Origin of the sequence: Gillisia xinjiangensis, from assembly GCF_046298265.1 — a bacterium.
Taxonomy (GTDB): domain Bacteria; phylum Bacteroidota; class Bacteroidia; order Flavobacteriales; family Flavobacteriaceae; genus Gillisia; species Gillisia xinjiangensis.
The window spans coordinates 1-57,671 of the sequence record NZ_JBKAHK010000003.1 but is presented as its reverse complement, the minus strand read 5'-3'; the positions used below and the strand labels follow the sequence as shown (position 1 = coordinate 57,671).

General features: G+C 38.5%; 48 protein-coding genes. 34 read left to right on the top strand and 14 right to left on the bottom strand.

The features are described from left to right. Positions 1–62 precede the first annotated feature (62 nt). From pfkA to ACKGJN_RS05370, 16 genes are all read left to right on the top strand, one after another. Entirely contained in the window at positions 63–1,049 is a 987-nt protein-coding gene (gene pfkA, locus ACKGJN_RS05445; RefSeq protein WP_409538435.1) for a 6-phosphofructokinase, read from the top strand. A 20-nt stretch (positions 1,050–1,069) separates the two neighbouring features. Then, complete coding sequence (gene gap, locus ACKGJN_RS05440) at positions 1,070–2,068, top strand: type I glyceraldehyde-3-phosphate dehydrogenase (RefSeq protein ID WP_409538434.1); 999 nt, start codon at positions 1,070–1,072, stop codon at positions 2,066–2,068. Positions 2,069–2,164: 96 nt separating this feature from the next. Further along, positions 2,165–3,022, top strand: coding sequence for a BadF/BadG/BcrA/BcrD ATPase family protein (locus ACKGJN_RS05435; RefSeq protein WP_409538433.1), 858 nt, complete (start codon positions 2,165–2,167; stop codon positions 3,020–3,022). A gap of 261 nt (positions 3,023–3,283) precedes the next feature. Continuing rightward, complete coding sequence (locus ACKGJN_RS05430; protein WP_409538432.1) at positions 3,284–4,822, top strand: YifB family Mg chelatase-like AAA ATPase; 1,539 nt, start codon at positions 3,284–3,286, stop codon at positions 4,820–4,822. Positions 4,823–4,903: 81 nt separating this feature from the next. Further along, the gene (locus tag ACKGJN_RS05425) at positions 4,904–6,064 is read left to right on the top strand and encodes a DUF2891 domain-containing protein (protein ID WP_409538431.1); all 1,161 of its coding nucleotides are present in this window, start codon (positions 4,904–4,906) and stop codon (positions 6,062–6,064) included. Beyond that, positions 6,061–7,284, top strand: a complete 1,224-nt coding sequence (locus tag ACKGJN_RS05420) for an Nramp family divalent metal transporter (protein ID WP_409538430.1) — start codon at positions 6,061–6,063, stop codon at positions 7,282–7,284. The genes ACKGJN_RS05425 and ACKGJN_RS05420 overlap by 4 nt, the downstream gene beginning before the upstream one ends. Before the next feature lie 253 nt (positions 7,285–7,537). Beyond that, positions 7,538–8,275 carry a 5-oxoprolinase subunit PxpA gene (pxpA, locus tag ACKGJN_RS05415; RefSeq protein ID WP_409538429.1) on the top strand — a complete coding sequence of 246 codons (738 nt, stop codon included), beginning with the start codon at positions 7,538–7,540 and terminating at the stop codon, positions 8,273–8,275. Beyond that, the gene (gene pxpB, locus ACKGJN_RS05410) at positions 8,272–9,006 is read left to right on the top strand and encodes a 5-oxoprolinase subunit PxpB (protein ID WP_409538427.1); all 735 of its coding nucleotides are present in this window, start codon (positions 8,272–8,274) and stop codon (positions 9,004–9,006) included. The genes pxpA and pxpB overlap by 4 nt, the downstream gene beginning before the upstream one ends. Continuing rightward, complete coding sequence (locus ACKGJN_RS05405) at positions 8,996–9,865, top strand: 5-oxoprolinase subunit C family protein (RefSeq protein WP_409538426.1); 870 nt, start codon at positions 8,996–8,998, stop codon at positions 9,863–9,865. Before pxpB ends, ACKGJN_RS05405 begins: the two co-directional genes overlap by 11 nt. Positions 9,866–10,569: 704 nt before the next feature. Then, entirely contained in the window at positions 10,570–10,947 is a 378-nt protein-coding gene (locus ACKGJN_RS05400) for a hypothetical protein (protein WP_409538425.1), read from the top strand. Between the two features lie 12 nt (positions 10,948–10,959). Next, on the top strand, positions 10,960–11,691 hold the full coding sequence (locus ACKGJN_RS05395) for a hypothetical protein (RefSeq protein WP_409538424.1): 732 nt from the start codon (positions 10,960–10,962) through the stop codon (positions 11,689–11,691). Positions 11,692–12,053: 362 nt separating this feature from the next. Further along, positions 12,054–12,440, top strand: coding sequence for a hypothetical protein (locus tag ACKGJN_RS05390; RefSeq protein WP_409538423.1), 387 nt, complete (start codon positions 12,054–12,056; stop codon positions 12,438–12,440). Continuing rightward, the gene (locus tag ACKGJN_RS05385; protein WP_409538422.1) at positions 12,440–13,156 is read left to right on the top strand and encodes a hypothetical protein; all 717 of its coding nucleotides are present in this window, start codon (positions 12,440–12,442) and stop codon (positions 13,154–13,156) included. The genes ACKGJN_RS05390 and ACKGJN_RS05385 overlap by 1 nt, the downstream gene beginning before the upstream one ends. Then, positions 13,146–13,922 carry a sensor histidine kinase gene (locus ACKGJN_RS05380; protein WP_409538421.1) on the top strand — a complete coding sequence of 259 codons (777 nt, stop codon included), beginning with the start codon at positions 13,146–13,148 and terminating at the stop codon, positions 13,920–13,922. Before ACKGJN_RS05385 ends, ACKGJN_RS05380 begins: the two co-directional genes overlap by 11 nt. Positions 13,923–13,929: 7 nt before the next feature. Next, the gene (locus ACKGJN_RS05375) at positions 13,930–14,559 is read left to right on the top strand and encodes a response regulator (protein WP_409538420.1); all 630 of its coding nucleotides are present in this window, start codon (positions 13,930–13,932) and stop codon (positions 14,557–14,559) included. 199 nt (positions 14,560–14,758) lie between these two features. Further along, positions 14,759–16,282, top strand: a complete 1,524-nt coding sequence (locus ACKGJN_RS05370; protein WP_409538419.1) for a GNAT family N-acetyltransferase — start codon at positions 14,759–14,761, stop codon at positions 16,280–16,282. Between the two features lie 176 nt (positions 16,283–16,458). On the opposite strand, the gene ACKGJN_RS05365 is transcribed toward ACKGJN_RS05370, so the two are convergent. Then, positions 16,459–19,476, bottom strand: coding sequence for a TonB-dependent receptor domain-containing protein (locus ACKGJN_RS05365; RefSeq protein ID WP_409538418.1), 3,018 nt, complete (start codon positions 19,474–19,476; stop codon positions 16,459–16,461). 82 nt (positions 19,477–19,558) lie between these two features. Next, positions 19,559–20,674 carry a FecR family protein gene (locus ACKGJN_RS05360; RefSeq protein WP_409538417.1) on the bottom strand — a complete coding sequence of 372 codons (1,116 nt, stop codon included), beginning with the start codon at positions 20,672–20,674 and terminating at the stop codon, positions 19,559–19,561. Between the two features lie 28 nt (positions 20,675–20,702). Here ACKGJN_RS05360 and ACKGJN_RS05355 point away from each other — a divergent pair, with 28 nt between their 5' ends. After that, on the top strand, positions 20,703–21,302 hold the full coding sequence (locus tag ACKGJN_RS05355; protein ID WP_409538416.1) for an RNA polymerase sigma factor: 600 nt from the start codon (positions 20,703–20,705) through the stop codon (positions 21,300–21,302). 116 nt (positions 21,303–21,418) lie between these two features. On the opposite strand, the gene ACKGJN_RS05350 is transcribed toward ACKGJN_RS05355, so the two are convergent. From ACKGJN_RS05350 to ACKGJN_RS05335, 4 genes are all read right to left on the bottom strand, one after another. Continuing rightward, complete coding sequence (locus tag ACKGJN_RS05350; protein ID WP_409538415.1) at positions 21,419–22,789, bottom strand: MATE family efflux transporter; 1,371 nt, start codon at positions 22,787–22,789, stop codon at positions 21,419–21,421. 275 nt (positions 22,790–23,064) lie between these two features. Continuing rightward, positions 23,065–23,187 (bottom strand): hypothetical protein, encoded by a 123-nt coding sequence (locus ACKGJN_RS05345; protein ID WP_409538414.1) that lies wholly within the window; start codon positions 23,185–23,187, stop codon positions 23,065–23,067. Positions 23,188–23,190: 3 nt separating this feature from the next. Beyond that, a complete protein-coding gene (locus ACKGJN_RS05340) occupies positions 23,191–23,580 on the bottom strand; it encodes a hypothetical protein (protein ID WP_409538413.1) in 390 nt (129 codons plus the stop codon). Positions 23,581–24,048: 468 nt separating this feature from the next. Next, positions 24,049–27,207: a TonB-dependent receptor gene (locus ACKGJN_RS05335; RefSeq protein WP_409538412.1), complete on the bottom strand. Its 3,159-nt coding sequence runs from the start codon at positions 27,205–27,207 to the stop codon at positions 24,049–24,051. Between the two features lie 624 nt (positions 27,208–27,831). Between ACKGJN_RS05335 and ilvD the strand changes: the two genes are divergently transcribed. The 14 genes from ilvD to argH all read left to right on the top strand — a co-directional run bounded on the left by ilvD (position 27,832) and on the right by argH (position 44,277). Next, positions 27,832–29,505, top strand: coding sequence for a dihydroxy-acid dehydratase (ilvD, locus tag ACKGJN_RS05330; RefSeq protein WP_409538411.1), 1,674 nt, complete (start codon positions 27,832–27,834; stop codon positions 29,503–29,505). Positions 29,506–29,516: 11 nt separating this feature from the next. After that, complete coding sequence (ilvB, locus tag ACKGJN_RS05325; protein ID WP_409538410.1) at positions 29,517–31,250, top strand: biosynthetic-type acetolactate synthase large subunit; 1,734 nt, start codon at positions 29,517–29,519, stop codon at positions 31,248–31,250. Continuing rightward, entirely contained in the window at positions 31,250–31,786 is a 537-nt protein-coding gene (gene ilvN, locus ACKGJN_RS05320) for an acetolactate synthase small subunit (RefSeq protein ID WP_409538409.1), read from the top strand. The genes ilvB and ilvN overlap by 1 nt, the downstream gene beginning before the upstream one ends. Before the next feature lie 100 nt (positions 31,787–31,886). Further along, positions 31,887–33,359: a ketol-acid reductoisomerase gene (gene ilvC / locus ACKGJN_RS05315; protein ID WP_409538408.1), complete on the top strand. Its 1,473-nt coding sequence runs from the start codon at positions 31,887–31,889 to the stop codon at positions 33,357–33,359. Continuing rightward, a complete protein-coding gene (gene ilvA, locus ACKGJN_RS05310; RefSeq protein ID WP_409538407.1) occupies positions 33,359–34,633 on the top strand; it encodes a threonine ammonia-lyase IlvA in 1,275 nt (424 codons plus the stop codon). Before ilvC ends, ilvA begins: the two co-directional genes overlap by 1 nt. 328 nt (positions 34,634–34,961) lie before the next feature. Further along, positions 34,962–35,594: a GNAT family N-acetyltransferase gene (locus ACKGJN_RS05305; protein ID WP_409538406.1), complete on the top strand. Its 633-nt coding sequence runs from the start codon at positions 34,962–34,964 to the stop codon at positions 35,592–35,594. A gap of 77 nt (positions 35,595–35,671) precedes the next feature. Next, positions 35,672–36,856, top strand: a complete 1,185-nt coding sequence (locus tag ACKGJN_RS05300) for an argininosuccinate synthase (RefSeq protein WP_409538405.1) — start codon at positions 35,672–35,674, stop codon at positions 36,854–36,856. Next, positions 36,856–37,821, top strand: coding sequence for an N-acetyl-gamma-glutamyl-phosphate reductase (gene argC / locus ACKGJN_RS05295; protein ID WP_409538404.1), 966 nt, complete (start codon positions 36,856–36,858; stop codon positions 37,819–37,821). The genes ACKGJN_RS05300 and argC overlap by 1 nt, the downstream gene beginning before the upstream one ends. Positions 37,822–37,878: 57 nt before the next feature. Continuing rightward, positions 37,879–38,670, top strand: a complete 792-nt coding sequence (gene proC, locus ACKGJN_RS05290) for a pyrroline-5-carboxylate reductase (protein ID WP_409538403.1) — start codon at positions 37,879–37,881, stop codon at positions 38,668–38,670. A gap of 2 nt (positions 38,671–38,672) precedes the next feature. After that, positions 38,673–39,803 carry an aspartate aminotransferase family protein gene (locus ACKGJN_RS05285; protein WP_409538402.1) on the top strand — a complete coding sequence of 377 codons (1,131 nt, stop codon included), beginning with the start codon at positions 38,673–38,675 and terminating at the stop codon, positions 39,801–39,803. Positions 39,804–40,095: 292 nt separating this feature from the next. Continuing rightward, positions 40,096–41,088, top strand: coding sequence for an N-acetylornithine carbamoyltransferase (locus ACKGJN_RS05280; protein ID WP_409538401.1), 993 nt, complete (start codon positions 40,096–40,098; stop codon positions 41,086–41,088). Positions 41,089–41,140: 52 nt separating this feature from the next. After that, positions 41,141–41,920: an acetylglutamate kinase gene (gene argB / locus ACKGJN_RS05275; protein WP_409538400.1), complete on the top strand. Its 780-nt coding sequence runs from the start codon at positions 41,141–41,143 to the stop codon at positions 41,918–41,920. Further along, on the top strand, positions 41,920–42,987 hold the full coding sequence (locus ACKGJN_RS05270) for a M20 family metallo-hydrolase (RefSeq protein WP_409538399.1): 1,068 nt from the start codon (positions 41,920–41,922) through the stop codon (positions 42,985–42,987). The genes argB and ACKGJN_RS05270 overlap by 1 nt, the downstream gene beginning before the upstream one ends. 12 nt (positions 42,988–42,999) lie before the next feature. Then, positions 43,000–44,277, top strand: coding sequence for an argininosuccinate lyase (gene argH, locus ACKGJN_RS05265; protein WP_409538398.1), 1,278 nt, complete (start codon positions 43,000–43,002; stop codon positions 44,275–44,277). 111 nt (positions 44,278–44,388) lie between these two features. Here argH and leuB read toward each other — a convergent pair whose 3' ends face one another. From leuB to ACKGJN_RS05245, 4 genes are all read right to left on the bottom strand, one after another. After that, positions 44,389–45,492 (bottom strand): 3-isopropylmalate dehydrogenase, encoded by a 1,104-nt coding sequence (gene leuB / locus ACKGJN_RS05260; RefSeq protein ID WP_409538397.1) that lies wholly within the window; start codon positions 45,490–45,492, stop codon positions 44,389–44,391. A 122-nt stretch (positions 45,493–45,614) separates the two neighbouring features. Further along, complete coding sequence (gene leuD / locus ACKGJN_RS05255) at positions 45,615–46,238, bottom strand: 3-isopropylmalate dehydratase small subunit (RefSeq protein ID WP_409538396.1); 624 nt, start codon at positions 46,236–46,238, stop codon at positions 45,615–45,617. 1 nt (position 46,239) lies between these two features. Then, the gene (gene leuC / locus ACKGJN_RS05250) at positions 46,240–47,622 is read right to left on the bottom strand and encodes a 3-isopropylmalate dehydratase large subunit (RefSeq protein ID WP_409538395.1); all 1,383 of its coding nucleotides are present in this window, start codon (positions 47,620–47,622) and stop codon (positions 46,240–46,242) included. Positions 47,623–47,732: 110 nt separating this feature from the next. Further along, complete coding sequence (locus tag ACKGJN_RS05245; RefSeq protein WP_409538394.1) at positions 47,733–48,905, bottom strand: 2-isopropylmalate synthase; 1,173 nt, start codon at positions 48,903–48,905, stop codon at positions 47,733–47,735. A 146-nt stretch (positions 48,906–49,051) separates the two neighbouring features. On the opposite strand from ACKGJN_RS05245, the gene ACKGJN_RS05240 reads away from it, so the two are divergent. Further along, positions 49,052–50,596: a hypothetical protein gene (locus ACKGJN_RS05240; RefSeq protein ID WP_409538393.1), complete on the top strand. Its 1,545-nt coding sequence runs from the start codon at positions 49,052–49,054 to the stop codon at positions 50,594–50,596. Positions 50,597–50,621: 25 nt separating this feature from the next. Here ACKGJN_RS05240 and ACKGJN_RS05235 read toward each other — a convergent pair whose 3' ends face one another. Together ACKGJN_RS05235 and panB are read right to left on the bottom strand one after the other, a co-directional pair. Then, complete coding sequence (locus ACKGJN_RS05235; protein WP_409538392.1) at positions 50,622–51,326, bottom strand: RluA family pseudouridine synthase; 705 nt, start codon at positions 51,324–51,326, stop codon at positions 50,622–50,624. Positions 51,327–51,406: 80 nt separating this feature from the next. Continuing rightward, positions 51,407–52,225 carry a 3-methyl-2-oxobutanoate hydroxymethyltransferase gene (gene panB / locus ACKGJN_RS05230; protein ID WP_409538391.1) on the bottom strand — a complete coding sequence of 273 codons (819 nt, stop codon included), beginning with the start codon at positions 52,223–52,225 and terminating at the stop codon, positions 51,407–51,409. 62 nt (positions 52,226–52,287) lie between these two features. On the opposite strand from panB, the gene ACKGJN_RS05225 reads away from it, so the two are divergent. Next, positions 52,288–52,773, top strand: coding sequence for a nuclear transport factor 2 family protein (locus ACKGJN_RS05225; protein WP_409538390.1), 486 nt, complete (start codon positions 52,288–52,290; stop codon positions 52,771–52,773). A 50-nt stretch (positions 52,774–52,823) separates the two neighbouring features. Here the strand turns inward: ACKGJN_RS05225 and ACKGJN_RS05220 are convergent, their stop codons facing one another. After that, positions 52,824–53,474 carry a CPBP family glutamic-type intramembrane protease gene (locus ACKGJN_RS05220; protein WP_409538389.1) on the bottom strand — a complete coding sequence of 217 codons (651 nt, stop codon included), beginning with the start codon at positions 53,472–53,474 and terminating at the stop codon, positions 52,824–52,826. Between the two features lie 304 nt (positions 53,475–53,778). After that, positions 53,779–55,212, bottom strand: a complete 1,434-nt coding sequence (locus ACKGJN_RS05215) for an L-serine ammonia-lyase (protein ID WP_409538388.1) — start codon at positions 55,210–55,212, stop codon at positions 53,779–53,781. 294 nt (positions 55,213–55,506) lie between these two features. Between ACKGJN_RS05215 and dnaK the strand changes: the two genes are divergently transcribed. Next, positions 55,507–57,429, top strand: coding sequence for a molecular chaperone DnaK (gene dnaK / locus ACKGJN_RS05210; RefSeq protein WP_409538387.1), 1,923 nt, complete (start codon positions 55,507–55,509; stop codon positions 57,427–57,429). The last annotated feature ends 242 nt before the right edge of the window (positions 57,430–57,671 follow it).

The following is a 57,671-nucleotide window of genomic DNA, read 5'->3' as shown; positions in this document are numbered from 1 at the left end:
GAAAACGTTTGAGTGTGAACTCAAATTAGGTTTTAAGCTTAAAATCAAATATTTTTACAGTAATGCAATCAGAAATAAAAAGAATAGGGGTTTTAACCTCAGGAGGAGATGCCCCGGGAATGAATGCTGCTATAAGAGCAGTAGTTAGGTGTTGTACATTTCAGAATATAGAATGTGTAGGAATTTACCGTGGGTATCAGGGTTTGATAGAAAATGACTTTGAAGAATTGAACGCCCGCTCTGTTAGAAACGTTATTAGCAGAGGAGGAACATTTCTTAAATCGGCTCGATCCAAAGAATTCATGACCAAGGAAGGACGTGAAAAAGCATATGTCAATCTCAAAAATGCGGATATCGATGCCTTGGTTGTAATTGGAGGAGATGGTACTTTTACAGGAGGCTTAATTTTTGAGAATGAGTTTGACTTTCCGGTAATAGGGATCCCTGCAACTATAGATAATGACATTAGCGGAACAGATTTCACTATAGGATATGATACCGCATTGAATACGGTGGTGGAAGCGATCGATAAAATAAGGGACACAGCCAGTTCTCACAACAGGTTATTTCTTGTTGAAGTAATGGGAAGGGATGCCGGAGATATCGCCTTAAACAGCGGTATAGGTGCTGGTGCTGAAGAGATTTTGATCCCGGAAGAAAATATGGGTGTAGACCGCCTGCTGGAATCCCTTAAAAGGAGCCGCAAATCCGGTAAAACATCCAGTATTATCGTTGTGGCTGAAGGCGATAAAAGCGGAAAAAACATTTTTGAACTTGCCGAGATCATCGAAGAAAACCTGGGCGATTATGAAATCAGGGTTTCTGTACTTGGGCATATTCAAAGAGGAGGTTCCCCCAGTTGTTATGACAGGGTCCTTGCCAGTAAATTGGGAGTTGGGGCAGTAGATGCTTTGCTTCGCGGAGAACGCAATATCATGGTAGGCATACATCATCAACAGGTGGTGTCGGTTCCATTGGAAATTGCGATCAAAGGGGAGGCGAAGTTTGATAAAAATTTGCGGAGGGTGGCAGACATCACTTCGGTTTAAAAACTTTAAATACAAAAATTATGAGCACAAAAATTGGAATTAACGGTTTTGGCCGTATCGGAAGAATAGCATTCAGAATTGCTATGGAAAACAAAGATGTTGAAGTAGTTGGGGTAAATGATTTGCTGGACGTAGAACATTTAGCCTATCTTTTAAAATATGATTCAGTTCACGGGAAATTCAAAGGAACTGTTGAGGTGAAGGATGGAAATCTTGTTGTAAATGATAAAACAGTTAGAGTAACTGCAGAGCGTAATCCGGAAGACCTTAAATGGGATGCGGTAAATGCAGAGATCGTTTTAGATTGTACCGGAATATTTACCGATATGCCTGGTGCTCAAAAACATATTACTGCCGGAGCTAAGAAAGTGGTAGTTTCCGCTCCATCTAAAGATATCCCAATGTTTGTTATGGGAGTTAACCATAAAGATGTGAAACCGGAACAAACCATCGTATCCAACGCTTCTTGTACCACCAACTGTTTAGCGCCATTAGCTAAAGTTGTTAATGATAACTTCGGAATTATTGAAGGTTTAATGACAACAATTCACGCCACTACCGCAACTCAGTTAACTGTAGATGGTCCTTCAAAAAAAGACTGGAGAGGCGGAAGAAGTGCTTTGGTTAACATTATACCATCCTCAACAGGAGCAGCTGTTGCTGTAGGGAAAGTTATTCCGGAATTAAACGGAAAACTAACCGGTATGGCATTTAGAGTTCCTACCGCAGATGTTTCTGTAGTAGATTTAACGGTACGTACAGAGAAATCTGTTACTTACGATCAACTTAAAGCTGCATTTAAAAAAGCTTCTGAAGGAGAATACAAAGGAGTTATTTCTTATACAGAGGAAAGTGTTGTTTCCCAGGATTTCGTTTCCAATGCATATACATGTAATTTTGATGCTGGAGCCGGGATCGCTTTAAATGACAATTTCTTTAAACTGGTGGCCTGGTATGATAATGAATACGGATATTCTGCAAAATTGATTGAATTAGCTGCACATGTTGCAACTGTTTAAACTTTTTTAAAGAAATAAATTTCAAAGGCTGTTTTTAAAAGCAATTTTAAACCTTGCAATTAAAACGGCCTTTTTTTATAAATTAAAGAAATTAAGATGATATTAATTGCTGATGGAGGTTCTACCAAATGTGACTGGATCCTTTTAAATAATAAAGGGGATCAAATTTTTAAAACACGTACCAAAGGATTGAACCCTGCCGTGTTTCCGGAAAATATGCTGGAGCAAAGAATCGAGGAGAACACGGACTTGCAGGAAGTGAAAAGCAAAGTAGAGCGAATTCACTTTTTTGGTGCCGGATGCGGTACAGAAACCCCCAGGAAATTACTTGAGGATATCATAGCAAATTTTTTCACCAATGCTTCGGAGGTATTGGTAAAAGAAGATATGGTTGCTGCCGCTTATGCAGCCACCACAGAACCCGGAATAGTTTGTATTTTAGGTACAGGCTCCAATAGTTGCTTTTTTGACGGTGAAAATATTGAAATGGCAGTAAATTCACTTGGATATATCTTAATGGATGAAGCGAGTGGAAATTACTTCGGAAAAAGACTCCTCCGCGATTATTATTACAAAAGAATGCCGCCGGATTTAGCCAAAAAGTTCGAATCTGAATACAATCTGGATTCCGATGAAATAAAGCGAAATCTTTATAAAAAGGAAAATCCAAATACCTATCTCGCAAATTTTGCTGAATTTATTTTCAGCAATGAGAGAAATGGTTATTTCTATAAACTGGTTCACGAAGGGATTCAGGAGTTTATCCATTCCCGGGTGTTAAGTTTTAAACAAGCACAAAATGTGCCTATACACTTTATAGGAACCATCGCTTATTTTAGCGAGGATATTATAAGGGCAGTTGCCCAGCCATATCATCTTGAAATTGGAAATATCATTAGAAGGCCCATAGATGCACTTATTGAGCACTATCAAAAAAACGTTTTAAAGGGTTAATCCCAAGGTTTATAAATATTAAAAAAACTTTTAAAGGCATTTATTTCATTCAGATTTAAGTGCTTTTAGAAGTTTTTTGTTTTATTCTGAATGGGAATTACACGAGATATTACGCCCTGTAAGGGCTTGGAATTTTAATTCCTCCACAACTTTTGAGAATGATCCCTTTTTCCTGCTGGTTATTTTTTAGATTATTCTGAATAAAACTCATAACCAATACATTCCATAAATTTGACTACATTTAAGTAAATCAAATTTAAAATGCTTGTAAAAGTTTACGGAAGTGCTGTTTTTGGGGTGGAAGCAACCACAATTACTGTAGAGGTAAATGTGGTTCCAGGAATTGCATTCTACCTTGTTGGATTGCCGGATAGTGCAATAAAGGAAAGCAGCTACCGCATTGCAGCTGCACTTCAAAATAACTCTTATAATTTTCCGGGTAAAAAAATCACCATCAACATGGCTCCTGCCGATCTCAGGAAAGAGGGTTCGGCCTACGATCTCACCTTAGCCCTTGGGATTCTTGCCGCCTCCGGGCAAATTAATCATTCCACAATTGCAGAATATATTATTATGGGAGAACTTTCCCTGGATGGAAGCCTTCAGCCCATAAAAGGAGCGCTGCCTATTGCCATAAAGGCAAAAGAGGAAGGTTTTAAAGGTTTTATTCTTCCCAAACAAAACGTGAAGGAAGCCGCTATAGTAAGTGATCTTGAAGTTTATGGAGTAAGTAATATCACCGAAGTTATTCAGTTTTTCGACAAAAATGTTCCCTTGGAACGAACTGTGATCAATGTTCGGGAAGAATTCTATAATGATTTGGAACACCTGGAGCACGATTTCGCCGATGTAAAAGGTCAGGAATCTATTAAACGATGTATGGAGATCGCCGCTGCTGGTGGGCATAACATTATTTTAATTGGACCTCCGGGAGCCGGGAAAACCATGCTTGCCAAACGCCTGCCCAGTATTTTGCCACCTATGACCATTCGGGAAGCCCTGGAAACCACCAAAATTCATAGTGTAGTGGGAAAAGTTAAGGAAAACGTAGGTCTTATGTCTCAAAGACCTTTCCGAAGCCCTCATCACACAATTTCTGATGTCGCCCTTGTAGGCGGAGGTGCATATCCGCAGCCCGGGGAAATATCCCTTTCACATAACGGTGTGCTGTTTCTGGATGAATTGCCGGAATTTAAACGCGGAGTTTTGGAGGTATTGCGACAACCCCTGGAAGATAGGGAAGTTACAATTTCAAGAGCGAAATTTACTGTAACCTATCCTTCCAGTTTTATGTTGGTTGCAAGCATGAATCCAAGTCCGAGTGGTTTTTTCAATGACCCGGGATCTCCAATGACTTCTTCTCCTGCAGAAATGCAGCGATATTTAAGCAGGATTAGCGGCCCTTTACTGGACAGGATCGATATTCATATTGAAGTTACTCCGGTGCCTTTTGAGAAACTGAGTGAAGAACGAAACGGAGAAACCAGTCACGAAATAAGAAAACGGGTTACCAAAGCAAGGCAGGTACAAACCCTTAGGTTCGATGATAATGAAAAAGTGCATTATAATGCCCAGATGAGTGTTAAACAGATCAGGGATTTTTGTCAGCTCGAAGAATCTTCAAAGCAACTTTTAAAAACCGCCATGGAACGATTAAATCTTTCGGCAAGAGCCTATGACAGGATCTTAAAAGTTGCAAGGACCATCGCCGATCTTGAAGAGACAGAGAATATTCAGGGTGCACATATAAGTGAGGCCATTCAATACAGGAGTTTGGACCGTGAAGGCTGGCTGGGTTAAAAATTTCACACTTTTCTATAGCTTAGCTTAGATTTTAATACATTTGAAAAATTAATCCCATTTCCGAAATATTTTTCAAAAATGAAAAGATCCCTGATAGTCCTCTTGCTGATTTTATTGATTGGTTGTAAAGGTGAAGACCGTAACAAAGCTGAAGAAAAAGGTAAAATTAATGCCGACAGTATTACAAAATCTGATATTTCTCTTGATGATCTTATCAATGAAGAGATCGTAGAGCTGAATTTGGAACAGGCAAATAAGCTTGCAGCCTTACCGCTTGACTGCGTAAATACCGTATATCCAAATAAATTGGGACAAACCCTGGGTTCAGAAAAAGATCTTAAATCTCCGAAAGAGCTTCATCCTGCCTTTTATGGATGTTTCGACTGGCATTCCTCTGTACATGCGCATTGGTCCCTCGTGAAATTATTAAAGCATTTCCCCAAACTTGATCGCGCCAAAGAAATTAAGGAAGCACTCGAAACTTCCCTGTCAAAAGAAAATATTCAGGCAGAAATCGCTTATTTTAAAGGAGAACATAACCAGGATTATGAACGAACCTATGGCTGGGCCTGGCTTTTAAAACTTTCAGAAGAACTTTATGCCTGGGATACCGATATGGGGGCAGAACTTTCAGCAAATATAAAACCACTTGCAGACTTAATCGTGCAGCGTACAACAGAATTCCTGCCTAAACTGAATTACCCAATAAGGGTAGGGGAACACACGAATACCGCTTTTGCCTTAAGTTTTGCTTACGATTACGCAGTTGCTACAAAAAATGCAGAATTCAGGAGCCTGATAGAGGAAAGAGCCAGAGATTTTTATTTAAAGGATAAAGCATGCCCTATGGCCTGGGAGCCAAGTGGGTTTGATTTTCTCTCCCCTTGTTTAGAGGAATTAGATCTAATGAGAAAGATTTTACCAAAAGCTGCATTTTCTCTGTGGATGGATAATTTTATGCCCCAGCTTAAAAAATCTGATTTCACATTGATACCCGGTGAAGTTTCAGATAGGAAAGATGGAAAATTGGTGCATTTGGATGGATTAAATTTTAGCAGAGCCTGGGTTTTTTATGGTTTGGCAAATCAGTACCCGGAAGATTATTCTCATTTAAGAAAGCTGGCAGATCAACATATGCAACATTCCTTTCCAAATCTTGTAGGAGATAGCTATGAAGGTGGTCACTGGTTGGGCAGTTTTGCCTTATATTCCCTACAGGAATCAAAAGCCAAAAAGTGAAAAACTGGTTAAAAAATGTAGGTCCGGGAGTATTGGTCTCGGCTGCGTTTATTGGTCCGGGGACCGTTACTGTTTGCACACTTGCAGGGGTTAATTTTCAATATGCCCTTTTATGGGCATTATTACTTTCGGTAATTGCCTGCGTGATCCTTCAGGAAATGGCTGCCAGGCTTGGGATCATTGCGCAAAAAGGTTTAAGTGAATGCATTCGGGAAGAAATAAAAAACCCGATGTTAAAAGTTCTGGCCATCATTCTTATATTTTCTGCAATTGTAATAGGAAACGCCGCTTATGAGGCGGGAAATATTACGGGTGCTGTATTGGGAATAACGGCAATCACTTCTCCCTTGACCCTCGAAATAGGTGATTTCACCCTAAATTTATGGAGCGTTATTGTTGGCGCAATTGCATTTGCCTTGCTGGCAATAGGAAATTATAAAATCCTGGAGCGGGTTTTTATCGCGCTGGTTGCATTGATGAGCATTTCCTTTCTTATTACCGCATTTCTTACCAAACCTGATTTTTTTCAGGTTTTAAAAGGATTGTTTATACCAACTACCGGATCTGCAGGGATATTAACGGTAATTGCACTTGTAGGAACCACCGTAGTGCCTTATAATTTATTTTTGCATGCTTCTCTTGTTGGCGAAAAATGGAAGTTGCCTTCCGACCTTAAAATAGCCAGAAGAGAACTCAGCATCGCTATTGTGCTGGGTGGCCTGGTTTCTATGGCCATTGTTATTACCGCTGCGGTTCCCAATTTAGATACTGTTACTTCTGCTGCTGATCTGGCCGTGGGTTTAAAGCCTTTATTTGGGGACTATGCTACCTTGTTTATCGCGGTAGGCTTATTGGCCGCCGGGATTACTTCTTCCATCACAGCTCCATTGGCAGCTGCTTATGTGGTAAAAGGCTGCCTGGGTTGGGAAAAAGGATTAAAATCCCTTAAATTTAAATCGGTTTGGGCCGTAATCCTTTTAATGGGAGTGTTTTTCTCTTCCCTTCAGTTAAAACCAGTGGAAATAATACAGTTTGCACAAATCGCTAATGGCTTGCTACTGCCCATAATAGCAATGTTTCTATTCTGGATAGTTAACCGGTCTTCGGTTATGGGGAAATATCGCAATACATTGAGGCAAAATATTTTGGGCATTGTTATAATTGGGATCACCATTTTTCTGGGGGCGAAATCTATTTATACCGTTTTAGAGGGTATTTAAAAAAACAGTAATATCCGGTAAAAAGGCAAAATCGTTCGGCCGTCCCGGTGAAACTGCAAGAACCAAGAAAAAAGACTTAATTTTAATCGACTGATAAACATTTGGTTATGATTTATATTTTTTCAAAACACTTTTATTATCGAAATAATTGAAAAATTCAGAAAAATAAGGTTTGTTTCCTAAAAATCCCATTGGAATGCCCAATGAATGTGTGGTTTCAGCCTTCACAATAATGTTAAAAAAATGATAACTTATGAAATATATACACATCAATTGTGATCTTGGGGAAGGAGGAGAATATGATGCGCAGTTAATGCCCCTCATCTCGGCCTGTAATATTGCCTGTGGCGGTCATGCTGGTACGGTAGAAAGTATGCACGATACCGTTGTTCTGGCAATGGAGAATAATGTTGAAATGGGCGCGCATCCGTCCTATCCTGATAAGGAAAACTTCGGAAGAAAAACGCTTGCGATGACTCCTGAAAATTTACAACAAAGCCTGGTTGCTCAAATTCTTAGCTTGAAGCAAATTGCCGAAGCTGAAGGTGGAAAACTCACCCATATTAAACCGCATGGCGCGCTTTATAATGATGCCGCTATTGATGAAAAAGTCGCTCAGATTGTTATAGATTCTGTACTGGAATTTGAAGATAAATTCCCGATTTATGCACCACAAAATTCTATGATTTCCCGTCTTGCAGGAGGGAAGATCGAAGTCGTTTTTGAAGCATTTGCAGATCGGAATTATGAAGAAAATTACCAGCTGGTTTCCCGTGATAAACCAAATGCTTTGATCACGAAAAAAGAGGCTGTTTTTCAACATCTTTTTTTGATGTTTACTGAAGGGAAAATACGATGTGAAAACCAAAGGAATATACATTGTAATGCATCTACATTTTGTCTTCATAGCGACACCTCGAATGCGGTGGAAATATTGAAATATTTACAGCAGAGATTCAGGAAGAAAAACATCGAAATTTTACGTCAATGAAAAATGAATATCCGGAAGTAAAAGTTATGGGGGAGCGGGCAATTTTGATTGAATTTAAGCCTGAAATCAATGAAGAACTACTGGAGAAAATTCTGTTTCATAAAAAAGTGATAGAAGAATATTATATTGAACCAATAGTTGAAGTAATAAATACATATAGCTCATTAATAATTTATTATGTATCGTATATAGAGAATGTCTATAGTGAGGTTTTGACTGTAAAAGAACTATTGAACACACCGAATATACCAAAAAAAGTTAACTCTCTGCTTTACAATATTCCAGTATGCTATGATCCTGGTTTTGGGTTGGATCTGGAATTTTTGGCCAATCAAAAAAAATGTTCTGTTGCAGAAATAATAAGCCTTCATACCCAGCCAGTTTATACCGTATATTTTATTGGTTTTTTACCCGGGTTTTTATACCTGGGAGGGCTCGATAAAAAGCTTCATATTTCCCGTAAGGAACAGCCCAGAATGAAGGTGGAAAAAGGGGCTGTTGGAATAGGTGAAAACCAGACCGGAATCTACCCTAAAGCCAGTCCCGGTGGATGGCAAATTATAGGCAAATCACCGGTTGATTTCTTCGATAGAAATAGCAAGCCTCCGTGTGAAATTGGCGCTGGCGATAGAGTGAAATTTTATAGCATATCGAGAAAAGATTTTGATGAGATTTCAGATGAAATATATTCAGGTAATTTTCAGATAAAAAAGGAAATTTATGAAGGCTGAAATTGAAGTTTTACAACCGGGTTTATTTTCCACTATTCAGGATTTGGGACGTTATGGATTTTTAAAATATGGGGTTCCTTTAAGTGGAAACATGGATAGTTATGCATCCAAAATGGGGAATCTTATTTTGAACAATCCGGTTAATTCGGCTGTGCTTGAAATTACCCAGATGGGCCCAAAACTAAAATTTAATGCTAGTGCAAAAGTTGTAATCACAGGAGCCGATCTTTCTCCTGAAATCAATAAAATTCCCGTTGCCAACAATACCATATATTTCATCAATTGCCGGGATGTACTTACCTTTGGGAAAAGAAAATCGGGTTGCCGGGCATATCTTTCCATTAGCGGTGGATTTAAAACTTCTGAAAGTCTTGGGAGCAAAAGCTGGTATGAGGGAATTACGGATTTCTCAAAATTGGAAAAAGGTATGAAGTTGGCTTTTGAAAGTGCTTCTGCTTTTTATGCTGCACATGCTGCGGTAAAAATAAATTCGGAATATTTATTTCAAAAAGAATTTCATGTTTTCCCCGGGCCGGAATATAGTTTATTGAGTTTAAAAGAAAAGGAATTACTTGCTTCCATAGAATTTTCGGTAGATAAAAAAAATAACAGGATGGCAATCCAGCTTCAGGAGCCGATAGAAAATAACCTGAGTCCAATTATTACCGGACCCGTAATTCCGGGTACTGTTCAATTAACCCCTTCAGGAAGTTTGATCGTATTGATGCGGGACTGTCAAACAACCGGTGGATATCCAAGGATATTTCAGTTAAGCGATAAAGCCATGAATGTAATTTCTCAAAAGGTTTTGGGAGATAAAATCTTGTTTAAGATGGATTCAACTTTTATCAAACAATAATCTTTTTCCAAAAAATATCAGGCGGTTAATTATAGAAACTTCCATAAATGAAAAAGTGCCGTTATGTGATTATTAGCTTCTTTACAGCCCTACCTGCAAATTACTTACCACCTTAAACGACACTTTTTAACTTAAAAATCTTTAGGTAACTAAATTATATATACGAAAGTAACCTTATTGCCTGGCTGACACAAGGGGGTTTTTCCCCTTTTTTAATCCCTCCTTGGATGTTTAATCCGACTAACGGACGGGCAGGCTTGCCTAAATTCAAGCGGGCGGACCTCAATTTTTTTTAAAGTTTTTATAGTTCAAATTTATGGGCTCCACGTGGTTTTTGAATTGATTAGAAGCTTTAACCTGAAAGAAATTGGTTAAAATAAAAAGTGCCGTCCAAAATCAAATATTTTTAGCCCTACCTATTAATATTTTTTGTTACAGACGACACTTTATTTTCCCCCAAAACACTTTAGCTAACTAAAGTGACAATAAATACGAAATTAGTTCAAGAAGAAAAGTACTACAAGGGGATTTTTCCCCTTTTTTAATTCTAAAGAAGATTTAACCTAAATATTTTTTTATTTTTAACTTAACTTAATTTTAGGAAATAATGTAATATGAAATGAGCATAACGGAAACGCGATACAAACACCGATGAAGATATGCGATTTACATATTACCAATGAAAAACAATTAAAATTCTACCTATGAATCGTCCAAAGAAATGTATTAGTGTTGAAGAGGCCAGGGGGCTTCAGAATAACTGGAAAAACTCCAGGGGAAAAGAGATCCTGCGTGGTCAGGGATATGAAGACACCCGGGAATTTTCCTTTAGCGTTGAAGAGCTTCAGGAATATCTTGATTATGTTAAGGAAAAATCCAGGGAACAGGGGATCGAAAACCCTGGAATTAGAATTTATTTTGCTGCTTATCCAAAAAACGGCCCAAAGAAAAGTTATAGCACTGTTTTTCTTGCGCCTACAAAAGACGTTGCTGCCCTGGAAACCGAGGGAGAGAGCGGAAATAATTATGAAATTGAACCTTTAAATACTGTTAATGGCGGTAGGCCACCTACAGAATATTAAAATATATAGGAATTGTTAGAGTACTACTTAGAAACTATATTTATAGGGCACTTTATTGAATTTATCGCCGCATTGGCAGGTACCTACTATTTATTAAAAACTCCGCTTACGGAAAATTTAACACGACTGTTTGTATATTTTTTATGGTTAACGGTGTTTGTTGAAGTTGTTGGTTTATATTCTGCATATGCATACTTTTCTGATTATAAAAACCTAGAATTTTTAAAGGATTCCCCATTTGAGAGAAATTATTGGTTGTATAATTCTTTTCATGTACTGTCCTTTATGATGTATTTTTTCTTTTTTATTTATCAATTAAATCCAGTGAAATTAAGGCGTATTTTGGCTTTTATAGCAGTTTTTTTTGCGATTACAGAAATTGCAAACCTCCTTTTTTCCGGAATTTTCTTTAACTCATTATCCGCGTATGCTTCAGTTGTGGGAACCCTTATTTTAATAATTTGCATTATGGCCTATTATTATGAAATGCTGAGAAGTGACAAAATTCTGGGTTTTTATAAAAACCTGGCATTTTATGTTTCGGTTGGGGTATTGATCCGGTATCTGGTTGTAACTCCTTTATTTATTTACAGCAAATATTTCACTGCTGCGAGCCCGGATTTTGTAGGCATATACGGCTTAATTATTAATGTTTCCAATGTATTTATGTATGGAATGTTTATCATAGGATTTATAATTTCCGCCAGGAAAAGTAAGTCAATTGGGGTGAAAGTGGTTTATTGAAATTTTTAGTTTTTTGTATTCTCCCGGAAAGTGAGGATTTATAGGAAGTAATGATTAAAATTTAAAATATATGGAAGCAATTTGTTGAAAATAAAAAGTGTCGTCCAAAATCAAATACTTATAGCCCTACCTATTAATATTTATTTTTGTGAAAGACGACACTTTTTCCCCCAAGAACACCTTAGTTAACTAACCCCAAAAACACTTTAGCTAACTAAAATGACAAGACTAAAGTAGTTTATATGGAAAAGTGTTACAAGGGGATTTTCCCCCTTTTTATTGATTGTACATAAGATTTAAGCTAATTATTTTTCTATTTTTATCTTATCTTAACTTAATTTCAAGAAATAATTTACCGTTACATGGAAAAACCAAAAAAATGCATTAGCATCGAAGAGGCGCGGAAGGAACGGGACGAATGGGTACGCACCCGTGGGAAAGATATACAGGAATGTGGGGGTTATGAGGATACCCGTGAATTCTGGTACAGCCTGGAGGAATTACAGGAATACCTGGATTATGTTCGGGAGAAATCTAAAGAACAGGGCGTGAAGAAACCTGGAATTCGGTTTTATTTAGGGGCTTATCCTGCAAAAAAGGATAAAAAAGGCTATGCTACAATATTTTTGGTACCTACAAAAGAAGTTGCGGAAGAAGCGGAAAGTACTGAAGAAGTTTCCGGCCCAAATAATTATGAGATTGAGCCAATGAATATTACCCACGGTGGTTATCCTCCAACTAATTATTAATGAGAGATTTTGGATTTCTGGTACTTATACTTGAAGGTGTTGCTGCTGTTTCCGGGCTTTTTTATTACAAAAGAAACCCGACTGATAAGGCCGTCGGGTTTTTTTCATATTTTTTATTGCTTACATTTTTTGTAGAAGCATTAGCTTTAATTCCGGCAGTAATCTATTTTAATGAGCAGTTGCATTTTCTTAAAAACACTTTTTTGTACCGAAATTTTTGGCTTTATAATCCTTACCTTATTGTCAATTTTTGTACTTATATTCTATATTTTAAATGGAATGTTTCTAATGATAAAATAAGGGATATTATTAATAAAGGTTTGATCTTGTATGTTATAATCAGTATTGCCAATTTAATATTTTCAGACATATTTTTTCAAAGTCATTCTGCAGTCACGTATATGTTAGGAAGTTTTTTTCTGTTAGGAGTGATTTTCTATTATTATTTTGAAATTTTATTAAGCTCTAAAATTTTAAATATAAAAAGGGAAATCAGTTTTTATATTTCCTTTCCTGCGCTTTTACATTTTTTAACGACCGCCCCTATTTTTATTTATTATAAGTATTATACGACTACAAGTCCGGGATTTGTGGAACTGAGTAGTTCGGTTATAATTGGTTTGAATATTTTTATGTATAGTTCTTACGGCATTGCCTTTATATGGCTGGCCAACAAGAAAAAATTGTCCCCTAAAAATTTAAAAAATGCTCTCTAACGAAGAACTCTTACTTATCATATACTTTATTGTGGTAATTCTATTGCTTACGGCTTTTGTGATCGTGTTTTTTGTAGTGTATCAAAGACGAAAAAATAAAATGGTGCAAGAGCAATTTGAGGCTGAAAAACGCTTCGAAAAGGAGCTTACCCAATCCAAACTGGAGATACAGGAACAAACTTTAAAGAATGTAGGATGGGAACTGCACGATAATATTGGGCAATTACTGTCTGTGGCTAACATGCAGCTTAATATCCTGGCAGGCAGGATTGAAGAGCCGGAAAAGTCTGCTGTAGCAGAAATAAAGGACGTGGTGGCAAACTCGCTTCAGGAAGTGCGTTCCCTTTCCAAATCCCTTAATAATGAAGTGATTGATTATGCAGGTCTGGAAGCTTCAGTTAAAAATGAACTTTCCCGATTTAAAAGGCTAAATATTCTTGACACCAAATTCCTTATTTCAGGAGAAAGTATGGAACTCCCTCAAAAAGATGCTATTATCCTATTCCGGATCCTTCAGGAATTTTTTAGCAATGCTATCAAGCATTCCAAAGCGAAAAAACTTGAGATAACCTTTTGTTACACACTTTCAGAATTAAAAATTCGGGCTTCAGATAATGGAACCGGTTTTAAACCGGAGGAAGTACAAAAAAGCTCCGGCCTTTTGAATATGAAAAGCAGGGCAAAACTTATTAAAACCGACTTTAGCTTAAAATCCTCCAAAACTATGGGAACTTGTTTATCTTTACTTTATCCAATCAGGAAATAGAATAAAAATGAATAAAACCATCGCGATTGTTGATGATCACAATCTTTTTGCGCAATCCCTTAAAGGTCTTGTGAATTCTTTTCAGGAATATGAAGTCCTGGGAATATTTAAGAATGGACAGGAACTAATAAATTATTTTTCTGCCAATAAAAAACATCCGGATATCGTTTTGCTGGACATTCGAATGCCGGTTTTGAACGGTATTGAGACTATGGCGTGGCTTAAGGCTAGCTATCCTTCTCAAAAAGTGCTGGCTTTAACTATGGAACACGAAGAAGAGATCATTATTAAAATGATTAAAGCTGGTTGCAGGGGTTATTTGTTGAAAGATATAGAGCCAGATGAATTCTTTTTTGCACTTAATTGTGTTAGCTCTTCTGGCTATTATATGAATGAAGACTTTTCTACCGCACTAAAATGTCCGGATGAAAAAACATTTAAGAATTTTAGTTCGCGGGAGGTTGAATTTATCAATCTGGCTTGTAGTGAACGCACCTATAAGCAGGTAGCAGATGAAATGAACCTTAGCCCGAAAACCATCGATGGTTACCGGGAAGCTTTGTTTCAAAAGTTGGATTTAAAAAGCAGGGTAGGGCTGGTTCTTTTCGCGGTAAAAAATAAGATGGTAAGTTTTTAGCCCTATATTATTTCCCTTTCGTGCGCAAATCTGGTTTTTTCTTCCCTGGGATACCATCTACACTTGTTTTTCGTTATTTTTTATTTTATAGCAACTCTTGAAAGATTCTGTTTTTCTGCTTTTAACTTATTTTAACCTGAGAATCTTCAGAGTAAATGATTTCCTGAGTATCTTCGCAGCCTAATAATTAAATACATACGTGATAGATTCAGCTAAAATAGAATTAAGGAATTTAAGATTAAAGGATTATCAGCAATTGAAAATCTCCATGATCAAAAGCTATAAAACAATGGCCGATGAATACTGGAGCAAGGCCCAGATCAAAACCCTTATCAATAAATTTCCCGATGGTCAGTTCTGTATTGAAATCGATGGTAAAATTGCCGGTAGTGCCTTGGCAATTGTTGTAGATTATGACAAATTCGATGTAAATCATAAATATGAGGACATCCTTGGAGGAGAAAATTTTTCAACGCATACCAAAATGGGGGATGTTCTTTATGGAATAGATGTCTTTATACATCCGGATTATCGCGGAATGAGATTGGGACGTAGATTGTATGAGGCCAGAAAGGAACTTTGCGAACAGCTCAACCTAAAAGCCATAATTTTTGGCGGTCGTATCCCAAATTACGCCGGTTATGCCGAAGAACTCACTCCTAAAAAATATATAGACAAGGTCAAACTGAAGGAAATTCACGATCCTGTTTTATCTTTTCAGCTGTCCAATGATTTTCACGTAAAGAAGGTGATCAAAGGATATTTGCCGGGGGACGAAGATAGTTTGGAATTTGCAACGCTAATGGAATGGAATAATATCTATTACACCAAAGAGAAAAAACTTATCGATACCAAGAAAACCGTAGTTAGACTGGGATTGGTGCAATGGCAAATGCGATTGTTTAAGGACTATGAGTCGTTGGTCTCCCAAATAGAATTCTTTGTTGATGCGGTGAGCGATTATCAAAGTGATTTCATCCTTTTTCCGGAATTGTTCAATGCTCCGTTGATGGCACAGTTTAATCATATGAATGAAGCGGAAGCCATTCGTGGGCTATCTTCTTACACGGACAGGTTGCTGGATACTTTCCGGGGATTTGCCATGAATTATAATATCAATATTATCACCGGAAGTATGCCCCAGGTGGTCGGGGAGCATATGCATAATGTTGGATTTCTTTGCAGAAGAGATGGTAGTTATGAAAAATATGAAAAACTCCATATTACCCCGGCCGAAGAATCTGCCTGGGGAATGAAGGGCGGTAACATCCTTGAAACCTTTGATACCGATTGTGGTAAAATTGGAGTGTTGATTTGCTACGATGTTGAATTTCCGGAACTTCCCCGCTTGTTGGCCGAAGAGGGAATGAATATTCTTTTCGTGCCTTTTATGACCGATACACAGAACGGGTATTCCCGCGTAAAAATTTGCGCCCAGTCCAGAGCGGTAGAAAATGAATGTTATGTTGCTATTGCGGGCTCTGTAGGGAATTTACCCAAAGTAAACAACATGGATATTCAATACGCACAAAGTGCTGTTTTCACACCCTCAGATTTTGCATTTCCTGTAAACGGGATCAAAGCGGAAGCAACTCCTAATACTGAAAGCACGCTGCTGGTTGATGTAGATTTGGATCTTCTGAAGGAATTACATGCTTTTGGAAGTGTGCGGAATATGAAGGACCGAAGGAAGGATCTTTATTCGCTGAAGCGGAAGAAATAGTTTATCAAAACTGGCTTTTACAGGCTTAATTAGATGATGGGATTAGAGTAATGTAGCCTTTACAAGCCTCGAAAAAACTTTGTACATACATACCGAATACTCAAAATAAAACCGCTTTAGAAGAATTTTCTAAAGCGGTTTTTATTTTTGCTCTATACTGAGATTTTAGGTTGCTTTTAAAATCTAAAAGAAAGATTGGTAAAGATCCTGGTACCGTCAATATTGAACTGGGTTGTTTGCCAGGGATATTTAAATCTTCCTACGAAATCCAGATTTCTGTCATTCGGAACTCCTCCGTTACTTGCGTAAGCATCGGCAAAAGTATCGGGATATACGTCAAAGATATTATTGGCTCCTATCGTAAGATCGATCTTCTCTGTGAAAGCATAAGAAAAACTAAGATCGGTTAGGGTTTTCGCACCGTATGTAGCATCATCTGCAGGATTGCTTGGATGCCTGTATGTCACTTCTCCAAAATTAGTAAAGGATAAAGTAGTGGAGAATTTGTTCAATTCATAAGTTGCAGCTCCAATGATCTTTTGTCTAGGTCTCCAGCTTTCAACCCTTGAGATATCTTCTCTTGAAAACAAAGCATCTCCAAGGTTGTTCTGCTCAATAAAGTCGGGGAAATTGGTTCCTGTAACTTCGGTTTTATTAAAGTTGGCAGCGAGACTTCCGCTAATAAATCCGTTACCAACTGCGGTTTTACTGTAAGTAAGAACAATGTCTACTCCTTTAGACCGGGTATCTATGGCATTTAAAAAGAAACCGGCAGAACCTACGTTCACACTTTCCAGGGTTTGATCAATTGGATTTGTAGGATCTCCTGTTCTACCAACCTGGCCGGAAAGTACGATCCTGTCATCAACATCAATTTGATAAGCATCTACGGTTAATCCAAGTTTAGGGGTAAATCGGTAGGAAAATCCAGCACCTAAGTTAAATGAAGTTTCCGGTTCCAGCCTGGAAATACCCAAAGCTCTCAAAGCAGGATCGGCATTGTTAAGGATCCCGTTTTGCTGTACCCCATTTTCAGTTAGGGTTGTGGTTAGGGCAGTATAGAAAATCTGGTGAAGGGATGGTGCTCTAAATCCGCTACTCACAGAACCTCTAAGGTTTAGTTTATCATCAAGAAGTTTTAAGCGTGTCACACCTTTCCAACTTACATTAGTTCCAAAATCGCTGTAATTCTCAAAACGAATAGCTCCACCTAATAGAAAATTTTCGGTGAAATCTGCAGTAATATCGGTATAGATTCCCAGGTTATTCCTGTAATCATTAGATGCATTTTCAGGAGCAAAACCTCCAAAGGATTGACTTCCGGCGTTATCTGTAGGATCATTAGGAGTTCCGTCGCCATAAGAGGCAAATTCTCCTTCTTCAGTAACAAATCGTTCATTTCTGTTTTCTGCACCAAAAGCTACTGTCAAAGCTTCTATCCCGGCATCGTTAAATGTCCTTACTACATCAAGATTATTTACGATATGGCTGAACTGGTGAGCACCATTGTAAAAATCTGAAGGGCTTCCGGAACCAAAAGACTGATTAAAGGAATTTTTGATATAATAATCTATCCGGCTTTTTCCCAGGGTAGAACTCAAATCAAAATTCCATTCGTTTAGAACTGTTTTTAATCCAAGTGCAAAGGTATGGTCATTGATTTCCGGAGCCATTTCCGCAAGGAAAAAATCTGCTCCCGGATATATTTGTTCAAAACCAGGGATCCAGTAAGGAACTCTTGCAAACTGCGGTGCAGCACCACTTCTGTTGGCCATTGTTCCGAAGGAATAGATTTCTGTTTCGGTTTCTTCATCAATAACATAACCTACATTATACGAGAAATTGGAAATTGTCATGTCTGGTATTCCTACCTGGAAACCTGCACTGGGATTGCGCTGTAGAAAACTTGTAAGATCTGATGTGTTAAAATCAGAATCATCTGTTACGCCCCAATATCCAGCCTCATCTGCAACACTGGTTATAGTACCTTGTCTTTGGGTTCTTTTTTGGTCGAAATAATTTAGGGTGAAATTGGCGTAGCCTTTATCGGTTTGTACTCCGTATCCTGCTTCCAACTGGTATTGTTCCCCATCACCTTCTGTAGTTGTGCTGAAACTGGTGTTGATAAAAGGATCGGATGCTTTTGCCATAACCAGATTGATCACTCCTGCAATTGCATCAGATCCATACTGTGCTGCTGCGCCATCTCTTAAAATCTCAACACGCTCAAGAGCAGCAGAAGGAATAGCTTTCATATCTACACCTACTTCTCCACGTCCAGGGGTAACATAACTGTATACCAGGGCGCTGGAATTTTTCCGTTTTCCGTTAACAAGAACCAACGTCCTGCTTGGAAAAAGTCCTCTTAAATCTGCAGGGCTAAAATGTGCGGCGGCATCAGATACCGGTTGTTCGGTAGCGTTGTACGATGGCACTTTAAACATTAATTGCTGATCCAAAACGCCTTTTCCGGTCTTTTTAAGATCGGCAGTTTGAATATTATCCACGGGTACAGGAGAATCAAAAGAGGTTCTTGGTTTTCCCCTGCTTCCAATAATAACAACATCATCAAGTTGGGCTGCAGATTCCTGTAAAGTTATATTTATCTTATTGGTGTTGGTAACATCTACTTTCTGAGTAATAAATCCAAGGAAATTTACCACAAGCGTATTTTTCCCGGTAGGAACATCTATGGTGAAGTTTCCATCAAAGTCGGTTTGAACACCAATTTTTGTGCCTTCAACTATAACCGTGGCTCCAGGTAAAGGCATTCCGCCGGCATCTTTCACATTTCCGGTAACTTCCCGGTCTTGCTCAGCTCTTTTTACAGGAGCAGTCTCCTTTTTAGAAAGCACGATTTGTTTTCCAATAAATTTAAAAGTCATGGGAGTGTTTTCCAGTAACTTAATTAGAACCTCTTCTACAGTTTCATTATTTGCTGCAATGGAAATTTTTCTTTTATTGTCAATGTCCTCATTTTTGTACAAAAATTTATAATCTGTGCGGTCTTTTATAACTGCAAGCACCTCATCAAAACTTACATTTTCAAGGGTAAAAGCTAATTTTTCCTGATTTGCAGAGGATGCGGAAGCAGGTAAAATGCTGAATAAACACATCAATATGCAAAATTTCATCTTCAGAAAATCAGTTATTGAAATTTTTAAAAAGGGATACTTAATAATTCTTTTTTTCATGATTTTAATTGTTAAAGTTTAACATGTAATGTTTGTGGCTTAAAAATCTAAAAGGGAATGTGCCAACATTCCCTTTTTATCATTAGTAGATCCTGATGTTCCTACCATTAATTTTATAATCGAAATTTGAAATTTCTTTCAAGGTTTTTAAAACATCTTCAATAGTTTCTATATCAAATTCTCCCGTAAATCTTTCCTGGTTAAAATTTTCCAGCTCATTTGTGATATTTACATTATAGGTGCGTTCAATTTTGGTAGTTATACTTTTAAAAGTTTCATTTTTAAACACAATTCGCTTATCGATCCAGGCAGTGAAATCATCTGTATTTACCTTTGAAACACTACTTGAAAAAGAAGATCGTTCGTATGCGGCCTGGTAATTTGGTTCCAGCTTAAAAGACAGGGATTTAGAAGCAGGAATACCTATTTCGACCGATCCACTAACCAAAGTGGTTTTTATATCTTCTTCAGAAGGGTAAGAGGAAATATTGAATTTTGTTCCCAATACTTTAATTTCCAGCGCTCCAGATTTCACTATAAATGGTTTGTCTTTATTATGAGTTACATCAAAAAAGGCTTCTCCTTCAAGGTATACTGTCCTGGTATCTTCAGAATTTAAAAATTTCTCAGGAAAGCGAATCTTGCTTTCTGCATTAAGCCATACCAAGGTTCCGTCAGAAAGGATAATTTTAAAAACTTTCCCCCGTGGGATTTTTAAGGTATTAAAAGATTGCTTTTCAACATCCTCCTTTGCTTTTGAAAAGGTGAGCTGTTGTTTTTCAGCTGAAATAATATCAGATGAACCATCTCCATTTATTAAAACAATTTGGTCATCATATGATTCTGTTACAGGAACTGAAACCATCTTATTCTTTATCGGGGTGTCGCTTGTTGAGCGGTTATAAAAAAAGTAAAGGGTGGAAATTGCCACAAGAAAAACTGCAGAATATTTTGAGAAATTTAGAATATTGTAGGTTTTTTCTTTCTTAATTTCAGTTATGTTTAACTTTTTGTTTATTAATTTAAACGCATCCTTGCTTTTTGTTAAGTTTTTATTAACTTGAAAATTATTCCAGGATGTAATTTGGTCAATATATTGTTTTTTGTTGGCTTCACATTCTTTTATCCAGGCGAGGATTTTTTTTTCTTCGCTGCTGGAGGTTTTTCCGTTAAGGTACTTTTTAATTAAGAAAAACATGGTTTTAGTATTGGTTTCTATATAAGAGATGCATCTTTTTATAAAAACCCCTATAGATTTTTTAACTATTTTAATAATAATAAGAATCTCCAACAAAAAAGAATCATATAAACCCGTTAAAAACCTTGCTATCACAGGGTCCATCTTTCAAAATATTTTTCACAAATATTACGAATGGCTTTGTAACTACGTAGTCAAACTTTCTGGTGATCCTGCGCTGGCGGATGATATTGTACAGGAGGTTTTCATCAGGTTTTGGGAGATGCGTGAGGAAATAGAAATACATTCTTCGGTTAAATACTATTTACTTAAAACCTGTCATAATCAATTTCTTCAGCATATAAGAAAAAATAAAAGGGAGGTAAGCCTATTAGAGGAAATTAAATGGGAAACCTTAAGGGATCTTCAGGTTGAAAATAAAGAAGATCAATCAAAAAATGTACGGTTATTACAAGCCGGTTTAGAGGAACTGTCTCCCCGGTGTAAAGAGGCTTTTCTTTTAAGTAAGTACAATAAACTCAAATACAAAGAAATCGCTGAAGAAATGGGGATTTCAGTAAAAACTGTAGAGATTCATATTTCCAAGGCTCTTAGTATTTTGCGAAAAAGTATTTCCCTGTTTCTTTAATTCCCTTTCTTTATTTCAATTCCTCCAGAATCTCATCTGTGTTCTTAGTTACAGGGTTACATCGTTTTTGACTGAAGCCACAGTATTATTTTGGCCAATTTCCTTAACCCCATCGGTTAATTCCGTATCCTGAAAGCCCTTATCTTCCAGTATCCCATTTTAAAATAGACATATCCTGCTATGGCAGCTATTAGATTGGAAATGGGAAAAGACCACCAAATTCCTTCATATCCCAAAGAAGTGTTATAGGAAAGCACATACGCCAGCGGAAACCGTACAACCCAAAGACTCATAATGGAGATTAGCATGGAAGCTTTGGTGAAACCCGCCCCGTTAAAAGTTCCGTTCATGACTTGCTGCACTCCCAGCAGCCCGAAGCTGGGAGCCATAATTTTTATAAATAAAGCTCCGTCCCTAATAACATCAGGATCGTTTGGAATAAAAAAGGCTGTTAAAGGTTCAGCAACAATAAACAGGATAATACCTAATCCGGTAAGTCCAAAAAAGGCGATCTTATTGCTTAAATTGGCAACCTGTTCTGCCCTTTTAATTTTTCGTGCGCCAATATTCTGCCCTACCAGGGAAGTAGTGGCAATCCCTAATCCCAGCGCCGGAATTACAATGAGACTTAAAATCCTGGCTCCAATCCCGTAAGCGGCGACGATCTCGCTTCCAAAACTGGTAACGATTATTATCATCATCGTCATTCCCAGGGCTCTGGTAGATTGTTCCACACTGGCAGGAAACCCAAGTTTGAATATCTTCCGAAGACTTTTCATATCCAGGTACATGGAAGAAAAGCTGATTTTTATACCGTGTTTCCCACGCAATAAAATGGCAATCCCAATCACTGCTGATATCCCCTGAGTGATCACACTTGCCCAGGCAGCACCGGCAACTCCATAACCCGGAATAGGGCCATATCCATAAATAAAGAGAGGATCCAGCACCAGATTAAGAAATACAGTAATAAGGATGATATAAACAGGAAGCATTACATTTCCAATTCCGCGCATTAGCGACTGAAAAATGAAAAACATAAAAAGGAAGATAAATCCGAAGGAGGAAACCTTAAAATAGGCTACAGAATCATCATAGATTTCAGGACCAGCACCAATTATGTTCATTAAATGTCCTGCTGAAAAATAGCTTAGAACAGCCAGCAGGCCGGAAATAATAAATATCAGGAAAACACTTTGGGACGAACTGAAATCCACCATTTGTTGATTTTCTGCTCCTTTATAATTGGATACCATAACGGTTCCCGCTAAGGTTAAACCTGTACCAAGGGATAAAACAAGGAAAAGCACCGGAAAACTCAAACTCACTGCGGCTACTGCATTCGCACCTAATCTTCCAAGCCAGAAAGTATCGATTAGCTGATAGGTTGTTTGCAGGATATTTGCGAAAATAATGGGAAGCGCTAAACTTATTAGAGAATTTAAAATCCTGCCTTCTGTATATTTATTCTTTATTTCAGTTTTCATTATTTGCAAAATTAATGGAATAATAAAGCGCGGCTTAGTAAATTTCACTTAATGTATCAATACTGTCCTAAATAAATTCAACCAATATTAAGCTATTGCTTTTGTTGGGTTTACCGGCGGTAAATTGTAAATTTCAAAGAAGAACCCCCCTTGTCTATTGTTTGGTGGCGGTTGTCCACTATCTCAAATGCTTTATCAAGCCATTGTTAAAGGATAATTTTCACAGATAAGTTGAGCCTGATAAAGGCAACCAAATTGGATAAATACCAACCGTATTACGCCATTGCCTTGAGGGCCTTTAGTACAAGAATCGTAATTAAAGCTATCCATATTTGTATCATAACTGCATTTTCAGAGGTGCCAACAAATGATTTTATATCCCTTAAAAATATTTCCATCTGCTATTTGCTTTTATAGAGCTCGGATATAGTGTTTGCTGTCCAGGTTTTTTGATTTGTGATTACTTCTATGACCTGTTTGTTTTTATCATCCCATATTGCAACCCTTCTAAGCTTTTTTGGGAACTTTTTCTTTGACTTGATTCCTGTCAATTCAATCATTTCATCTTTAAGGATATGTTCAAGTCTGGTATCGGGCGAGGGGTTTTCTTTAATCTCTTTTGGGTTTAATTCTCCGAGGCGTGCCTCGTTTTTAGAGGAAAGTTTGAAAACGGATGGGTTTTCATTAAATAAAAAGCTTTCTGCCGCTGGATGCCTCGTGGGCTTGCCCCGAGGTAGTTCACCGACCTTAAATTGTGCCTGACATTCAAAAATACCTGGTTGCTGGCCCAAACGTTCAACAATGAAAAATCCTTGTAAAACCGGTATTCAACCACCACGCTGTTTTTTATCCAAGGGATATCATAGGCCCCTTTATTATAAGCTGTATTGCCATTGGTGATATTTATATAAGCTGGCAGGTTCCCGTCATAATCAAGTAATGGGTGCATCTTTATAGCTTCTTTTGCTGTTTTATTTTTTCCCAGTCAAACAGGCTTAAGCATAAACTAATGCTGGTGGAATCCGGTAAGAAAATTTTGGATTTTATCTTGAATAATCAATCCGGAATCAGCCAACAACCCGAATTTTTTCTATGACGATTTAAGGGTATTTAATTTGAGAAACTTTGGAAATTTTAAATTCTGACGATGAAAACCTTAGTAAAGCAGGATAAAAGTTTGTGCGAAAGTTTTATAAAAAAAAAGATCAGTTGACTTAGAAGCTATCAACTGATCTTTTTATTGTTCTTTTTTCAAATAATTAAAATATATAACGTAGCCCAACCTGCATTCTCCATCTTGACAATAAACTCGTGTCAGGACCAAATGTATTTTTCAAATTTGGGTTAAAGGTGTAAGTTGGTTCGTTCGTATCCGGATCTAAGTTTACACCAATGGGTTGTAATACCTGTGGTATTTCCACAACGCCCCAATCTGAATTCAATAGATTTCCAAAGTTCAATATGTCTACACTAAACTGAATAGTATTGGTTCGGTCATTGGAAACTTTAAAATTATAGTCTTGTAATAATTTCACATCTACAGTGCTTCTCCAGGGAGATAAATCTCCATACCTGTCAAAATATCCCCCACGATTTTCCCTTAAATATTCATTGTTCAAAATAAACTGGTTAAAAGATTCGGCTTGTCCGGCTCCTGTAAAATTCATCTGAGCTATTTCGCCTTCAGTAGGAATATAGATAAGATCATTCACAGAAGATCCATCGTTATTAATATCACCTCCATAAGTGAAATTATAACGTCCTCCCTGGGCATACTCCATAAAACTTGAAATTGTGGTTCCCCATTGTTTTTGGGTTCCATAGGACCATTGTTTGGAAATCACTGCTATAAAACGGTGTGTATCCCCATATTTTGAATAGGAAAGGTCAGCGGTATTTGCATTTCCTTTTGTTGGGTTAAAGGCAAAGGCATCTCCGGTAATTTCTGCTTCAATGGAATTTACATCTTTTGCATTGAGGTAACTGTAGGCAAGGCTCGTATAAAGGCCATTATCAAAAGTTCTTTTAACAGATCCAGTCCAGTTAACAACCTGACCTTTACCGGAATTTGTAAATACATATGCATTATTTTCACCTTTATCTGCAGCTAAATAAACAGGCCTGTTATCTACACCTTGCAAAGTTCCTGTAGGGTTCTTTAATCCCCAGTTTTGAACGTGTGCCGAATTAATATCTTCGGTAAAGGAGAAATCCCCGGTAAGGATAATTCCATTGTTTAACCTGTAATCCAGTCCAAGACTGGAACGCCATACCTGCGGAAATTGAAATTCAGGATCTACAATTTGAAAAAATCCCTGGTCGGCACCACTTACCTGGTTACCAATCCATACAAAGGGCAATCTTCCGGTGAAAATCCCGGTTCCCCCTCTTAATTGGATGGTTTTGTCATTTTTTACGTCCCAATTGAAACCTACCCTTGGAGAAAACAAAATTTTATCGGTAGGCAACTGAGTGGAATTTAACGTGACTGCCTGATTTGTTTGTGGATTGAAATATTGTGTTGTAGGGTCAACGCTTGCTCCATTATCTGTATCAATAAATTTCTGGATCAACTCATCTGTATTAAAAAAAAGTGGCTTATCAAACCTAATCCCCGCGGTTACTTTTAAATTGTCCAACACGCTCCATTCATCCTGGAAATAGAATGCCAATTGACCAACATTTAATTCGGATAGTTTCCAGCCGCCGTCATTTCCTGTTCCAGCCGCATTTTGAGAATCAAAAGCATTTTGTGTTGCTGTTAAAGTTTGATCTAAAACGCCTCCTGGTTGAGCATTATCCAAAAATTCCTGCACACTGGGATAAGGACTGAATAATCCATAGTAAGGGAAAACACCAAAATTAAAGGATTCATAATTAACAAGGTTGAAGGAGTTTTCAAATTCAAAACGTTCAAAGGAAAATCCTGCGGTAAGTGCGTGATCTCCTAAAAATATATTTAAATTATTTGTAATTTGAAAAACTTTTTGATCTAATACATTATTGATGGAAAAAGGTTCGTGACCTGCAATAATATAATTAGTTCCAGCACCATCCTGAATGGTAATAACCGGAGCGGGAGCGGATAACGGATTTCTGAAATCATCAAAATGGGTGTATCCTACCTGTAATTTATTTGAAATGTTATTGCTGAAATTGGAATTTAATTCCATTTGAAAGGATTGGATTTTATTGTTGATCTCATATCCTGAATTTTCAAATTGCAGGGTATTTGCATTTGGCCCTCTAAATCCCAATGCTGTTGGATGAGCGGGCTTTTCCTTGGAAGCATCCAAAAAATTATAAATTACTGCCAATCTATGTTTGCTGTTAATGTTCCAGTCTAATTTGAAAATACCTTTTACCGATTCAGAATCATAGTTGAAATTTTCAAATCTGCCGGTATCATAACCTAAATCGGCCAAGGCATCCGAAACCGAAATTAAATCATCAATCGCAACCCGTGATTCATTCACAGAACCTGTCCCTCTATTTGGTAACCAGGGAGAACCCAGATCTGTTCGGGAATCAATTTCGAAATTTGTAAAAAAGAATAGTTTATTTTCTACAATCGGACCTCCTAAGCTAAATCCGTATTGGGTTTGTTCTAAATCGGCATTAAAAACTTCTTCTCCATTAATTTTATCTCCGGTTAAATCTTCATTTCTAAAAAAACCGTAAACTGTACCTTTAAGTGTATTTGTACCACTTTTGGTTACAGCATTTACCGAAGCTCCGGTAAAACCAGATAAAGTTACGTCATAAGGAGCGGTGGTAACCTGAATTTGTTCTATGGCATCCAATGAAATTGGCTGAGCGTCCGTCTGCCCTCCAGGAGTAGCTGCATCAAGTCCAAAAGGATTGTTGAAAATTGCTCCGTCCAGGGAAAAATTGTTGAATTGGTCATTTCTTCCTCCAAACGAATTTCCGCTTGCTGTGGGTTCCAATCTTGTAAAATCCTGTGCCGATCGGGAAATAGTTGGTAAAGTTCTCAAATTTCTACTGCTTACCTGTGTCGCTGCACCCGTTCTGTCACTGGAAAAAACTTCGTCTTTCGATGCTTTTATCACAACTTCATCCAGGAGGTTGTCATCGGTTAACAACTTGCCTTCAATGTCTAAAGTTTCTCCCAGGGCTAAAGAAACATTGTCAATAACTTGATCCCTAAATCCAACGAAACTAATTTTTATTTGATAAGGTCCGCCAATTCTTAAGTTTTGTAAATTAAATCGTCCGTCAAAATTTGTAATAGCACCATAAATGGTACCGGTGGGAAGATGGGTTGCAACCACATTTGCTCCTGCTACAAGTTCGCCGGAATTATCTCTTACCAATCCCGAGATGTTTGAAGTAGTTACCTGGGCAAATGTTCCAGATATGGCAAATAGAATTAAAAAAATAAAGCAATAATTTTTCATAAGGGTTAATTGATGTTAAAATTTTTCAAATTTAACATTTATTTAAATTTGAGGGAACATTAGATTTAGTTTTTATGAACAAAAATTTTTCAATGAAACAAGGGAGTTTAATTTCCTTAGGATTTTATCCAATTTCCGGTTATTTCTTCCTTTTGGATCGTTGTTGAATCATTGTTGTCCGGTCAACATTTTTGCGAAAACTTGAAACCACATAATCATTGGGCATTCCAATGGGTTTTTAAATAAGCAAACCTTACTTTCTTGAATTTTTCAATTATACCGATAATTAAAGTTTTCTGAAAAAATATAAATCATAAAATGTTTATCAGTTAATTAAAATCAAGTCTTGGTTCTTTGTTCCTACAGTTACGCCAAAGGCGGAACGATCTTGGCTCTTTACCGGACATTACTGTTGTTGAATGATATTTTTCAGAATTGTATCAAGCTTTTAAAATTTCCCCGTCGTTTTTAAAGATTCAGAAGCCGTAGAAAATTAAGAGTTAAATAACTGATAATGAGAAGTATAATAATCGTATTTTAGGATTGAGAGTAATTGAAACCTTTTAAAAAATCTCGCAGGCTTCTTTTAAGAAAGTAGTTTTATAGCATATTTCTAAAAAAATAATGAAGAATACATACAGCAAAATATTAACTCAAAGTGATTCCCAACCGGGAGCACAGGCCATGTTGCACGCTATAGGCCTTACCAGGGAAGACTTTAAAAAGCCTTTTGTTGGTATTGCAAGTACCGGATACGAAGGTAATCCTTGTAATATGCACCTTAATGACCTTGCAAAACTGGTGAAAAAGGGAAGTAATGAAAGCGGACTGGTAGGTTTAATTTTCAATACCATTGGAGTGAGTGACGGGATTTCCATGGGAACGCCCGGGATGCGATATTCTTTACCGTCCCGTGATATCATTGCCGATTCTATTGAAACGGTTATCCATGCGATGTCTTATGATGCACTTATCACAGTTGTAGGCTGCGATAAAAATATGCCGGGAGCACTTATGGCCATGCTACGCATAAACAGGCCTGCCATTCTTGTATATGGAGGAACAATCGCTTCCGGATGTCATAACGGTAAGAAACTCGATGTGGTTTCTGCTTTTGAAGCCTGGGGCGCTAAGACAGCCGGAGATATCGATAAGCAGGAATATGATGCTATAATCGAAAAAGCCTGTCCGGGAGCAGGAGCTTGTGGAGGGATGTATACAGCAAACACGATGGCTTCTGCCATTGAAGCTTTAGGGATGGCATTGCCTTATAATTCTTCCAATCCTGCAGTGGGAGAAGAGAAGCAAACCGAAAGCGAACAAGCCGGTAAGGCGATAGGATTATTGATAGAAAAGGATATCAAACCCAAAGACATTGTTACTAAAAAGGCCATCGAGAATGCAATCAGGTTGATAACTGTACTTGGCGGCTCTACAAACGCCGTGCTGCATTTCCTGGCAATAGCAAGAGCCGCAGAAGTAGATTTCAGCCTAAAGGATTTTCAACGAATTTGCGATCATACTCCGTTTTTAGCCGATCTAAAACCCAGCGGGAAATATGCTATGGAAGATGTGCATAAAATAGGAGGGATCCCGGCAGTATTAAAATATATGCTGGAAGAAGGACTCTTGCATGGGGATTGCCTCACCGTTACCGGAAAAAGCCTTGCAGAAAATTTGAAAGACGTTCCGGATCTTATAAAGGATCAGGACGTTATTCGGCCTTTAAGCAATCCTATTAAGAAAACGGGTCATATAAGAATGTTATATGGCAATTTAGCAGAAGAAGGATCGGTTGCGAAAATCACCGGAAAGGAAGGTTTGGTTTTTACAGGAAAGGCAAATGTTTTCAATAGTGAATATGATGCCAATGACGGGATTTCCGAAGGGAAAGTCAAAAAAGGAGAGGTGATTGTCATTCGGTACGAGGGGCCAAAAGGAGGTCCGGGAATGCCTGAAATGCTCAAGCCAACTTCAGCAATTATGGGAGCGGGTTTAGGAAAAGAAGTCGCTTTAATTACCGATGGAAGATTCTCTGGAGGAACCCATGGATTTGTGGTTGGCCACATTACCCCGGAGGCTCAGGAAGGCGGCTTGCTGGCGCTGGTTGAAAACGGAGATGAAATAACCATCAATGCCGAAACCAATAGTATTGAGGTAAACCTATCTCCCGAAGAAATTGAAAAAAGAAGAAAAAACTGGAAAGCTCCGGTTTTAAAATATACCAATGGAGTGTTGTACAAATATGCAAAAACGGTTTCATCGGCCTCCAGGGGATGTGTGACTGATGAATTTTAACAAGTTGAATTATGGAAGTGAAAACCACTAATTTTGAAAAGAAAACCAGTCATTCCACCACAACCGTTTCCGGTGCGGAAGCGGTGATAAAATGTTTGCTGGAAGAAGGGATTGATACCATTTACGGGTATCCCGGGGGTGCAATTATGCCGGTATATGATGAATTATTTAAATACCGGGACGAGCTGCATCATGTACTTACCCGGCACGAACAGGGCGCAACTCACGCGGCCCAGGGATATGCAAGGGTTACGGGGAAAGTGGGCGTGGCAATAGCCACTTCAGGACCGGGAGCTACCAATTTAATTACCGGGATTGCCGATGCTCAAATAGATTCTACACCGCTTGTTTGTATCACAGGTCAGGTAGGATCTCATTTGTTGGGAAGCGATGCTTTTCAGGAAATCGATATTGTAGGGATTTCAACTCCAATTACAAAATGGAATTATCAGATCACAAAAGCTTCAGAAATCCCGGAGGTATTTGCAAAAGCATTTTATATTGCCCGCTCCGGAAGGCCAGGCCCGGTTTTGATAGATATTACCAAAGATGCCCAGTTTGCCTCGATGGAGTTCAGCTATAAAAAATGTTCAGGGATACGTAGTTATACGCCGTTTCCAGAAGTGAATCTTATAGCTGTAGAACGTGCTGCTGAAGCTATGAACCAGGCTAAAAAGCCACTTATTGTTTTTGGACAGGGTGTAATTCTTGGTGAAGCCGAAGCGCTGTTTAAGCAGGTAGTAGAAAAATCGGGGATTCCCGCGGCCTGGACTATATTGGGACTTTCTGCCTTAGCTACAGATCATCCTTTGAATGTGGGGATGGTTGGGATGCATGGGAACTACGGCCCGAATATGCTCACCAATGAATGCGATGTTTTAATAGCGATTGGAATGCGTTTTGACGACCGGGTTACAGGAAATTTGGAACGCTATGCAAAACAGGCAAAAGTTATTCATTTTGAAATCGATCCTGCTGAGATCAATAAAAATGTAAAGGCAGATATTCCTGTTTTAGGGAATGTAAGGCATACACTTCAGCTTTTACTTGAATTCTTGAAACCAAATCAACACACTTCCTGGCACCAGGAATTCAAGGATTACTATGCCAAAGAATATGATAAAGTCATAAAACATGATCTTAATGCGAGTGAAGGAGAATTAAAAATGGCGGAGGTAATCGATGAGATCAACACCTGTTTTAAGGGAGATGCGATTATCGTTTCAGATGTTGGACAACATCAAATGATTGCCTGCCGGTATGCAAAATTCAATTCATCCCGGAGCAATGTCACTTCTGGCGGATTGGGAACGATGGGATTCGCTCTTCCTGCAGCGCTGGGCGCAAAAATGGGCTGTCCGGACCGTGAAGTGGTTGCGATTATTGGAGATGGCGGTTACCAAATGACAATTCAGGAATTGGGGACTATTTTTCAAACCAAATCGGCGGTTAAAATCGTGCTTTTAAATAATGGTTTCCTTGGAATGGTAAGGCAATGGCAGCAATTGTTCTTTGAAAGCAGATATGCTTCTACAGAACTTGTAAACCCAGATTTTATTACTATCGCAAAAGGCTATCATATAAAAACCAACCAGGTTACAGAGCGGTCCCAGTTAAAAGATGCCGTAAGGGAAATGTACGATGCAAAGGAGCCTTATTTTCTAGAGGTAAAAGTTGAAAAAGAAGAAAATGTTTTTCCTATGATCCCTACAGGAGCTGCAGTTTCAGAAATACGTTTGGAATAATGGAAAAGAAAAATTTTACAGTTTCAGTCTATACTGAAAACAATATAGGATTGTTGAGCAGGATTGCTGCGATTTTCCTGAAAAGACACATCAATATAGAAAGTATCACCGCTTCCAAAAGCGAAGTGAATGAAGTGATGCGTTTTATTATTGTGGTGAATGTAACCGAGGAAAAAGTTATAAAGATCGTTGGCCAGATAGAGAAACAAATTGAAGTGATCAAGGCTTTTTATCACACCGATGAAGAATTGATCTATCAGGAAACAGCGCTTTATAAAATAAGATCGGCAGATTTTGTTGAAGATCTCAATATTCAGGATTTTATAAAAGAAACCAATGCAAGGATAGTTACTGTAACTCCTCAGTTTTTCGTGATAGAGAAAACAGGAAAACGCCAGGAAACAGAAAATTTATACGAAAAATTAAAACCTTATGGATTGATGCAATTCGTACGTTCTGGAACTATTGCAGTTTCCAAGAATGAAATGCAGATCTCAGAGATCCTTGAAAAATTTAATACAAATACAGTATCATGAAATGAGCATAACGAAAAACACGATATAAAGATCGATGAAGAAATGCGAATTACTCCCGATAGCTATCGGGAGACCAATAAAAAAACAATAATATAAACAGATGAAAAATTATTTTAACAGCCTTTCGCTACGTGAACAGTTAGCCCAGTTGGGAACCTGTAGATTGATGAGTTCAAATGAATTTACCGATGGGGTTTCAGTATTAAAAAATAAAAAAATTGTCATTGTGGGATGTGGAGCTCAAGGCCTTAATCAGGGATTAAATATGCGTGACAGCGGTCTGAACATTTCCTATGCATTAAGGGAAGGAGCTATAAAGGAGAAACGCCAATCCTATAAAAATGCTTTGGAAAACAACTTTAAAGTAGGCACATATGAGGATTTGATCCCGGATGCAGATTTGGTAATCAATCTCACTCCCGATAAGCAGCATACTTCGGTAATAAATACCATTATGCCTTTTATCAAGGAAAATGCAGTGCTTTCCTATTCCCATGGATTCAACATCGTTGAGGAGGGAATGAAAATAAGAAAAGATATCACTGTAATTATGGTGGCTCCAAAATGTCCTGGAACGGAAGTCAGGGAAGAATATAAACGCGGTTTTGGTGTGCCAACTCTTATTGCAGTGCATCCGGAAAACGATCCCCAGGGAATAGGTATGGAATGGGCAAAGGCGTATGCCGTTGCAACCGGCGGTGACAAGGCGGGTGTATTGGAATCTTCTTTTGTAGCCGAAGTGAAATCGGATCTTATGGGAGAACAAACCATTTTATGCGGAGTATTACAAACAGGCTCCATCTTAAGTTTTGATAAAATGGTTGCCGACGGGATTGAACCTTCCTACGCCGCAAAGCTTATTCAGTATGGTTGGGAAACCATCACCGAAGCCCTGAAACACGGTGGAATTACCAATATGATGGATCGGCTTTCAAATCCGGCGAAGATCCGGGCAAATGAAATTTCGGAAGAATTAAAAGTGAAAATGCGTCCTCTTTTCAGGAAACATATGGATGACATCATTTCCGGGGATTTCAGCTCCAGAATGATGAAGGATTGGGCAAATGATGATAAGGAATTATTGGAGTGGCGCGCAGCCACCGAAAATACAGCCTTTGAAAAAACAGAAGCCACCTCAAAAGTTATAAATGAACAGGATTATTTTGATAAAGGGGTGTTGCTGGTATCCTTCGTGAAAGCAGGGGTGGAACTTGCCTTTGAAACGATGACCGAGGCCGGGATCATTGAAGAATCGGCTTATTATGAATCATTGCACGAAGCTCCACTTATTGCAAATACCATCGCACGAAAGAAGTTATACGAAATGAACAGAATAATTTCAGATACTGCAGAGTATGGTTGCTACCTGTTTGATCATTCATGCAAGCCGCTTATCCAGGATTATATAACCGGGCTGGAACCGGAATTAATCGGTAAAGTATATGTGAACGGAGGTACTGCCGTAGATAATAAAAAACTTATTGCAGTGAATGCGTCCATAAGGAATCATCCTGTCGAAAAAATTGGGAAAGAGCTTAGAGAAGCGATGACTGCAATGAAAAACCTAAATTAATGAGCACACTACTGGCAAATTCCGCTACATATAAACCAACTTTGGAGGCTGTAAAGAAAGCAGCAGAACGCATTTCGAAGGTTGTGGTTAAAACTCCATTGGGTGAATCCTTTACGTACTCTAAAAAATATGCTGCCAATGTTTTTCTGAAAAGAGAAGATCTGCAGCAGGTTCGTTCCTATAAAATAAGAGGTGCATATAATAAAATTTCCAGCCTTTCTCAGGAGCAACTGGATAAGGGTGTTATTTGTGCAAGTGCAGGAAATCATGCGCAGGGTGTAGCTTTTGCCTGTAATAAATTAAATACTAAAGGAGTGATCTTCATGCCTGTAACAACCCCAAAACAAAAGGTGGAACAAACTGAAATGTTTGGCGGGGAATGGGTTGAGGTGATTTTAAAAGGGGATACTTTTGACGATGCCTATAAAAATGCCGTTAAATACGGAGATTTAAACAAACTGGTATTTATTCATCCGTTTGATGATGAAAAAGTAATTGAAGGACAGGCAACCATTGGCCTTGAAATAATGGAACAGGCAGAAGGACCAATTGATTACGTTTTTGCACCACTTGGTGGAGGCGGACTTTTAGCCGGATTATCTTCGGTTTTTAAACAGTTATCTCCAAAGACAAAAATTATAGGAGTTGAACCGGAAGGTGCTCCTTCGATGAGTTTTTCCCTGAAAGAAGGAAAAGTGGTGGAACTGTCAGAGATTGATCGTTTCGTGGATGGAGCTGCTGTTCAAAAGGTTGGAGCAAGGAATTTTGCCATTTGCCGGGATAGCCTTGATGAGATGGTTACGGTTCCGGAAGGTAAGATATGTCAAACCATTCTGGATTTATATAACAAGGATGCAATAGTGGTAGAACCGGCAGGAGCAATGGCCATAACTGCACTGGATTTTTTTCAGGAGGAGATCAAAGGGAAAAATGTGGTATGCATTGTAAGTGGCAGTAATAATGATATTACCAGAACTGCTGAAATTAAGGAACGCGCGTTGCTTTATGCAGGCTTGAAGCATTACTTTATCATACGTTTTCCACAAAGGGCAGGAGCATTGAAGGAGTTTGTTGCTGAAATTTTAGGTCCTGACGATGACATCACTCATTTTGAATATTCAAAAAAACATCATAAGGAAAATGGGCCTGCAGTAGTTGGAATTGAACTGAAAGATCCCGCAGATTTTGACGATCTGGTAGGAAGAATGAAAGCTAAAAATTTTTACGGACAGTATCTTAATGACAAACCTGATTTGTTTCAGTTTTTAATTTAAAGTTAAAAAAGGAGGATAGTACAATTTTTTTTATACATTTACCTTGTGAATTCAAATAAACTAATAATAGTATTATACCCCCGCCGCCGTTCCATTAGGTAACCGCTGCAGACACTTCGTATTGATATTTTTATTTTGAATTTACATATTTTGAAAAACCAACTCACATTTTTTACATATTCAATTTTTAGAAATTATTCTGAACGTTTCCCCTTACGCATTTTTTTGCCGCGCGTTAAGCGTGTATAAACTTTATGGAACTTAGGTGAGTCCGGTTCCCCTCTCAAAATCAAAATCTCTTTTTTTTTATCACTAATTTTCTCATAAGATGAAGATTAACATTGCTAATAACTCTCATGCGCAATACGCAGAGATCATTTGTAATACTATTGAGGATTCGGCAAAAGTCCGTGGAACCGGAATTGCCCGAAGAACTCCAGAATATATTCTAACCAAGATGGCTAATGGCAACGCTATTATTGCCCTGGAAGGGGATAGGTTTGCCGGTTTTTGCTATATCGAGGTTTGGGGACATGAAAAATTTGTTGCCAATTCCGGATTGATAGTTCATCCCGATTTCAGAAATCAGGGACTGGCTAAAGCGATTAAAAAAGCGGTATTTGAACATTCCAGGAAGAAATATCCCGAGGCCAAAATTTTTGGGATTACCACAGGCCTGGCGGTGATGAAGATCAATTATGAACTTGGTTATCAGCCGGTAACCTTTTCAGAATTAACCGATGATGAGGTTTTCTGGAAGGGTTGTCAAACCTGCAAGAATTATGACATCCTAACCCGTACAGAACGAAAAATGTGCCTTTGCACAGGTATGCTGTATGATCCTGTTAAAAAACAGGTCCCAAAGGAGAAGAAAAGTTTTAACGAGAAAGCCTTTACCAGGTTGAAGCATATAAAAAATACACTTTTCTATAAAAAGGAGAAAAATGATAATAAAATTTAGAATCCTCTCTGAAAACTCGTAAGATTTAAAAGTAATTAGTGAAATTGTAGCTGAAAAGTACGTAAAAAAATAAAAAAATGAAAAAAGTAGTAATTGCATATAGCGGGGGACTTGATACTTCTTATTGTGCTAAATATTTATCTAAAGAAGAAAATTTTGAGGTGCATGCGGTAAGTGTAAACACTGGTGGTTTTTCAGAAGAAGAGATCTACAAAATAGGATCCAACGCAAAACTGATGGGGGCAACCTCTTATAAAAACATCCATGCGGTTTCCACTTTTTACAATAAGGTAGTAAAATTCCTCGTTTTCGGGAATGTTTTAAAAAACAATACCTACCCGCTTTCCGTAAGTGCCGAAAGGATTATTCAGGCCATTGAGATCGTTAATTATGCAAAAGAGATCGGGGCAGAATTTATTGCGCATGGAAGTACAGGTGCAGGAAACGATCAGGTGAGATTTGATATGATCTTTCAGATACTTGCTCCCGGAATAAAAATTATTACTCCCATTAGAGATAAGCAATTAACCCGGCAGGAGGAGATTGAATATCTTCAGAAAAATGGCGTGGAACTAAACTGGGAAAAGGCCAAATATTCAGTAAATAAAGGCCTTTGGGGAACCAGTGTGGGAGGAGCAGAAACCCTGACTTCCAACAAACCCTTACCGGAATCTGCTTATCCGTCTCAATTGGAAAAAAATGAACCAAAACAAATCAGTCTCACTTTTACAAAAGGAGAACTAACTGCAATAAATGAAAAGGAGAATCTTCCGGAAAAGAATATTGAAATTCTGGAAGGGATCGCTTCAAAATATGCCATTGGAAGGGATATTCACGTTGGAGACACCATCATTGGGATTAAGGGCAGAGTGGGTTTTGAAGCCGCGGCCGCATTAATTACCATAAAAGCGCATCATTTGCTGGAAAAACACAGCCTGAGCAAATGGCAACTTCAGCATAAGGAATATATCGCCGGCTGGTATGGAACACATCTTCACGAAGGTCAGTATCTGGATCCGGTGATGAGGAATATGGAAGCTTTTTTAGAAAGTTCTCAGGAACAGGTGACCGGAAAAGTCTTTTTAACCCTGCATCCATATCGCTTTGTGCTCGACGGAATTGAATCTCCATTTGATTTGATGAACAGTGATTTTGGAAATTATGGCGAGGAAAATAAAGCCTGGACTGCCGATGATGCCAAAGGATTTATTAAGATCTTATCAAATTCTGGAAAGATATACCAAAACGTAAAACAAAACTGATGATACAAGTTGGAATTATAGGAGGAGCCGGGTATACCGCAGGAGAACTCATCAGGATATTGCTGAGACATCCGGAGGTCAACCTGAATTTTATTTACAGCACTTCCCAGGCTGGAAAACCTGTTACTCACATCCATCAGGACTTGCTGGGAGAAACGGAACTCCACTTTAGCGGAAAGATATCTAAAGATGTAGATGTATTATTTTTATGTTTAGGTCATGGAAATTCGATAAAATTCCTTGCAGCGCATGATCTTTCAGAAAACACAAAGATCATAGACCTTAGTACCGATTACAGAATGGCTTCTGATGATCATTCTTTTGTATATGGTTTGCCTGAATTTAACAGGGAAGCGATAAAAAGAGCACATTACATTGCCAATCCGGGTTGTTTTGCAACAGCCATCAGTCTGGCTATTTTGCCGCTTGCCGCTGAGAAGCTTCTAAAGGATGCTGTTCATGTAAATGCGGTGACCGGTGCAACCGGCGCCGGGACTTCGCTTTCAGAAACCACTCATTTTACCTGGCGGGACAATAACTTTTCGGCATATAAAGCTTTTGAACATCAGCATTTAAATGAGATAGGGCAAAGCGTAAAAATGCTTCAGAAGGCACACGACCAGGAAATAAATTTTATACCAAACCGGGGTAATTTTTCCCGGGGAATTCACGCTACTGCTTATACCAGATTTAGCGGAAGTCCTGAAGATGCGATTGAAATTTATAAACGGACTTATATGGATGCGGCTTTCACCTTTGTTATAGACGAAGAAATTCATTTGAAACAGGTGGTAAACACCAATAAGTGTCTTCTTAAACTTCAGAAATTCGGAGATAAGTTGTTAATTACAAGTGTGATAGATAATTTATTGAAAGGAGCATCCGGGCAGGCAATTCAAAATATGAATTTGATGTTTGGGCTTGAAGAATCTACAGGACTGAAATTGAAAGCGAATTATTTTTAAATATTAATTAAACCTCACAGGTTTTAAAAACCTATGAGGTTTTTAAAAAGAGAACTCATGAAAATAGCCATCATCGGAGCCGGGAACCTTGGGATTTCAATCGCAAAAGGATTGATCCTGAACAATGCGATCACCAGTCTTTATCTTTCAAAACGAAAAATCGGGAATCTGGAGGAATTTAAGGACTTTCCAAAGGTTGAAATAACCCCGGATAATAAACTGGCAGTTGAAAACTCGGATATCCTTATTCTTGCGGTACAGCCACTTCAGCTTGAAAATGTGCTGCACGAAATAAAAGATCTGTTAACAGAAAATCACGTGCTTATTTCAACAGTTACAGGTTTTGCAATTAGCCGGATGGAAAGTATTGTGGGAGAACGCTATATCATTCGTGCTATGCCCAATACGGCTATCGCAGTTGGGAAATCAATGACCTGTTTAGCCAGCAACAAAATAGGTGAAAAAAGGATTGCTGTAGCAGAGGCTATTTTTAACAGATTAGGGACCAGCATTATTATCCCGGAATCTAAAATGCAGGCCGCAACAGTTATTTGCGCAAGCGGGATCGCATTCTGGATGCGTTTGATGCGGGCAACAACGCAGGGTGCCATTCAACTTGGGTTTGATGCAAAGGAAGCTCAGGAATTATCTATGCAAACCTGTCTTGGAGCCGCCAGTTTATTGATAGAATCGGGAATGCATCCGGAAGCTGAAATAGACAAGGTTACAACACCGCGTGGCTGCACTATAGAAGGTTTAAATGAAATGGAACACAATGGCTTAAGTTCCTCGCTTATCAAGGGAATTCAGGCTTCGTTCAAAAAAATCAATACGATCACAACCGATTAATTATGAAATTATTTGATGTTTATCCGCTTTATGATATCACTCCGGTGAAGGGAAGCGGCGTTTATGTTTATGAGGAGAATGGAACAGAATATCTGGATCTTTACGGTGGTCACGCAGTGATTTCCATAGGACATTCACATTCCGAGTACACAAAGGCGATTTGTGAACAGGTGGGGAAACTGGGGTTTTATTCAAATTCGGTCCATAATCCCTTGCAGGATGAATTTTCCAAAAAACTTGAAAAAGTATCAGGAATCAGGGATTATAGCTTGTTTTTATGCAATTCCGGAGCAGAAGCAAATGAAAATGCTTTAAAACTGGCATCCTTCCATACCGGAAAAAGCAGGATCATTTATTTTGAAAATGCCTTCCATGGAAGAACTTCGGGAGTGGTTGCGGTAACAGATAATGAATCTATCAAGGCGCCATTTAATATTCATAATCCTGTTACAAAACTTGCTTTTGAAGATTTGAGCAGACTGGAAGAAGCATTGGCAAAAGAGGATGTTGCAGCGGTTATTGTTGAAGTTATTCAAGGTGTTGGCGGACTCGATGAAGCAAGCACAGAATTTTACAGATCAACTTCAGAATTATGCAAAAAATACAAAACTGTTTTAATTGCCGATGAGGTGCAGTCTGGATATGGAAGAACCGGTGATTTTTTTGCATTTATGAAACACGGAATACGGCCGGATATAATTTCCATTGCAAAAGGTATGGGGAATGGATTCCCGATAGGAGGTGTTTTAATAGATAAATCCATCAAGGCAAAACATGGATTGCTGGGAACAACATTTGGCGGAAACCATCTGGCATGTGCTGCCGGGGTTGCTGTTCTGGATACTATAGAAAAGGAAAACCTTCAGAAAAACGCCAAAGATCTTTTTGAATATGTAAAATTAAAGTCGGCTGAAATACCGCAGATAAAAAGGTTAAAGGGGCGGGGATTGATGATAGGGCTGGAATTTGATTTTGAGATCGCTGCGCTTCGGAAGGAACTTTTATATAAGCACAGGGTTTTTACCGGAGGCTCTTCCAATAAAAAATTGCTTAGAATTCTGCCTCCGTTAACTATTAAAGAGGAACATTTTGAAAGGTTTTTTGAAGCATTGAAAATAGCGTTAGCAAATTAAAAACAGTAATGAACGGTAAAGAGTCAAGATCGTTCCGCCTTTTGCGTAACTGCAAGAACCAAGAAAAAAGACTTGATTTTAATTAACTGATAAACATTTTGTTATGATTTCTGTTTTTTCAAAATACTTTAATTATCGATATAATTGAAAAATTCAGAAAAGTAAGGTTTGGTTATTAAAAATACCATTGGAATGCCCATAAATGAGTGGTTTCAGCTTTCACAAAAATGTCTGCCGGACAACAATGAATCAAAAAAATCTAATAGAAAAAATTAAATGTCACTATAAACAGATGGAAAATTACATCGATTTAACCGATATAGAAGACCTTCAGGAATTGATAAAAGAAGCGCTTCAGCTAAAAAAAGAAAATTCCGCAGCCAAATTGGGGAAAGGGAAAACCCTGGGAATGCTGTTTTTTAACCCAAGTCTTCGCACAAGATTAAGCACAGAAAAAGCCGCCAGATTGCTGGGAATGGATGTGATGGTCATGAATGCGGGTACCGATGGCTGGGCGCTGGAATTTGAGGATGGAGCCGTGATGAATTCAGACAAGGCAGAGCATATAAAGGAAGCAGCAGCGGTGCTATCCCAATATTGTGACATTATCGCGGTGCGTGCTTTTCCGGGATTAAAGGACAGGGATAAGGATGAAATGGAGCTTGTGATGAACAGTTTTAAAAAGTACGCTTCGGTTCCGTTGATCAACCTGGAAAGTGCAACGGGACATCCGCTGCAGGGACTTACCGACGGGCTTACAATTACAGAGCTAAAATCCACCAAAAAACCAAAGGTTGTGCTTACCTGGGCACCACATCCAAAGGCTTTGCCACAATCTGTTCCTAATTCCTTTGTGGAATTTATGCAAAAACTGGATGTTGATCTTGTGATCACCAATCCGGAGGGTTATGACCTTAATCCTGCAATCACAAAAGATACACCGGTAATCCATGACCAGGAAATGGCCTTAAAAAACGCCGATTTTGTGTATGTGAAAAACTGGAGCAGTTATCAAACCTATGGGACAATATTGAACACCAATCCTTCCTGGACTTTCGGCGCAAAAAAGCTGGGGTTGACTAATAATGCAAAGGTGATGCATTGTCTTCCAGTAAGAAGAAATGTGGTGATTGACGATGAGGTATTGGACAGTGAAAATTCCATTGTAATCCATCAGGCCAATAACAGGACTTTTGCGGCACAGGCGGTTTTGACGAGGTTGTTGTCCCCCCCAACCCCCGAAGGGGGAGTTGAAAAAGAGTTCCCAGTTCAAGAAAAAGAATAAAAAAATATTCGTGTATTCGTGGCTAAAAAATCCGATGTAATAAACAATAGAAATGAAAAAACAAAGGCTTAAAGTAGTAAAGATAGGAGGGAAGCTCATTGAAGACGAGGAGAAATTCCAGCTGTTTCTGAAGGATTTTTCATCTTTGGAAGGGCCAAAAATCCTGGTTCATGGAGGAGGGAATTATGCTACTGAAATGGCTGATAAGTTAGGCTATGAAACCAAAATGATCGACGGCAGAAGGATTACCGACAGCAATTCCCTGAAAGTGATCATCATGACCTACGGTGGCCTGATAAACAAAAGTATGGTCGCCAAATTACTGGCTTTGGACTGTAATTCCATTGGACTTTGCGGAGCCGATGGGGGAAGTATTATTTCTACGAAAAGGGAAGTAAAGGATATTGATTATGGATTTGTTGGTGATATTGCTGAAATCAATTCAGCCTTTATTTCCTCACTTTTAGAGCAAAATATCACACCTGTGTTTTCTGCAATTTCCTGTACCCGGGAAGGGGAATTGTTGAACACCAACGGAGATTCTGTTGCAGCTGAACTGGCCATCGCGCTAAGTTCCAGCTATGAAACGGAACTTTATTTTTGTTTTGAAAAAAAGGGAGTGCTTGAAAATGCAGCCGATGATAATTCGGTTATAGAAAATTTGAATTTAAAAAAATATAAAGCCTTACTCGCTGAAAAAGTGATTAGTGACGGGATGTTGCCAAAGCTTTACAATTGTTTCCAGGCGCTCGAAAGTGGCGTTTCCAAAATCTGTTTAGGAGATTCGTCTTTGCTTCAAAAGAATTCAAAACATACTAAAATATTCAAATAATGAACATTCCAAAACTTCAGGTGCAAGCCATAGAACTACTCAAAAACCTCATTCAGACTTCATCTTTTTCAGGTGAAGAAGGCGATACCGCCAAATTGTTGGAGAATTGGTTTATAGCACATAAAATTCCATTTAATCGACATTTGAATAATGTATGGGCTAAAAATGCCGGTTTTGATGAAACCAAGCCAACTTTATTGCTCAATTCTCATCACGATACGGTAAAACCAAATTCCGGATATACGCGAAATCCTTTTGAAGCAATTGTAGAATCCGGGAAACTATACGGTTTGGGAAGTAATGATGCCGGTGGATGCCTGGTTTCACTTTTGGCAACCTTCACCTGGTTTTATGAAGCTGAAGATTTAAATTATAATATCATTTTTGCGGGAACCGCAGAAGAGGAAATCAATGGCGAAAATGGGATTGCATGTCTGTTGCCCATTTTACCGAAAGTCGACGTGGCAATTGTGGGAGAACCTACCTTAATGCAATTGGCAATTTCAGAAAAAGGCCTGGTGGTTTTTGATGCTATTGTACATGGAACGCCTTCCCACGCAGCGCATCCCAATAATGATAATGCAATTTATAAGGCTGCCAGAGCGCTGCAATGGTTTGAGAATTTTAGTCTTGAAAAAGTTTCAGAATCCCTTGGGGAGGTTAAATTGACGGTTACTCAGATAAATGCCGGAAGTCAGCACAACGTAGTTCCCGCACGTGTACATTTGGTGCTGGACGTGAGGGTAAATGATTGTTATACCAATGCTGAAATTGAACAAATTTTAATGGAGAAGGCTCCTGTAGACGAAATAACAGCACGTTCACTCAGGTTAAATTCCTCCTCAATTCCTGAAGATCATGATTTGGTAAAGGCTGGAGTTTCACAGGGAATGAAAACCTACGGTTCCCCAACCCTTTCAGATCAGGCAATGCTGAAATGTTCATCCTTAAAACTTGGACCAGGAGATTCCACAAGATCACATTCTGCAAATGAATTTATTTATGTGAAGGAAATTGAAGAAGGGATCGAAAAATATATCAAATTGCTGAAAAAGGCTCTTAAATAAAATAAAACACATATGAAACTTTGGGATAAAGGAATACCGATAAATAAGAAAATTGAAAAATTCACCGTTGGAAATGACCGGGAGCTCGATATGTTTATCGCCAGCTACGATATTACCGCTTCAAAGGCACATGCCAGAATGTTGGGGAAAGTGAAGATCTTAACATCAATGGAGGTTGAAGAGATTTGTGGGGAACTTGATAAACTTCAACAACAATTAAATGATGGGACTTTTGTAATTGAGGAGGAATTTGAGGATGTTCACTCCAAAATTGAGTTTGAACTTACCAGGGTTTTGGGAGAAACCGGAAAAAAGATCCATACAGCACGTTCAAGGAACGACCAGGTTTTGGTGGCTATGCAGTTGTATTTTAAAGAAAACCTTATAGAGATCTCAGGAAAAACCGGAACATTGATCGATGTATTATTGGATCTGGCAGAGGAACATAAGGAAAAGGTGCTACCGGGATACACACATTTGCAGGTGGCGATGCCTTCTTCTTTTGGCTTATGGTTTTCGGCTTATGCCGAACTATTGATCGATGATCTTTATTTACTAGAAGCAGGTTTGAAGATCGTAGATCAGAATCCGCTTGGTTCTGCGGCGGGTTATGGTTCTTCATTTCCTATAGACAGAGAGTTTACAACAAAAGAACTCGGCTTTAAAACCCTTAAGTATAATGTGGTTGCCGCTCAAATGAGCAGGGGGAAAAGCGAGCGTACTGTTACCTCGAATATAGCATCTCTTTCAAATACCTTGTCAAGGTTTGCGATGGATGTTTGCTTATATATGAGTCAGAATTTTGATTTCATCACTTTTCCCGATGAACTTACCACTGGCTCGAGTATTATGCCACATAAAAAGAATCCGGATGTATTTGAACTTATTCGCGGGAAATGCAATAAACTGCAGGCCATTGCAAATGAGATGATCCTTATCACAAACAATTTGCCAAGCGGCTATCACAGGGATTATCAATTGATAAAGGAAAACAGTTTATATGCAGTAGAAAGTATCAAAGAGATCCTGGATATTTTTATTTATTCCATCGCTTTGGTAAAAGTTAAAGAAGTAGATCTAAATCAGGAAAAATATAAATACCTGTTTACTGTTGATAGTATTAATGATCTTGTAATGCAGGGGAAATCTTTCCGGGAAGCTTACAAAGAGATAGGGGAGCAGGTTCAGAATAGCACCTATGAGGCATCAAACCCAAAAAAACATACTCATTTAGGAAGCAAGGATAATTTGGCATTGGCAGAAATTGCGAGGAAAAAGGATGAATTATAGCAGGAATCAATCAAAAACCTCGGGGGAATAAAACCCTCAATGAGGGATTTTAAAAAAAACCTCCCCGTAATAATGACAAAAGAGGAGGTTGCATTCAAACTAACAAAAAATTTAAATAATCGTCATCTGCCCGTATTGCAGGTTTTCATTGTTGAAATCACCGGGTTCCAGCACGAGACTTTCAAGAACATCCCCCACACTTTTAGTGGTTTGTACGCCCCCTATATCCGGAGTGCTTATTTGTGATTTTATACTTAATTCTACCGCATCAATAACAGCCTGAGCTTCTTTTGCCAAATTAAAATGCTCCAGAAGCATTGCAGCAGAAAGGATCGAAGCCACAGGATTTGCAATCCCCTTTCCTGTTGCCTGCGGATAAGAACCATGAATAGGTTCAAACAAAGCGTAGGTTTCTCCTACAGATGCCGATGCCAGTAAACCAATGCTTCCACCAATTATACTAGCTTCATCAGAAAGGATATCCCCGAACATATTTTCGGTAAGGATCACATCAAATTGCCTGGGATTAAGAATTAATTGCATAGCGGCATTATCTACAAAAAGGAAATCCAGCTCCACATCGGGATATTCTTTGGCCAGTTGGGTTACCGTTTTTCGCCATAGCCTGGAAGTTTCCAGAACATTGGCTTTATCAACTAAAGTGATTTTTTTTCGACGATTTTGAGCGGCCTTAAAAGCCAAATGCGCAATTCGTTCTATTTCTTCAACCGTATAAGTACAAGTATCGGTTGCACTTTTTTCATCTTCAGAAAGACTTCTTTCACCGTAATAAATTCCGCTGGTTAGTTCCCTGTAAATTATCATATCTGCACCATCAATGCGCTCTGGCCGCAAAGGGGAATGCTCCAGTAAACTTTTATAAGCTTTTATAGGCCGGATGTTTGCGAACAAGCCCAATTCCTTTCGCAAGCGCAAAAGGCCTTGTTCCGGGCGAATTTTTGCCTCAGGGTGGTTGTCATATTTTGGATCACCAATGGCTCCAAAAAGTACGGCATCCGATTTTTTACACAACGCAAGGGTCGCTTCCGGAAGGGGATCTCCCGTAAGTTCAATACCTGCTGCTCCTACCGGTGCCGATTCAAATATAAATTCGTGCTGAAAGCGTTCGGCTACCGCCTGCAATACTTTCACCGATTGCTGCGTTATTTCAGGACCTATTCCGTCTCCCGGTAAAACTGCTATATTTAATTTCATCTGTTTATATTATTGTTTTTTATCGGTCATATGTAACATCCATAATAATCATCCCCCTGTGTATCGACTTGCCGTTATGGATGTTTCATATTTGTATTATTTTTTAAGGCTACATCAACTTTTTACACAAAATTTTCATCGGCATGTTCTTTTAAAAATTCCAGTTGCTTTTCTTCGAAATTTTTAATCGCTTTCTTTCTGCTAATCAGGAAATCAATATCATCATATCCACTGATCATGCAGGTTTTTTTATACGGATCTATCTCAAAATTTTCTGAAAGATTTTTATCAAGAATTTCTATTTTTTGATTCCCGAGATCTATTTTCAGCTCGCTTTTAGAGTTTTCCAGAATGCTTTTGAAAAGCGCGTCCAAAAATTCTTTACTAACCTGAACCGGAAGAAGTCCGTTGTTAAGAGCATTTCCTTTAAAAATGTCGGCAAAATAACTCGAAACAATCACCTTAAACCCAAAGGCCTTCAATGCCCAGGCAGCATGTTCGCGGCTGGATCCACAACCAAAATTGTCTCCGGCTACAAGGATGGATCCGGTATATTTTTTATCGTTCAGGCTGAATTCCTCATTGGGATTTCCGTTTTTGTCGAATCGCCAGTCCCGGAACAAATTCTCTCCAAATCCTTCTTTATCGGTAGCTTTTAAAAAGCGGGCAGGAATAATTTGATCCGTATCAATGTTTTCAATCATTAATGGAATGGCAGTATCTTTTAGGGTGATAAATTTTTCCATCTTAATTAAGGTGTTTGGTGAAATCGGTTATTTTTCCGGCAATTGCCGTTGCTGCCGCGGTAAGCGGACTCGCAAGAATTGTTCTGGAACCTTGTCCCTGCCTTCCTTCAAAATTCCGGTTACTTGTTGAAACGCAATATTCCCCCTCCGGGATCTTGTCATCATTCATCGCAAGACAAGCCGAGCAACCAGGTTGCCTTAGCGTGAATCCTGCTTCTTCAAAAATCTGAACCAATCCTTCTTCCCGTAATTGTGCAGCTACCTGTTGGGAGCCGGGAACTATTAGCGCATTTACATTCTCGGCTTTTTTCTTTCCTTTGATATAAGCTGCCACTATTCTAAAATCCTCAATTCTGGAATTGGTGCAACTTCCTATAAAAATGTAATTGATGGTTTTATTTATCAAGGATTCTCCTTCCTTAAAATCCATATATTCCAGGGATTTTAAATCGCTTTTTCCAAGATTTGAGGGAATGGTCCCGCTTAATTTTATCCCCATTCCGGGATTGGTCCCATACGTGATCATAGGCTCAATATCTTCAGCTTCCAGGCTATATTCCTTATCAAAAACCGCATCTGCATCCGTTTTTAAGGTTTTCCAATAAGCCCTTAAGTTTTTAAACTCTGTTCCTTTGGGTGCAAATTTCCGATCTTTTATATATTCAAAGGTGGTCTCATCCGGTGCGATCAAGCCTCCACGGGCTCCCATTTCAATACTCATATTGCAAACGGTCATTCTGCCTTCCATAGACATCTCCTCAAAAACATTTCCGGAATATTCGCAGAAATATCCTGTTCCTGAATTTGTTCCAAGCTTGCTTATAATATAAAGGATCACATCTTTTGGGAGTACTCCCTTTTTTAACTTTCCGTTAAGGTTGATCCTGAGTTTTTTAGGTTTTTCTAAAAGTAAACACTGGCTGGCAAAAACCTGAGCTACCTGACTCGTGCCGATTCCAAATGCAATTGTTCCAAAAGCACCGTGGGTAGAGGTGTGGCTGTCTCCGCAAACTATAGTCATTCCCGGCTGGGTAATTCCCAGTTCGGGGGCAATCACATGAACAATTCCATTATATGCGTGACCCAAACCGTATAAGGTGATGTTGTTTTCTTCGCAGTTTCTGGATAATTCTTTTAGTTGGTTTCTGGATAATAATTCTTTTACCGGTAAATGCTGATCTATGGTTGGCGTATTATGATCTGCCGTAGCAACTATTTTATCTGGCCTGAAAACGGGTATGTTGCGTTCCTTAAGCTCGTTAAATGCCTGTGGACTCGTAACTTCATGGATTAGGTGTTTGTCTATATATAAGACATCTGGCCCATTAGGAATGGTTTCCACCACATGAGCATCCCATATTTTATCGAAAAGTGTTTTTTTCATATGTAGATCCTTATTGTTTTTTTATTGGTCTCCCGATAGCTATCGGGAGTAATTCGCAAGTCTTAATTGGTGTTTGCATCGAATTTCCGTTATGCTCCTTTCATAGTTGGTTATGCAAATATTCTGTGATTTTTTTTGGTAATTTCCATAATAGTATGAATGTCAAGATCTCCAACTTCTTTGCGGTTATCGGCGAAATTTAAAAATTCGGTATATACGCTGTCCAGCTCAAGTTTGGTCAATTCATACCCCATCTTTTTTGCCCTGTAAGCCAATGCGGCTCTTCCGCTTCTTGCAGTAAGCACAATAGCCGATTCAGTAACCCCAACATCCAGGGGATTTATTATTTCATAAGTTTCCCTGTTTTTAATAATCCCATCCTGATGTATCCCGGAACTATGTGCAAAAGCATTTGTTCCAACGATGGCCTTATTAGGCTGGACAAAAATCCCCATTTCCTGAGCAACCATATTGCTGGTGTCAAAAAGGAATTTAGGATTGATATCTGTATGCAAATTCAACCCTGGATGTTGGCGTAAGATCATCACCACTTCTTCCAGCGAAGTATTCCCTGCGCGTTCTCCCACTCCATTAATGGTACATTCAATTTGCCTTGCTCCATTCATTACTCCGGCAATGGCGTTTGCCGTAGCCATTCCCAGGTCGTTATGGCAGTGGCAGGAAATTCGAACGTTTTCTATACCCTTGACGTTTTCCTTCAAATATTTGATTTTCTGGCCGTACTCTTCGGGAAGACAATATCCTGTGGTATCTGGAATATTTAGAACCGTAGCTCCTGCTTTTACTGCAGCTGTACATACTTTGGCCAAATATTCATTTCTGGTTCTTCCGGCGTCTTCAGCATAAAACTCGACGTCTTCTACGAAGGTTTTTGCATACCTAACCGCATCAAAAGCCCGTTCGATTATTTGATCCTCGGTAGCATTAAATTTATATTTTATGTGCATTGGAGAAGTACCAATTCCGGTATGGATTCTTGGTTTTTTTGCAAATTTCAGGGCTTCAGCAGCTACTTCAATATCCTTTCTTACCGCCCGGGTAAGTCCGCAAACGGTAGCATTTTTTACCAGTTTGGAAATTTCAGAAACAGATTTAAAATCTCCGGGGCTGGAAATAGGAAATCCGGCTTCTATTACATCTACTCCCAGTTCATCCAGGCGCGCAGCTATTTTTAACTTCTGTGAAGTGTTTAATTTACATCCCGGAACCTGTTCTCCATCTCTTAACGTAGTGTCAAAAATTTCTACTTTTTCAGTACCCATAACAGTTTAATTTTGCTTTATCTTTAACTAAAGTATTGGATTACTTCCTTTCAAAAAATGAAAACTCATTTAGATTACGACAATGGAGGTAGAATTAGGGGTTTTATATGACTGATAATCAATTAATTACATAAAATTTTGTTACAATGACCAATGGGCAAACAGATAACTTATTTACTTTAATAAAATCCCTTTCCCCTTCTGAAAAGAGACAATTTTCTCTATATGTTGGAAGAATAGGAGTAAATACAGACAGTAAATTCCTGAATTTATTCAAATTGATGGCCCGGGAGAAAAAATATGATGAGAAGGTTATTTTAGCAAATACGGACATTAGTAAACAGCAACTTTCCAATATAAAAGCACATCTCTATAAGCAGATTTTGGTAAGTCTGCGATTAAATCCTGCGCATCAAAGTATTCCTGTTTTTATAAGGGAACAGTTGGATTTTTCCTCAATTTTATACCGAAAAGGTTTGTATAAGCAAAGTTTGAAGCTACTTGACAAGGTCAAGGCCACAGCTTTGTATTATGAGGAAAAAAGTGCTTTGTATGAGATCCTGGAATGGGAAAAAATAATTGAATCCCAGTATATTACCCGAAGTATTCACAACCGTGCTGAAACTTTGATCCATGAAACCGAAGATCTTATTTATTTAAATGTAATTGCCAATAAATTATCCAATTTATCTCTGGGCCTATACGGCATCTACCTGAAACGTGGTTATGCGCGCACCGCAGAGGAAGCGATGGAAATCAAGAGGTATTTTCAGGAAAAAATGCCTGATTTTGAATTTAGTAGGTTGGGATTTCGGGAGAAGTTATGGTTGTACAAATCTCATTTGTGGTTTAATTTTATCACCCAGGATTTTCTGGCGTGTTATCGCTATTCCAAAAAATGGATCGAGCTTTTTAATGAAAAACAGCATTTAATCAGGGTTCACCCAATTCTTTATTTAAAAGGGAATCATTATTTACTGGAATCCCTTTTTTATTTAAACCATGTAAAGGTTTTTGAAAAAGTGTTGAGTGACCTTGAAACGACTTTAAAGGATCCCAAGATCCCGGATGATGATAATACGGCCGCATTGTCCTTTATATATCTTTATTCCAATAAACTGAATTTAAGATTTATGAAAGGAGAATTTTCCAACGGAGAAATACTGGTAGAAAAAATCTTAAAAAGGATCAAAAAATTTGAAAGCCGAATCGATGTTCACCATATTATGGTGTTTTATTATAAAATTGCCAGTTTGTATTTTGGCGATGGAAACAATAAGAAATGCATCGAATTTTTAGGTAAGATCATCAATAATAATACCCTTGAAATGCGGGAAGACCTTATGTGTTTTTCACGAATACTGAATCTTGTTGCACATTATGAAGCAGGTTTAGATTATAATTTGGAACGTTTGATAAAATCCACCTACAAATTTTTGATAAAGATGAATGATCTCCATGAGGTTCAAAAGGAGATGATCAAATTCCTACGTAATCTTCCGGAAATTTCTCCTCTTGATATAAAAGATGAATTTCGAAAGCTGCATGCAACCTTAAAACAATATGAAGATCATCCTTTTGAACGAAGGGCATTTTTGTATCTGGATATCATATCATGGCTGGAAAGTAAAATTGAAGACCGCCCGATCTCTGATATTATTGAAAGTAAATATAAAGTGTTGAGCAGATAAGGACTTCAAGTTTTGTAAAAGGAAATCAACAAGCATCCCAAATCGGTTCCCGGGGTGGGGGAGCGATAATTTCTATAAGCTCTTTTTTCACGGGATGGATGAAGGAAAGTTTACGCGCGTGTAAATGAATACTGGCATCTTTATTACTTCGGTCGAATCCATATTTTAAATCTCCTTTTATTGGGGAACCGATTGCTGAAAGCTGACTCCTAATTTGGTGATGCCTTCCTGTCTCAAGGTCTATTTCCAGCAAATAATAATTATCCAGTTTTTTTAAGATACGATAATGAAGAATCGCTTTTTTGCTTTCCGGAACTTCCTTGATATGGGCGATGGATTTGTTTTGCTTAGGATTTCGTTTTAAAAAATGAACCAAAGTTCCTTCTGCCTGCGGCGGTGCATTTTTAACAATCGCCCAATAGGTTTTTTGGGTTTCCCTGTCGGAAAATAGTTTGTTTAAACGGGTCAAGGCCTTAGATGTTTTTGCGAAAACCACGATTCCTGTGGTTGGCCTGTCAAGGCGGTGTACAACGCCAAGATACACCGCTCCGGGTTTGTTGTATTTTTCTGAAATATATTCTTTCACCACTTCACTTAAAGGCTGGTCTCCGGTTTTATCACCTTGAACTATATCACCGGAGCGTTTATTGATCACAATTAAGTGATTGTCTTCAAAAAGGATCTGAAGATTGGATTTGTTGGAGTGTATATGTAAATTGTTTGAACCCAAACTGGAAAGTTTTTCTTTAATAAATAGATGTGAGAGGAAGAGAATTGAGATAACTTAAAATGAATATCATACCTCATTTCTCAATACTGCTCCTGGTCATTGGGAAAATCACCCGATTTTACATCTTCTTTATATTGTTGAAGAGCACTGGTCATCTGGGCGTGCATATCGAGGTATCTTCTTAAAAACCGCGGATTGAAGTCGTGGTTCATCCCTATCATATCGTGTAAAACCAAAACCTGGCCGTCTACTCCGTTTCCTGCACCGATCCCTATTACCGGAATACTCACGCTTTCTGCCACTTCGCGGGCTAGTTTAGCCGGCACTTTCTCGAGTACCATTGCAAAACAACCCAAACGCTCCAACATTAACGCATCCGATTTTAATTTTTCAGCTTCTTCGTCTTCTTTTGCGCGCACGGTATACGTACCGAATTTATAAATAGACTGGGGAGTAAGTCCCAAATGGCCCATTACCGGAATCCCGGCATTTAGTATTCTCTTTATCGATTCTTTTACTTCTTTCCCTCCTTCAAGTTTAACCGCATGACCGCCGCTTTCTTTCATGATCCTAATCGCAGATCTCAAGGCTTCTTTGGGATCACTTTGGTAACTTCCAAAGGGTAAATCCACTACAACTAAGGACCTGTGAATTCCCCTTACTACACTTGCCGCGTGATAAATCATTTGATCCAGGGTAATAGGAAGCGTGGTTTCATGTCCTGCCATAACATTACTTGCAGAATCACCAACGAGAATAACATCGATGCCAGCCCCGTCCACTATTTGCGCCATGGTATAATCATAGGCGGTTAGCATGGCAATTTTTTCACCATTCTTTTTCATTTCCACTAAAGTTTTGGTGGTAATGCGTTTGTATTGTTTTTTGGCAACTGACATTGATTCTATTTTTTGTGGAGTAAAAGTACTAAATTAGTATGCTACATTCAAACCTGCGAGATATGAAGATTTTAGTTTGTTTATTGGTTCTATTCACCGGATTCTCAGTTGTTGCCCAGGAAGTTTCAGAAGAAACAGCGGCAAAAAATACGGTGGAATCTTTTTTTATTGCCTTTCATAATCAGGATTCACTTGCTTTAAGGGAATTAGCGCACTCATCTGTCACTATGCAATCCATTGCTGAAGATGAGGAAGGAAACGTGGAATTAACAACCGATACCTATTCAGATTTTATAAAAGCCATTAGTTCTATTCCTGAAACCACCAAATTTGAAGAAAAACTTCATTCTTTTGAAATAAAGGTGAACGGGCCATTGGCGAATGTGATAACGCCTTATTCGTTTTTTGTGAACGAAGAATTAAGTCATTGCGGTGTGAATTCCTTTCAATTATTTAAGGAAGAAGGAATCTGGAAAATAATTTATATAGTTGATACCCGAAGCAATGAAGATTGCGGGACCAGCCTTCAGTTTCGCATTAAAAACTGATTTTTTCAAATACAAAAGCTGTTGCTTTTAGGGATATAGCGCTTTGTTTTTTACAGAAGCCTGGGTAGCAGGAAGAAAACAACGGTTGCATTATTTAGTCCGTGCATTAAAATTGGCCATAGAAGTCCGTTGTTTTCGATCTTTATTTTTCCGAAGAAAAAACCTGCGATAATCCTGGGTATGACCAGTAGGAACAATACAAAGTCCAGTTGAAAACCTTCCACATAATTGAAAACATGGACCATTCCGAAGATAACAGCGGTTATGAGCCATACCGCAATATAATAGCGACCCAAAAACTCACATAATCTTTGCTGCCAGTTTAGTGGAATAAATTCTTTCAGAAATAAAAAAGAAAGGATTGCTAAAAGGATCAAAAAAACATATTTGACTACCCAGAAAACATCCAGTGGAATAAAGGCCGTAACGATTACCAGAATCCAAATGGTAAGAAAAAACAGGAATTCGTTTTGAGAAGGTTGAATTAAAGTGCGAAACATTCCTTCTTCTATAACGGGTGCAAGAATGACAGCGAGAAAAATGAATTTCCAGGGACTCTTCTCGAGCAGTTCATTTAAATTTGATTGCTGATATTGTTCAAGATCAAATTCGGGAAAAATTGCATGGATGATTCCCAGGAACAGGAAAAAAACAAAATAAGATGCGATCATCCAGCCGAAATTTCGAAAGAGGTTTTTCATTTTCTCCCAATCTGGATTTGCTGAAATTGTCAATTATTTAAATTTAAGTTGAATTTATAAATATGGAATTCAGCTAGCACCTTGTTCCCATTTCTATTTTTTATTTTGATAAGTTTTTTTGAAAAATATCATTGTTGTCCGATAAACATTTTTTATTGAAAGCTGCAACCATACATTCATTTCATTTTTCTATTTTCTGGACTTTCATCTTGGTTCTGTCTTGGTTCGTGGTTCTTGCAGTTTTGCCGAAGGCGGAACGATCTTGACTCTTAACCGAAAATCAATAAAAAAATGAAGAATTAAATTAACAGTCGCTTAAATTAACCTTTACTGCCAATCCACCTTCCGAAGTTTCCTTGTATTTTGAATTCATATCTTTTGCGGTATCCCACATAGTAGCAATCACTTTATCCAATGGCACTTTGGCCTTGGAAGCGTCACTTTCCATCGCGATCTCTGCTGCATTGATCGCCTTTATGGCTCCCATCGCATTTCGCTCTATACAGGGGATTTGCACCAAGCCTCCAATAGGGTCACAGGTTAACCCGAGGTGATGTTCCATGGCGATTTCACTTGCCATAAGCACTTGCTCCGGGGTTCCGCCCATAGCTTCAGTAAGCGCAGCTGCGGCCATAGCAGAAGAAACGCCAATTTCTGCCTGGCATCCGCCCATAGCAGCAGATATTGTGGCACCTTTTTTAAACAGACTGCCAATTTCTCCGGCTACCAGCATAAATCTTTTAATATCCTGAAAAGTTGCTTCGTGATTTTCTATTACAAGGTAATACATTAAAACAGCGGGAACCGTCCCTGCGCTGCCATTGGTAGGTGCTGTTACCACTCTACCCAACGAGGCATTCACCTCATTTACACTTATTGCAAAACAGCTTACCCATTTAAGGATTTGTCTAAATTTAACTTCGGTTTGGCGAATAACTTCCAGCCATTCCTGAGGGGAATTGTACTGTGCATCTCCAATAAGGCGTTTGTGCATATCGAAAGAGCGGCGGTGAACATTTAAACCTCCCGGCAACGTACCTTCCGTATGGCATCCCGTGTACATAGATTCCAGCATAACCTTCCAAATGTGTTTTAATCCGGAATCGATTTCTTCTTCACTTCTCAGGGATTTTTCATTCTCCAGAACAATTGCGGAGATTGGTTTGTTTTCGGCTTTGCAAAAGGCTAAGAGTTCGGTTGCTTTTTCTATTGGAAAAGGGAATTGCTGAAAGCTTTCCATTTTCTTTTTCGCATTTTTGCGTTCCTCTTTTACCACAAAACCTCCGCCTATGGAATAAAATGAAGAGACGGTTTTTTTGCCGTTGATTAAACCCGCCCGAAATGTCATTCCGTTAGGATGAAATTCAAGAAATTTTCTATTAAATTTTATTTGCTCCACTGAATTAAAGTGGATTGTCTTTTCATTATTCAACCGAATGGTCCGTGTATCCAGGATAAGTTGTATTTCAGGATCGATTTGATCGATATCCATAGTTACCGGGTCAAATCCACATAAACCAAGCATAACAGCAATGTCTGTTGCATGGCCTTTTCCGGTTAGGGAAAGGGATCCGTATAGATCTATATGAATGCTTTCCACCTGGTCGAAGATGTCCTTTTGCTTCAGTTCTTCTATCCAGCGCTGCGCTGCACGCCAGGGTCCTAAAGTATGTGAACTTGAAGGGCCAACGCCCACCTTTAACATATCAAAAACACTTATACATTCAATTTTTTGCATTCTTCAATAGTTATGAGGTTGCAAAAATAAGGATTTGGTAGGTGAGGAGGGTATTTTTTATCTTATTCTTATTAAGATTTTTCTTTATCGGCTATCTATGAAGCCTTCAGAAATATCAGAAAAATTTTAGGATAAACAAATGTAAAAAGGAAGCTTGATCCTATAAGAAAGAATGAAGGGAATCGCCGGGGGAACTAACATTATGACAACCTGTCAGAGCGAATCCGCTGGCATAAAGATTGTCTAATACCAAATGTGAAAACGAAACATTAATAAAAATTTAAGTATATAGTTATGAGCAAAATAATTGGAATTGACTTAGGTACTACCAACTCGTGCGTCGCTGTAATGGAGGGTAACGAGCCCACGGTAATTCCTAACGCTGAAGGAAAGAGAACGACCCCTTCTGTAATCGCTTTTGTTGAAGGTGGAGAAATTAAAGTAGGAGATCCTGCAAAACGTCAGGCGGTAACAAATCCTACCAAGACTATTTCTTCCATTAAACGTTTTATGGGAAATAAATATTCTGAATCTTCTAAAGAAGCAGGAAGAGTTCCTTATAAAGTGTTGAAAGGGGATAATGATACAGCCCGTGTGGATATTGACGGAAGAAAATATACTCCGCAGGAATTATCGGCGATGATCCTTCAGAAAATGAAAAAAACTGCTGAAGATTATTTAGGACATGAAGTTACAGAAGCGGTTGTTACTGTTCCTGCTTATTTTAACGATGCGCAACGTCAGGCTACAAAAGAAGCCGGTGAGATCGCAGGTCTTAAAGTAAGAAGAATAATAAACGAACCAACTGCAGCAGCACTTGCTTACGGGTTGGATAAAAAGTCCATCGACCAGAAGATCGCTGTTTATGATCTTGGTGGTGGTACTTTTGATATCTCAATTTTGGAATTAGGGGATGGAGTTTTTGAAGTATTATCTACAAACGGAGATACCCATTTAGGTGGAGATGATTTTGATGAAGTGATTATCGACTGGCTTGCTGATGATTTTAAGAAAGCAGAAGATATCGATCTTAGAAAAGACCCAATGGCTTTGCAACGTTTGAAAGAAGCTGCAGAAAAAGCTAAAATTGAATTGTCTTCTTCTACACAAACTGAAATCAATTTACCATATGTTACTGCAACTGCAAGTGGACCAAAACACCTTGTACAAACTTTAACCAGATCTAAATTTGAACAATTAGCAGATGAATTGGTGAAACGTTCTATGGCTCCTGTGAAAAAAGCATTGGATGATGCAGGTCTTACAAAAAGCGATATTGACGAAGTTATTTTAGTAGGTGGATCTACAAGAATTCCTAAAATTCAGGAAGAAGTAGAAGCATTTTTTGGAAAAAAACCTTCTAAAGGAGTGAATCCGGATGAGGTTGTTGCAATTGGAGCAGCTATTCAGGGTGGAGTACTAACAGGAGATGTAAAAGATGTATTGTTACTGGATGTAACACCACTTTCTCTGGGTATCGAAACTATGGGTGGCGTATTGACTAAATTAATCGAGTCTAATACAACCATTCCAACCAAGAAATCTCAGGTATTCTCTACGGCATCCGATAATCAGCCATCTGTTGAAATTCACGTATTGCAGGGAGAACGACCAATGGCTACAGATAATAAAACCATAGGTAGATTCCACTTAGATGGAATTCCACCGGCTCAAAGAGGAACTCCACAAATTGAAGTGACCTTTGATATCGATGCCAACGGTATTATTAAAGTAAGCGCTACAGATAAAGCTACCAACAAAACTCAGGACATTAGAATTGAAGCTTCTTCAGGATTAACCGAGGATGAGATCAAGAAAATGAAGGCTGATGCTGAAGCAAATGCTGAAAGCGATAAAAAAGCCAAGGAGAAAGTTGATAAGCTGAACGAAGCAGATGCAATGATCTTCCAGACTGAAAAGCAACTGAAAGAATTTGGTGATAAATTATCTGATGATAAGAAAAAACCTATTGAAGATGCTTTGGAAGAGTTGAAAAAAGCATACGAAACCAAGGAAATTGAAACTATTTCTCCAGCACTGGATAAGGTAAATGAAGCCTGGAAAGTTGCTTCTGAAGAGATGTACAAAGCACAAGCCGAACAAGGTGGTGCTGCCGGAGGACCGGAAGCCGGACCATCCGGAGACGGACAACAAGGCGGAGACAGCTCTAAACAAGGTGACGATGTTGAAGATGTAGATTTTGAAGAAGTGAAGTAAGCAGGACGTTGGTTTTGCTTAGCAAAACCCTACGTATCGCTTATCCTGAGCCGCAGGCGAAGGATCTCTTTAAACTCAAATCATATTAAGGCGCAACCATTAATTTGGTTGCGTTTTTTTTATGAAATTTTGTAGAAATATGGTTAAACCTTACTTTTTATATGGGAAACCATATATTATTCTTAAATAAAATAATGTATATTAGCAAAAATGTATTTTTCGCCCCTACCTTAAGTACAGGT

Coding starts and splice junctions, on each gene's coding strand:
- pfkA (WP_409538435.1), top strand. CDS start 63: ATGCAATCAGAAATAAAAAGAATAGGGGTTTTAACCTCAGGAGGAGAT.
- gap (WP_409538434.1), top strand. CDS start 1,070: ATGAGCACAAAAATTGGAATTAACGGTTTTGGCCGTATCGGAAGAATA.
- ACKGJN_RS05435 (WP_409538433.1), top strand. CDS start 2,165: ATGATATTAATTGCTGATGGAGGTTCTACCAAATGTGACTGGATCCTT.
- ACKGJN_RS05430 (WP_409538432.1), top strand. CDS start 3,284: ATGCTTGTAAAAGTTTACGGAAGTGCTGTTTTTGGGGTGGAAGCAACC.
- ACKGJN_RS05425 (WP_409538431.1), top strand. CDS start 4,904: ATGAAAAGATCCCTGATAGTCCTCTTGCTGATTTTATTGATTGGTTGT.
- pxpA (WP_409538429.1), top strand. CDS start 7,538: ATGAAATATATACACATCAATTGTGATCTTGGGGAAGGAGGAGAATAT.
- pxpB (WP_409538427.1), top strand. CDS start 8,272: ATGAAAAATGAATATCCGGAAGTAAAAGTTATGGGGGAGCGGGCAATT.
- ACKGJN_RS05405 (WP_409538426.1), top strand. CDS start 8,996: ATGAAGGCTGAAATTGAAGTTTTACAACCGGGTTTATTTTCCACTATT.
- ACKGJN_RS05400 (WP_409538425.1), top strand. CDS start 10,570: ATGAATCGTCCAAAGAAATGTATTAGTGTTGAAGAGGCCAGGGGGCTT.
- ACKGJN_RS05390 (WP_409538423.1), top strand. CDS start 12,054: ATGGAAAAACCAAAAAAATGCATTAGCATCGAAGAGGCGCGGAAGGAA.
- ACKGJN_RS05385 (WP_409538422.1), top strand. CDS start 12,440: ATGAGAGATTTTGGATTTCTGGTACTTATACTTGAAGGTGTTGCTGCT.
- ACKGJN_RS05380 (WP_409538421.1), top strand. CDS start 13,146: ATGCTCTCTAACGAAGAACTCTTACTTATCATATACTTTATTGTGGTA.
- ACKGJN_RS05375 (WP_409538420.1), top strand. CDS start 13,930: ATGAATAAAACCATCGCGATTGTTGATGATCACAATCTTTTTGCGCAA.
- ACKGJN_RS05365 (WP_409538418.1), bottom strand. CDS start 19,476: ATGAAAAAAAGAATTATTAAGTATCCCTTTTTAAAAATTTCAATAACT.
- ACKGJN_RS05360 (WP_409538417.1), bottom strand. CDS start 20,674: ATGTTTTTCTTAATTAAAAAGTACCTTAACGGAAAAACCTCCAGCAGC.
- ACKGJN_RS05355 (WP_409538416.1), top strand. CDS start 20,703: ATGCATCTTTTTATAAAAACCCCTATAGATTTTTTAACTATTTTAATA.
- ACKGJN_RS05350 (WP_409538415.1), bottom strand. CDS start 22,789: ATGAAAACTGAAATAAAGAATAAATATACAGAAGGCAGGATTTTAAAT.
- ACKGJN_RS05345 (WP_409538414.1), bottom strand. CDS start 23,187: ATGGAAATATTTTTAAGGGATATAAAATCATTTGTTGGCACCTCTGAA.
- ACKGJN_RS05335 (WP_409538412.1), bottom strand. CDS start 27,207: ATGAAAAATTATTGCTTTATTTTTTTAATTCTATTTGCCATATCTGGA.
- ilvD (WP_409538411.1), top strand. CDS start 27,832: ATGAAGAATACATACAGCAAAATATTAACTCAAAGTGATTCCCAACCG.
- ilvB (WP_409538410.1), top strand. CDS start 29,517: ATGGAAGTGAAAACCACTAATTTTGAAAAGAAAACCAGTCATTCCACC.
- ilvN (WP_409538409.1), top strand. CDS start 31,250: ATGGAAAAGAAAAATTTTACAGTTTCAGTCTATACTGAAAACAATATA.
- ilvC (WP_409538408.1), top strand. CDS start 31,887: ATGAAAAATTATTTTAACAGCCTTTCGCTACGTGAACAGTTAGCCCAG.
- ilvA (WP_409538407.1), top strand. CDS start 33,359: ATGAGCACACTACTGGCAAATTCCGCTACATATAAACCAACTTTGGAG.
- ACKGJN_RS05305 (WP_409538406.1), top strand. CDS start 34,962: ATGAAGATTAACATTGCTAATAACTCTCATGCGCAATACGCAGAGATC.
- ACKGJN_RS05300 (WP_409538405.1), top strand. CDS start 35,672: ATGAAAAAAGTAGTAATTGCATATAGCGGGGGACTTGATACTTCTTAT.
- argC (WP_409538404.1), top strand. CDS start 36,856: ATGATACAAGTTGGAATTATAGGAGGAGCCGGGTATACCGCAGGAGAA.
- proC (WP_409538403.1), top strand. CDS start 37,879: ATGAAAATAGCCATCATCGGAGCCGGGAACCTTGGGATTTCAATCGCA.
- ACKGJN_RS05285 (WP_409538402.1), top strand. CDS start 38,673: ATGAAATTATTTGATGTTTATCCGCTTTATGATATCACTCCGGTGAAG.
- ACKGJN_RS05280 (WP_409538401.1), top strand. CDS start 40,096: ATGGAAAATTACATCGATTTAACCGATATAGAAGACCTTCAGGAATTG.
- argB (WP_409538400.1), top strand. CDS start 41,141: ATGAAAAAACAAAGGCTTAAAGTAGTAAAGATAGGAGGGAAGCTCATT.
- ACKGJN_RS05270 (WP_409538399.1), top strand. CDS start 41,920: ATGAACATTCCAAAACTTCAGGTGCAAGCCATAGAACTACTCAAAAAC.
- argH (WP_409538398.1), top strand. CDS start 43,000: ATGAAACTTTGGGATAAAGGAATACCGATAAATAAGAAAATTGAAAAA.
- leuB (WP_409538397.1), bottom strand. CDS start 45,492: ATGAAATTAAATATAGCAGTTTTACCGGGAGACGGAATAGGTCCTGAA.
- leuD (WP_409538396.1), bottom strand. CDS start 46,238: ATGGAAAAATTTATCACCCTAAAAGATACTGCCATTCCATTAATGATT.
- leuC (WP_409538395.1), bottom strand. CDS start 47,622: ATGAAAAAAACACTTTTCGATAAAATATGGGATGCTCATGTGGTGGAA.
- ACKGJN_RS05245 (WP_409538394.1), bottom strand. CDS start 48,905: ATGGGTACTGAAAAAGTAGAAATTTTTGACACTACGTTAAGAGATGGA.
- ACKGJN_RS05240 (WP_409538393.1), top strand. CDS start 49,052: ATGACCAATGGGCAAACAGATAACTTATTTACTTTAATAAAATCCCTT.
- panB (WP_409538391.1), bottom strand. CDS start 52,225: ATGTCAGTTGCCAAAAAACAATACAAACGCATTACCACCAAAACTTTA.
- ACKGJN_RS05225 (WP_409538390.1), top strand. CDS start 52,288: ATGAAGATTTTAGTTTGTTTATTGGTTCTATTCACCGGATTCTCAGTT.
- ACKGJN_RS05220 (WP_409538389.1), bottom strand. CDS start 53,474: ATGAAAAACCTCTTTCGAAATTTCGGCTGGATGATCGCATCTTATTTT.
- ACKGJN_RS05215 (WP_409538388.1), bottom strand. CDS start 55,212: ATGCAAAAAATTGAATGTATAAGTGTTTTTGATATGTTAAAGGTGGGC.
- dnaK (WP_409538387.1), top strand. CDS start 55,507: ATGAGCAAAATAATTGGAATTGACTTAGGTACTACCAACTCGTGCGTC.